The sequence below is a fragment of the Pseudomonas sp. W2I6 genome (genome assembly GCF_030815935.1).
Taxonomy (GTDB): domain Bacteria; phylum Pseudomonadota; class Gammaproteobacteria; order Pseudomonadales; family Pseudomonadaceae; genus Aquipseudomonas.
This window is the reverse complement of record NZ_JAUSXJ010000001.1, coordinates 6,062,042-6,117,102: the sequence shown is the minus strand read 5'-3', so window position 1 is coordinate 6,117,102 and position 55,061 is coordinate 6,062,042. Positions and strand designations below refer to the sequence as shown.

The window sequence follows — 55,061 nt, the reverse complement described above, 5'->3', positions numbered from 1 at the left end:
CTACCGTAACTACCTATCTCTTGCGTTGCGGATAAACAATGTCTTTGGCCCCCTCACGCTCCCTGTTCCTCCTGGCGTTCCTGGCTGGTGCGCTGACGCTGGGCGCGTCCTTTTACCTGGAATACGCCGCGTTTTTGCGGCCTTGTTTCCTGTGCCAGGTGCAACGAATTCTTGTGGCTGCCTTCACGCTGATCAATCTCGTGGCGGCGATTCATGGGCCGAAGCGGTCCGGGATCTACCTGTATTGGGCGGCGAGCATGGGGTGTGCAGTGCTGGGCGCCATTACCGCCGTACGCCAGGTGCTGCTGCAAAATACGTCGCCGGAACAGTTGCCTGCCTGTTGGCCCGGCCTTCAATCCATGATCGAGAACCTGTCGCTGAGAGAGACGTTGGCCTTGATCTTCAAGGGCACCGTCGACTGCGTGGAAATCAACTGGACGCTGTTCGACTTGAGTATTCCCGAGTGGAGCCTGCTGTTCTTCGTGGCGATGCTGATCCTTGGCATCGCGCAGTTCTCGCGGTTGCTGCTGAGCCAGCGTTTTGGCCTTGCACGGCACTGACAGGTAACCGCAGGTTGTAGGAAGGGATTAAACACTTGTATGAACTTTCTCTCCTGCGTACCTTGATGACATAGTCGTGCGGGCATAATCTGGCCCGCACGCGTTATTGAAACAGACTGTTCGATGCACCTTTGCCCGGTTGCCGCTTTAACCTTGAAGTGTTGCGCGGGCAGCGTGCGGCGCCCCTATAGGGAAGAGAGATCATCATGCTGGAACGTTGTCAGAATGCTCAGGAACGCTGGGGTGGGGTGCACAAACTGATCGATGGTTGGTTGAAAGCGCGTCACGAACTGGTTCGGGCCTTTGATGCTCTCGGTGCCAAGCCCGAAGCGCTCAGCGAGAACCGCAAGCCGTTGCAGGAATTCTGCGGCGTATTGGTGGACTACGTATCGGCGGGGCACTTCGGTATCTACGAGCAGTTGACCAGAGAGGCCGAGGCTTTCGACGATCAACGTGGCCTCGATTTGGCGGAGACGATTTACCCGCGCATCGATGTCATCACCGAGAAGCTGCTGGCGTTCAACGACCTGTGTGATGCCGGCCAGTGCGTTGCAGAAAAATTCAAAGAGCTGGGTGGTTTGCTTCACGAGCGTTTCGAGCTGGAAGATTGCCTGATCGAAGTGCTGCACAACGCTCACAAGGAAGAGTTGACGGCTAAGGCCTGACTCCCCCCGACACAAGAAAACGGTGCGCATTGCGCACCGTTTTTCGTTTGGGCTCAGGCGCCCGCCTTGAGCAATTCGATCTCGAATACCAGCGGCGTATAAGGCGGGATCAGTTCGCCTGCGCCATCAGCGCCATAGGCTTGGTCGGATGGAATCACCAGGCGCCACTTCGCGCCCACCGGCATCTGTTGCAACGCACTGCGCCAGCCACTGATCACACTGTCCAGGCGAAACCACTGAGGTTGTGTGCTCTTGTCGAAGACGGTCCCGTCGGGTAACCGCCCAACATAATTCACTTGCACGCGATCATCGGCCGCCGGTTTCTTCCCGCTGCCAGGGGTCAGTTCGGTCAGCAGGATGCCGTCTGCCAATTCACGCACACCACTTTTGGATTTCTCACTGGCTAAAAATTGTTGCTCGGCAGCGAGTGCCTTTTCACTTTGTGGTGCTCGATTGTCCGGCGCGTTTTGTGCTTCGTGCTGGGCAAGGATCTGTTCGATGCGTGTGTCGTCCAGGGCCAGTGGCTTACCTTGATAGGCCTGTTTGAGTCCGTCGATCAGCGCCTCTACCTGCAACCCAGGCATCTCCTGGCGCAGGCGCTCACCCAGGCTCGCGCCCAGGCTGTAGGCCAGGTCGTGGTCATCTTTGGAGGGGGATTTCTCGCTTGCGTTGGCCACGCAAAGCACCACGCTCAACACTAAAAAAAGGTAACGCGACATGGGCGTTCTCCAGCCGAAAGTGCGATGGATTATGCCAGTGTGAATGATTAAAAAGTGGCGTGGATTTTCGTTATATCAATAAGAATTTTCGTGCGGTGCAACGCAAGCCAATCGATACTGTCAACATGCCCTAGCGGCGGTAAGAGCAGAGGGCTAGTATGAGCCGCACCCACGTCAGCCAGGAGGTAAACCATGTCGGCCAAACAGAAGCCTGTAAATACCCCGTTGCATTTGCTCCAACAACTTTCGGGCAGCCTGCTCGAACATTTGGAAAGCGCCTGTTCACAAGCCTTGGCTGATGCTGAGAAGTTGCTCGCCAAGCTTGAAAAACAACGCGGCAAAGCTCAGGAAAAACTGCACAAATCCCGCACCAAACTGCAAGGCGCAGCGACCGCTGGCAAAGCCAAGGCACAAGCCAAGGCCAAGGACGCCGTCAAAGAACTTGAGGACTTGCTCGACGCCCTCAAGGATCGTCAATCCGAAACCCGCACCTACATTTCCCAACTCAAGCGTGATGCTTCCGAGAGCCTGAAATTGGCCCAGGGTGTTGGTCGTGTGAAGGAAGCTGTAGGCAAAGTGCTGAGCACCCGTGCTCCGGCTAAGGCCGTTGCAGCCAGCGCAGCGAAGAAGCCAGCCAGCAAAGCAGTCGCCGCCAAGGCACCTGCGAAAGCTGCGGCCAAGCCTGCGGCAAAAGCACCGGCTAAATCGGCTGCCAAACCAGCGGCTAAAACTGCTGCTGCAAAACCAGCTGCCAAGCCAGCTGCTAAAACCGCTGCTGCAAAACCAGCTGCCAAACCAGCCGCTAAAACCGCTGCTGCAAAACCAGCTGCCAAACCAGCCGCTAAAACCGCTGCTGCAAAACCAGCCGCCAAGCCAGCTGCTAAAACCGCTGCTGCAAAACCAGCCGCCAAGCCAGCTGCTAAAACCGCTGCTGCAAAACCAGCTGCCAAGCCAGCTGCTAAAACCGCTGCTGCGAAACCAGCCGCGAAGCCAGCTGCTAAAACCGCTGCTGCGAAACCAGCTGCGAAGCCAGCCGCTAAACCCGCTGCTGCAAAACCTGCCGCGAAGCCAGCTGCTAAAACTGCTGCTGCAAAACCAGCTGCGAAGCCAGCCGCTAAACCTGCTGCTGCAAAACCAGCTGCCAAGCCAGCCGCTAAAACTGCTGCTGCAAAACCAGCTGCGAAGCCAGCCGCTAAACCTGCTGCTGCAAAACCAGCCGCGAAGCCGGCCGCTAAACCTGCTGCTGCGAAACCAGCTGCCAAGCCGGCCGCCAAACCTGCTGCTGCCAAACCAGCCGCTAAACCTGCCGCCGCCAAGCCAGCACCAGCCAAACCAGCTACTCCAGCTGCGAAGCCTGCGACCCCGGCTGCACCTGCTGCCAGCACCACAGCGCCAACCGCTCCGGCCAGCAGCACGCCTGCACCGGCAGCGCCAAGCGTCACCCCAACCAGCGCTTCCTAAGTGCCGGTAACCGCGGCGCGCAGCTGATGCAGCGCGTCGTGGTCAAGGTTGGCGGCTTCGGCCGCCAGTCCTTCAACCCATGCTTGATGATTCACCTCGGCCATCGGCCAACGCTGCGCCACACCTTCCAGGCGTGATAGCAGCAGCCTTTCTGCATCCAATTCCAAAGCCTTGACCCGCTCCCGTAACGCTCCCAGCTCAGCATCCTGCTGCGCCATGGCCCGCCATTGCGTGCGTACTTGCCGCAGCGGCTCGACCACCTCCGCCTGCCACGGCCCGGCGATCTGCCGCAGTGCCTGCAAGCGCGACGTTTCCGGCGCCACACCCCGCTGCTCCAGCCACAACCCGCACAACACCAGGCACACATCAGCCCCTTGCGCCTGCAAGCGCAGGCACGCGTCCTCGACGCCCGGGCGGGCGTAAGTCGAGAGGGCAAAGCTCCACAGGTCAGCGCACATATTCACACCCAAGCCAGCGGCCAACGAAGCTGGTAGACTCCGCCGCCATTATGATCCGACTTCAAAGCCTAACATTACAGCGTGGCCCGCAACGTCTTCTCGAAGACGCCGAGCTGACCCTGCACGCCGGTCACAAAGCCGGCCTGATCGGTGCCAACGGCGCCGGCAAATCCACGTTGTTCGCCTTGCTGCTGGGTGAGCTGACTCCCGACTCCGGGGATTGTCTGCTGCCGGCCGACTGGCGCATCGCCCATATGCGCCAGGAGATCGACACCCTCGACCGCATTGCGATCGACTACGTGCTCGATGGCGACCTGCGCCTGCGCCAGGTGCAACACGACCTCGCCGAGGCCGAGAAAGCCCAGGACGGCGCCGCACAGGCCCGCCTGCACTCGGAACTGGACAGCGCCGACGGCTACACCGCCGACGCGCGTGCGCGCAAGATGCTTGCCGGCCTTGGCTTTACCAACGAACAGATGGACCGCCCGGTCGCCGACTTCTCCGGTGGCTGGCGCATGCGCCTGAACCTGGCCCAGGCGCTGATGTGCCCCTCGGACCTGTTGCTGCTCGATGAACCGACCAACCACCTGGACCTCGATGCGATCCTGTGGCTGGAAGACTTCCTGAAAAGCTACCCGGGCACCTTGCTGCTGATTTCCCACGACCGGGATTTCCTCGACGCCGTGGTGGACAACATTGCCCACGTCGACCAGAAGAAAATCACCCTGTACCGCGGCGGCTACAGCGCCTTCGAACGCGCCCGTGCCGAACGCCTGGCCCAGCAACAGCAGGCCTACGAGAAGCAGCAGGCGCAGCGCGCGCACATGGAAAGCTACATCGCCCGGTTCAAGGCCCAGGCCACCAAGGCCCGTCAGGCCCAGAGCCGGATCAAGGCCCTGGAGCGCATGGAAGAACTGTCGGCGGCCCACGTCGATTCACCGTTCGACTTTGTGTTCCGCGAATCGGTGAAAATCTCCAGCCCGCTGCTGGACCTTTCCGATGCCCGCCTGGGCTATGGCGACAAGACCATCCTCGAGAAGGTCAAGTTGCAGCTCACCCCTGGCGCGCGGATCGGCCTGCTCGGCCCCAACGGCGCGGGCAAGTCGACCTTGATCAAAAACCTCTCGGGCGAATTGCAGCCCCTGGCCGGTCGCCTGGTGCGCGGTGAGAACCTGGTGGTGGGCTACTTCGCCCAGCACCAGCTGGACTCCCTCGACGCCAAGGCCAGCCCGCTGCTGCACCTGCAGCGCCTGGCGCCGACCGAACGCGAACAGACCCTGCGGGACTTCCTCGGTGGTTTCGACTTCCGTGGTGCGCGCATCGACGAGCCGGTGCTGAATTTCTCCGGTGGCGAAAAGGCCCGCCTGGCCCTGGCCCTGATCGCCTGGGACCGGCCAAACCTGTTGCTGCTCGACGAACCGACCAACCACCTCGACCTGGAAATGCGCCTGGCGTTGACCATGGCCCTGCAGGAATTCAGCGGCGCGGTACTGGTGGTGTCTCACGATCGCCACCTGCTCAAGAGCACCACGGATAACTTCCTGCTGGTGGCTGACGGCAAGGTCGAGGAATTCGACGGCGACCTGGAAGACTATGCCCGTTGGCTGTCGGACTACCGCCTGCGCAACGCGCCGGTCAGCAACACGCCGGTCAACCCGGACAAGACCGACAAGAAGGCCCAGCGCCAGGCCGCGGCTGCATTGCGTCAGCAACTGGCCCCGCACAAGCGTGAAGCGGACAAGCTGGAAGCCGAATTGGGCAAGATCCACGAGAAGCTGGCGAAGATCGAAACCAGCCTGGGTGACAGCGCCGTCTACGAGCCGGCCCGCAAGGATGAATTGCGCGACCTGCTGGCTGAACAGGCCAAGCTCAAGGTAAGTGAAGCGCAGTTGGAGGAGACCTGGATGGAAGCCCTCGAACTGCTGGAATCCTTGCAAGCGGAGCTGGAGGCGCTGTCCTGATGGAAGCGCTGCAACTGCCGCTGCCGGCCCAATGGATCGCGCCGGTCTGGGTGGCCGTACAGATTCTGCTGATCCTGCTGGCCGGCTATCTCGCCCAGCGTTTCGTCGCCAAATGCCTGAACCGCCTGGGGGAACGTTATCCGTTCCCGCCGCAGTTGCTGATGCCGCTGCGCGGCGGCCTGCGCTGGCTGATCATGGGCAGCGCGCTGATCTTCGTGCTGGAGCGCCTGGGCGTCTCTGCCACGGTGTTGTGGACAGCGTTGTCGGGTTTTGTGGCGGTGGCCGCGGTGGCGTTCTTCGCCATGTGGTCGGTGTTGTCCAACCTGCTGTGCGCCATCCTGATCTTCACCGTCGGGCCGTTCCGCCTGGGCGATGTGGTCGAGTTGGTGGACACCGTCGACAAGCCCGGCGTCAAAGGCCGGGTGGTGGCGATCAACCTGCTCTACACCACGCTGATCGAAGTGGAAGAGGCCGGTACCGGCAGTGTCATGGTGCAAGTGCCCAACAGCCTGTTCTTCCAGCGCTCGGTGCGCCGTTGGCGCGGCAGCGACGTGCTGCCTTAACCTGTGGCGAGGGAGCTTGCTGTGGCGAGGGAGCTTGCTCCCGCTGGGCTGCGTAGCAGCCCCAAAAAAAGCCGGGAGCGCTACGCACTCCAGCGGGAGCAAGCTCCCTCGCCACAGCAAGCCCCCTCGCCACAAAGGCGCACCCCAAAATTTTTCTAGCCATTTCTCGGCCGGCAGCGTTAGTTTAGAAACATTCAGCAAACTCAGCTCTGAGGTGTGTAATGGCGCTCGACACATGGCTGGCCTTTTTCCTGGCCAGTTGGATCATCAGTCTCTCTCCTGGCGCCGGCGCCATTGCGTCGATGTCCAGCGGCCTGCAATACGGTTTCCTGCGTGGTTACTGGAATGCCCTGGGCCTGCAATTGGGCCTGGCGATGCAGATTGCCGTGGTCGCCGGTGGCCTGGGGGCGATTCTTGCCGCATCCTCCACCGCGTTTTATGCGATCAAATGGTTTGGCGTAGCGTACCTGGTGTACCTGGCCATCAAGCAATGGCGCGCGCTGCCAACCGACCTGAGCGATGACGCGGCGATTCGCCCGATCGGCAAGCCGATGGCGATGATGTTCCGCGGGTTCCTGGTCAACGCCAGCAACCCCAAGGCCCTGGTGTTCATGCTGGCGGTGCTGCCGCAGTTCGTGAACCCGCAGGCGCCGCTGCTGAACCAATACCTGATCCTGGGTGCGACAATGATCTGCGTGGACATGATCGTGATGGCCGGCTACACCGGGCTGGCGTCGAAAGTGTTGCGCCTGTTGCGCACACCGAAGCAGCAGAAACGCATGAACCGTACGTTTGCTGGCTTGTTCGTTGGGGCGGCGGGGTTCCTGGCCAGCTTGCATCGCGCAACGGCTTAACTGACGAAACCGGATCAAAAATGTGGGAGCGGGCTTGCTCGCGAATGCGCAGTGTCAGTCACCAGATGTATTGACTGACCCACCGCATTCGCGAGCAAGCCCGCTCCCACATTGGTTTTATGTCGGTAGCGGGATTTTCGTTCAGCGCAGGATCTTCGGCGCTTCATCCCGTGGCAGGTTATTGCGCAATGCAGGCTGTCCAGGTGCTTCCTGATAACCACCGCCGAGTTGTTCGGCCAACTGCCGCGCCACATCCTCGCCCAACGCCTTCGACACTTCCCGCACCACGCGAGGCCGGTTCAGGCTCACGCGCACGTCACGGTTGTTCACCAGCTTGGTGTCCTGGCCTTCGCCCATGGCGGTAAACGCCGAGGTGATCTCAAAGGTGCGGGTGTTGATCAGGCTGAAATCCGCCACCAGCGTCAGGCCCAGCACCGCCGAGTAGCTGTTGGTGTGGTCCAGCGCGTTGATGTCCTGGGTGAAGTCGATGTCCGACAAGGTGCCGAACAGCACGTAGTCCGCACCCTTGAAGTTACCGGCCTTGATCCGCTTGATCACGTCATACACATCGCCCTTTGCGTCTGCGGTGTAAGGCGTGCCCTGCACCAGCTGGAACTGCCGCGACTTGAGGATTTCCCCCTTGATGTCGCCGCTGAACTTGCGCAGCTCGGTCTGCTCGATGTAGCTGGTACGGCTTTCATACTCGCTGTAGCTCGAGCCGCCGCTGGCGTTGTAGGCGCTGGCCTGGAAATTGTTGCTGGCCGCGACCTGGTGGATGTACTCCTCCACGCGAGCCTCGTAGGCCAGGTCGGTTACCGCGATCTTCGGTGCGGCCGAGGCGCCAAAGGCGCACAGCAGGCCGATCATGCCGATCCATGCACGCATTGCTCAGCGCTCCGTGGTCTTGCGGATTTCTTTTTCGTCCATCCATTCGGCCAGGCCGCTTTCGACGTCGACCAGTTGCAGGCTGAACTTGTAGAACACGTCCTTGTAGTCCGAGCTGCGCTTGACGATGGAGCTGATGGAGCCTTCCAGGCGGTACTTGGCGGCGACCATGTTGCCGGTCTTGCTGACGGTCGACTTCTTGTACAGGCCGCTCTGGTTCTGCAGCTTCAGCTGGTCGACCTGGCTTTGCATGTCAGTGTTGTCGCTGGCGAAGCGGGCGGTGCCGGTCTTCATCAGCTGGGTCTTGATCGACGTGGTGATCTCGCGGGTATCGATGTACTCGCTGGTCTTGTTCTTCACGTCATACACCTGCACCACCGGGCGGCCTTGCAGGATGCCGGACTGGGCCAGGGAGCGGGTCATGCTTTCGGCGATCATCTGCAGGTCGGTGGAGCCGAACTCGTTGGTCACCAGTTCCACGGCCTTGCTGTCGCCGTAGCTGATGTTTTTACCGCCCAGGACTGGCGAGGTGTTGGCGCAGCCGCTGGCCAGGACGGCCACCACGGCGAGGAACGAGAAGCGTGCAAACATGGGGATGTCTCTCTAAAACTGAATGAGTGGGTGGATCAAGGCGTCTTCACTTCAAGGCGGAAGTCGGCAGCCTGGGGCAGGTTGGCGATGGCCGGCAGGAAGGTCGCCTGGTTTGCGTAGAGGTTCAGCACCTTCCAGGTCTCTTCATCACCCACCGGGAAACCGTCGGCACCCAGCCACGCGAAGCGGTAATACATCATTTGGTTGCTGCTGGTGATGTTGCTCAACTGCACCTTGGCGGTCAGGAAGCCGTTTTCCCGGGCGACCCGGATGGCGCCGACGGCGATGCCCTTGAACTTGCCCATCACCACGATCTTGCTCGCGGCGCTTCCGGGTTCCGGCGGTGGCGGGGTGGCGCAACCGGCCAGCAGGACCAGCGCCAGGGCGCCGAGGATGAAATGACGCATAGCGTGCTCCTTAAGGTTGTTTGAGAGTGGCGACGGCCTGGGGCGGATTGTTCTGCACCACGTGGGCTGCAAGACCGCCGGCGAAGACCTGGTTGCCGACCACGCGCAGGGTGATCACCTGGTAGCGCTGATCGGCCTTGACCGTCACCAGCGTGCCGCCCAGGGCGTTGGGCAGGCTGACCTGGTGCTCGCCGTGCTTGAGGCGCAGGCGTGTCACCTGGGTCATGTCCGGCAGGGTGCGCCAGGTGCGGGTGTCGGCGCCTTCGGTGACGGCCGAGGCAATACCGAGTACCAGGCCCGCCATCGGGTTGGTCTTGTTCAGGTTGTTCTGGGTGATGCCGCGAGTGACGGCGCGCACGGTGGTGCGCAGGATGATCCCCGGCATGTCATCCCGCAGGGCGCGGCGGGACATGGCGGTGGTGCTGTTGAGGGCAGTGAGGTTCTGTTGCCGGCCGTCGACACCGATCTGGGCGAAGGGCGCGGTCGAGGTGTCGGGCTTGATCACCGGGAACGACAGTGGCGTGATCACCAGGTGGCCGTCGATGGGGATCGGCAACGGCAGGCGAATCGAGTCGCGGGCCGGCGCCAGGCCGCTTTGCACCACGATCAGCACGTCAGTCTCGTCCGCACCGACCTTGGATTTGTCCAGGTCGAGCAGGGCCTGTTCCAGCAGCGGTGTGTTGGGGCGCAGTTCGGCGGCCTTGCGATAACCCGGTGCGGCCAGGTCTTTTTCGCCCAGGGCTTCGTAGACGAAGCCGGCCAGGTAGTGGCTGAAAGCGCTCTGGTAGCTGTTCTTCAGGCCTACCACTTCAGGGGCGTTGAGGCTTTCCACCGGGTAGCCGCGCAGGTCCTTGAACTGGGTCGCGATGCCCTGGCGCTCGGCCTCGTTTTCGCTCTTGAGGTATTCCTTGTCCCGCAGGTCCGCAATCACCGCTTCGCGTTCGTGGGTCTTCTTGATCTCGGTGCGGGCACCGTCGAAGTCATTCAGCGCCAGCAGGTTGAGGGCCATCTGGGTGGTCAGCATGACCTTTTCGTAGTCGTAGCCTTCGTAACGGCGGACCTTGTCATTGACCAGGAAGGCGCCGAACTGCGCGAGGTACTTGTCGGTGTCGAACTTGACCGACTCTTCCCACTTGTAGACTTGCAGGTCGGCGCTGCGCCAGGCGACCTGGCTGCCGGTCAGGTCGCCCTTGGCGCGCAGCAACTCACCCTTTTCGAAGTAGTAGAGAAGGTCCTTGTCGTCGCCGGTGTTGTTCTTCTCAAGCAGCGTCAGCGCGGCGTCGACGTTGCCGGTGGCCAACTGCTGATTGGTGGCTTGCAGCTCGGTGTCGTAGCTGCGAAACATCGAACAACCGGACAGCAAGGTCACTGCCGCGAGCGCGAGCGAGGTAAAGGCGCGAGATGCCATCGAAGAGCTTCTTCCCTGAACGTAATCGGCCGAATGTGCTGGTCGGGCCGAATCACCAATGGCAGGAAGGCGTTGCATCCTGCCAATTCCTCATAAAAAGAGGAGCGAAAATGCCATTTCGCAATAACGAAGGCGCGGCATTATAAGCCCGATTACTGGCAAAACAATGGCCTTTTGGATCCATTTTCCGGTAACGAGGCCATCATCCGCCTCTTGGTAAACCCAGGCCCACATCACTTACAACTTGAGTCAAACCCCGTAAGGTTTGACAATGTGTTACTTCGTATTTCCATTTGAGATCCATTCATGATTGCCCCCTTCCGTTTTCTTGCCTGGCTGGTGCTGCCGGCGTTGATGTCGTGCAGCTTCAACCTGCTGGCTGCAACTGCCGAGGGCGCGCCCCAAGCCCTGCATTTACTGGATTACATCGGTGCGGACTACCCGCCGACGGTGGAGGCGGGCAAGGTTATCGATGATTCCGAATACCGTGAACAGGTAGAGTTTCTCGGGGTGTTGCAGGGGCTTGTGGCCGATCTACCGGAAAAGCCCGAGCGCGCCGAACTGATCAAAGGCGTGGATGAACTGCTGGCCGCCGTAACGGCCCATCAGGACGGCGCGGTGGTTGCGCACCAGGCCCGGCAATTGGGCGCCAAGTTGGCAGTGGCCTATGAAGTCAGCCAGGCCCCGGCCATTACCCCCGATCCGACGCGCGGTGCGCCGCTGTACGCGCAGAACTGCTCGGTGTGCCACGGCGCCACAGGCGCCGGCGATGGCCCCGCAAGCGTGGGCATGACGCCGCCGCCCGCCAACCTGCGGGACGCTGCACGCCTCGATCGCTTGAGCCTCTACGCGATCTACAACACCCTGGGTCTGGGCGTGGAAGGCACCGACATGCCGTCGTTTGCCGATCAACTGGACGACCGCCAGCGCTGGGACCTGGCGACCTATATCGCCGGCTTCACCGCCGACCCGGCTGCCGCGAACAGTGAAAAGTCCTTCAACCTCGCCGACCTCGCGCGCCAGACCCCCAACGAAGTGCTGGCTGCCGAAGGTTCCGGCGCAGTTGCCACCTTCCGCGCCCAGCGCGCCCAACCGCCGCAGGTCAAGCGTGGCCCGGCGCAGTTGCTTGATTACACCGCGGCCACCCTCGACAAAAGCCTCGCCGCGTTCCGCAATGGCGAGCACGAGCAGGCCTACGACCTGTCGGTAGCGGCTTACCTGGAAGGTTTCGAGCTGGTTGAAAGCTCCCTCGATAACGTTGATGCCAACGTGCGCAAGGACACCGAAAAGGCCCTGATGGCCTACCGGCAGTCATTGCAGGACGGCTTGCCGATCGAGCAAGTGCAGCAGCGCCTGGATGTGGCCAAGGGCAAGCTCACCGAGTCCGCCGGCCTGCTGGGCAGCGATGGCTTGAGCTGGTCCCTGAGCTACATCTCCGGTTTGCTGATCCTGCTGCGCGAAGGCCTGGAAGCGATCCTGGTGTTGGCGGCGATTCTCGCGTTCCTGCGTAACACCGGCCAGCAATCGGCGGTGCGCAGCGTCAACGTCGGCTGGGGCCTGGCGCTGTTGGCCGGCTTGGCGACGTGGGCGTTGGCGGCTTATGTGATCGACGTCAGCGGCGCCCAGCGCGAGTTGCTGGAAGGCTGCACGGCGCTGTTTGCCAGCGTGATGGTGCTGTGGCTCGGGGTGTGGATGCACGACCGCCGTCACGCGGCCGCCTGGCAGGACTACATCAAGAGCAGCCTGGTAGGCGGTGGCGGGCGCTTCGGTTTTGCGATGCTGGCGTTCTTCTCGGTGTACCGCGAGCTGTTCGAAGTGATCCTGTTCTACGAAACCCTGTGGTTGCAGGCCGGCCCTGCCGGGCACAACGCGGTATTGGCCGGTGGCGCCACGGCGCTGGTGCTGTTGGTGGGCCTGGCCTGGGTGATTCTGCGGGGCTCGGCGAAACTGCCGCTGGCGCTGTTCTTCGGCATAAACGCGGTGTTGCTGTGCGCGCTGTCGGTGGTATTCGCCGGGCATGGCGTCAAGGCGTTGCAGGAAGCCGGGATCTTCGGCACCCGGCCGGTGGCGTTCTTTGACTTCGACTGGCTGGGCATTCACGCCGATGCCTATTCCCTGAGCGCCCAGGCCGTGGCGATCCTGGCGATTGTGGTGCTGTACGGTCGCAGCCGGCTCGCTGAAAAGCGCCGGGTGGTGGCTTAACCATGCGCGTGTGGATCGATGCAGACGCCTGCCCCCGGGCGGCCAAGGATCAGGTGGTGAAGTTCGCCCTCAAGCGCCAGTTCGAAGTGGTGCTGGTGGCCGGGCAGAGCCAGATCAAGCCGAGCTTCTCGTGCGTGAAGTTGATCGTGGTGCCCAGCGGCCCGGACGCGGCCGATGACTACCTGGTGGAGCACGCCGTGCCCGGTGACCTGGTGATCTGCAGCGATGTGCCATTGGCCGACCGCTTGGTGAAGAATGGCGTGGCTGCGCTCGACCCACGAGGCAAGGAGTTCAGCCCGCAGAACATGAGCGAGCGGCTGGCGGTGCGTAACCTGTTCACCGATCTGCGGGAACAGGGCCAGATGGGCGGTGGCCCGCCGCCCCATGGGGACAAGGACAAGCAGGCGTTTGCCAATTCGCTGGATCGGATTCTGACCCGGCTGATGAAGGCCTAATCGTTCTCGTGGGTCAGTTCCAGCACCCGGTCCACCAGCTTGTTGATGCCTGACGCCACTTCGCTGATGCGTTTGCCCAGCATGTAGGCCGGGGTACTCACCAGCTTGCGCGCCTTGTCTTCGACGATGTCGTCGACCGCGCATTCCTGGTGGGTGGCGCCCATCTTGTCCATGGCGGCTGCGGTGTCGGCGTCATTGCCGATGGTGCAGGTCACGCCTGGGCCATAGATCTTCGCTGCCAGCGCCGGCGAGATGCAGATCAGCCCGACGGGCTTGCCCGCTTCGGCAAACGCCTCGGCCAGTTCCAGCACCTGCGGGTTGACGCTGCACCCGGCGCCTTCCACGGCAAAGTTCGACAGGTTCTTCGCCGCGCCAAACCCCCCGGGCACGATCAGTGCGTCGAAATCCTCGGCGTTGGCCTCACGAATGTCCTTCACCTCGCCGCGGGCAATACGCGCCGACTCCACCAGCACATTGCGCGACTCGGGCATCTCCTCGCCCGTCAGGTGGTTGATCACATGCAACTGGGCAATGTTCGGCGCAAAACACTGCACCTCGGCGCCGCGCTGGTCCAGGCGCAGCAGGGTGATCACGCTTTCATGAACCTCGGCACCGTCGTACACGCCACAGCCGGAAAGGATCACTGCAATCTTTTTGCTCATGGGCATTTCTCCTGATTCATGGCGTTAAATGTCTACTCATTTGTCACTCATTGCCAATGGGATATCCAGCCGCTACACCTACTCTAGATGTAACAATAATTGACCGGACTTGCCCATGGACTTCGTCCCTTACGCGGTACCGTTTTTCATTGCCTTGATCGTGGTCGAGCTGCTGGCCGACTACCGGCGCGGCCAACGCAACTACCGGGTGGCCGACGCCATCAACAGCCTCAGCACCGGCGTGCTGTCCACCACCACAGGGCTGCTGACCAAAGGGGTGGGCATCCTCACCTACGCCTTCGCCCTCAAGCACCTGGCGATCATCGAGCTGTCGGCCCAGAGCGTCTGGACCTGGGTGTTCGCCTTTGTGTTCTATGACTTCTGCTACTACTGGCTGCATCGCATGGGCCATGAGCGCAACATCCTCTGGGCCGCGCATTCCGTGCATCACCAGAGCGAGGACTACAATCTCAGCACCGCCTTGCGCCAGACCAGCACCGGCTTCCTGCTGAGCTGGATCTTCTACTTGCCGCTGGCCGTGTTGGGCGTGCCGCTGGTGGTGTTTATCAGCGTGGCGTCCCTCAACCTGCTGTATCAATTCTGGGTGCATACGCGGCATGTGCCGAAGCTCGGCTGGTACGAGTGGTTCTTCGTCACGCCATCCAATCATCGGGCCCACCATGCACAGAACGCTCTCTACATGGATCGCAACTACGGCGGGGTGTTCATTATTTGGGACCGCCTGTTTGGCTCCTTCCAGGAAGAAGACGATAACGAGCCGGTAATCTTTGGCGTGACCACGCCCTTGGCCAGTTGGAACCCGCTATGGGCCAACCTGCAGTTTTATGCGCAGCTGTGGAGTGATGCACGGCGCACCGAAAGTGGGTGGGACAAGCTGCGGATCTGGTTCATGCGCACCGGTTGGCGCCCGGCGGATGTGGCGGCAAAGTACCCGATGGCCAAGCCGGACTTGAGCCAGTTCCGCAAGTTCGAGGTGCCGCTGGATGGGCGCCAACAGATTTACATCGCGCTGCAGTTTGCCGCGTACGTGGGTTTTGGCAGCTACCTGATGAATTTCGGCGAGGGCTTGCCGACCGCTGCCCTGGTGTTGGGCTGGAGCGCGATGGCATTGGGGTTGTTTACCCTGGGGGTGGCGCTGGAGAATCGCCCGTGGGCGTTGAAGGCTGAGCTGGTGCGCCTGGCACTGAATGTGCCTTTGGTGTGGCTGGCGCCGCTGGTGGGGCTGTGGCCGGCCAGCGCGTTGGGCTGGCTGGGCCTGGTCAGTTACAGCTTGCTCAGCGGCATCGGCCTCTACTGTTGCAGAGACCGGCTTACTCGACTGGCGTCGTAGGCTTTTCGGCTTTTTCAGGTTCGCCGGCCGCCAGGCGAACCTTCTCGGCGGCACAGGCTTCGCGGGTCAGGCGGGCGTTCTTGACGCGCCGGCGAATCCACAAGCCCAGGCCCAGCACCAGCAGTGCGCCCAGCACCCACAGCTCGTATTTCTTGACGCTGCCCAGCATGCCTTCCAGTACCGCGCCGAAATGGTAAGCCGCAGCGCCCAGCGCAGCGGCCCACACGGCGGCGCCAATCCCGTTGAGCAACAGGTAGCGGCCCGGCGGGTAGCCCGACAAACCAATGGCCACCGGCATCACCGTGCGCAAACCGTAGACAAACCGGAAGCTCAGCACCCAGATGTCCGGGTGCTTGCGGATATGCTCCAGGGCCTTGTCGCCCAGCAGTTGCCAGCGCGGCTTGCGCGCCAACAGTTTGCGGCCGTGCTTGCGTCCCAGGAAGTACCACAACTGGTCGCCGGCGTAGCTGCCGAAAAAGGCAACGACCACCACCAGGTTGATATCCATGTATCCACGGAACGCCAGGAAGCCTGCGAGAACCAGGATGGTTTCGCCTTCGAAGAAGGTGCCTAGGAACAGCGCAAAGTAGCCGAAGTCATGCAGAAATTGTTGAAGCATGGTCTGGGTGCTGGCGAAATGAACGCGCAGCCTACGCCTTCGTGAACATTCATGAAAGTATCGAGATGTGTCACGAAGTGAACAATTCCTACATAAACGACGAATGCGACTACAGGTCGCACGCCGGTTGCCTTACGGCGCATGAGCTAACCACAACTGTAATTCCTTCGTCATAATGGCCGCTTATAACTGTCACGCTCGCCCGTCAAGCCGGGCTCAGGAGTCTGCCGTGAGCTTTACCCCCGCCAACCGCCTGTTTCCCGCCACTCGTCTGCGTCGCAACCGTCGTGATGATTTTTCCCGGCGCCTGGTGCGTGAAAACGTGCTGACGGTGAATGATCTGATCCTGCCGGTGTTTGTGCTGGACGGTGAAAATCGTCGGGAAGCGGTGGCGTCGATGCCGGGCGTGGAGCGCTTGACCATTGATTTGCTGCTCGAAGAGGCCGCGAACTGGGTTGAACTGGGGATTCCGGCGCTGGCGCTGTTCCCGGTCACGCCGTCCGGGCTCAAGTCCCTGGACGCCGCCGAAGCCTGGAATCCCGACGGCATCGCCCAGCGCGCCACCCGCGCCTTGCGTGAACGCTTTCCGGAGCTGGGGGTGATTACCGATGTGGCGCTGGACCCGTTCACCACCCACGGGCAGGATGGCATTCTCGACGAAGAAGGCTATGTTCAGAACGACATCACCGTTGATGCGCTGGTAAAACAGGCCTTGTCCCACGCCGCAGCGGGCGCCCAGGTGGTGGCCCCCTCGGACATGATGGACGGTCGCATCCAGGCGATTCGCGAAGCCCTGGAACTGGCCGGACACGTCAACGTGCGCATCATGGCCTACTCGGCCAAGTACGCCAGCGCCTATTACGGCCCGTTCCGCGATGCGGTGGGTTCGGCGCTGAACCTGGGCAAGGCCAACAAGGCCTCGTACCAGATGGACCCGGCCAACAGCCACGAAGCCCTGCACGAAGTGGCCGCGGACCTGGCCGAAGGCGCCGACATGGTGATGGTCAAGCCCGGGATGCCGTACCTCGACATCCTTTATCGGGTCAAAGAGGAATTCAAGGTGCCGACCTTTGTCTATCAGGTCAGCGGTGAATACGCCATGCACATGGCCGCGATCCAGAATGGTTGGTTGAGTGAAGGGGTGATCCTTGAATCCCTGACTGCCTTTAAACGCGCGGGTGCTGATGGCATCCTGACTTACTTCGCCGCCCGCGCCGCCCAATTGCTTAGAGAGCAACACTAGCCCTCACAGGAACACTCGATGAATACCGAAGGACTCACAGAAGTTGCCGTAAAAGACGCTCACCCGGTGGTCGAACAAGCTACCGAGACCCCGCCGGAGCTGGAGCCGGCCCCGCCTGCCGTGGTGGCCGAAGCGCCCGCTGCCGCGCCGGTACCGGTGGTTGCGGTTACCAACCTGGATGACAGCAGCCTGTACATCCATCGCGAGCTGTCACAACTGCAATTCAACATCCGCGTGCTGGAACAGGCGCTGGATGAGTCCTATCCGTTGCTGGAGCGGCTGAAATTCCTGCTGATTTTCTCCAGCAACCTGGATGAGTTCTTCGAGATCCGTGTCGCCGGCCTGAAGAAGCAGATCACGTTCGCCCGTGAACAAGCCGGTGCCGACGGCCTGCAACCGCATCAGGCCCTGGCCCGCATCAGCGAGCTGGTACACGGCCACGTGGACCGCCAATACGCGATCCTCAATGACATCCTGCTGCCGGAACTGGAAAAGCATCACGTGCGCTTCATCCGGCGCCGTCACTGGACCACCAAGATCAAGACCTGGGTGCGCCGCTACTTCCGCGACGAAATCTCGCCGATCATCACCCCCATCGGCCTCGACCCGACGCACCCGTTCCCGCTGCTGGTGAACAAGAGCCTGAACTTCATCGTCGAGCTGGAAGGTATCGATGCCTTCGGTCGCGACTCGGGCCTTGCGATCATTCCGGCACCGCGCCTGTTGCCACGGATCATCAAGGTACCGGAAGAGGTGGGGGGCGCTGGCGATAACTATGTATTCCTTTCGTCGATGATCCACGCCCACGCCGATGACCTGTTCCAGGGCATGAAGGTCAAGGGCTGCTACCAGTTCCGCCTGACCCGTAACGCCGACCTGGCGCTGGACTCCGAAGACGTCGAAGACTTGGCCCGCGCCCTGCGCGGCGAGCTGTTCTCCCGTCGCTACGGTGATGCGGTGCGCCTGGAAGTGGCGGACACATGTCCGAAACACCTGTCCGACTACCTGCTCAAGCAGTTCAACCTGAGCGAGACCGAGCTGTACCAGGTCAATGGCCCGGTGAACCTGACGCGCCTGTTCAGCATTACTGGTCTGGACAGCCACCCGGAGCTGCAATACACGCCGTTCACCCCGCAGATCCCGAAACTGCTGCAAAACAGCGAGAACATCTTCAGTGTGGTGAGCAAGCAGGACATTCTGCTGCTGCACCCGTTCGAGTCCTTCACCCCGGTGGTCGACCTGCTGCGCCAGGCCGCCAAGGACCCGCACGTGCTGGCTGTGCGCCAAACCCTGTACCGCTCCGGCGCCAACTCCGAAATCGTCGATGCGCTGGTAGACGCCGCGCGTAACGGCAAGGAAGTGACGGCGGTGATCGAACTGCGGGCGCGGTTCGACGAAGAGTCCAACCTGCAACTGGCCAGCCGCCTGCAAGCGGCCGGTGCGGTGGTGATCTACGGCGTGGTCGGCTTCAAGACCCACGCCAAGATGATGCTGATCCTGCGCCGCGAAGCCGGTGAGATCGTGCGCTACGCCCACTTGGGCACCGGCAACTACCACGCCGGCAACGCCAAGCTCTACACCGACTACAGCTTGCTGACCTCTGACGATGCCTTGTGTGAAGACGTCGGCAAGCTGTTCAGCCAGTTGATCGGCATGGGCAAGACCCTGCGCATGAAGAAACTGCTGCACGCGCCGTTCACCCTGAAGAAGGGCATGCTCGACATGATTGCCCGCGAGACCCAGTTCGCCCTCGAAGGCAAGCCGGCGCACATCATCGCCAAGTTCAACTCGCTGACCGATCCGAAGATCATCCGCGCGCTGTACAAGGCCAGCCAGTCGGGTGTGCGTATCGATTTGGTGGTGCGTGGCATGTGCTGCCTGCGGCCGGGCATCGCCGGGGTCTCCCATAACATCCACGTGCGTTCGATCATCGGGCGCTTCCTGGAGCACACGCGGGTGTTCTACTTCCTCAATGGCGGCGAGGAGCAGATGTTCCTCTCCAGTGCCGACTGGATGGAGCGCAACCTCGACAAACGCGTGGAGACCTGCTTCCCGGTGGAAGGCAAGAAACTGATCATGCGGGTCAAGAAGGAGCTGGAGAGTTATCTCACCGATAACACCCACAGCTGGAGCCTGCAGTCGGACGGGCGCTACGTGCGCAACACCCCGACCGGCAACCAGAACCCGCGCAGCGCCCAGGCGACATTGCTGGAGAAGCTGGGCAGCCCGATTCTGACGGTAAACTAAAAACCGACGCGGTCAAAAATGTGGGAGCGGGCTTGCTCGCGAAAGCGGTGGATCAGTCGATGAATCTGTTGACTGACACTCCGCCTTCGCGAGCAAGCCCGCTCCCACATTTGTTTTGTGGCGTTAGATTGTTCCCACGCTCTGCGTGGGAATACATCCTGTGACGCTCCGCGTCACTCACTCATATCAGCGCACGTTCAGCGTGAACCCAACCCGCGTCAGCCACTCGGCTTCCTGGGCGAAATCCGCCTGGGTCAGCTGGTTTTCATCCAGCCAGTTCTTCGGGAATACCACGTCCAGGCTGTCGGCATTGGCCCGCAGCACCACTTGCGGCATTTCCTGGGTACCACGGATGTGGTGGAACAGGATCGCAAACCGCAGCAGCGCGCACAGGCGAATCAGCTTGATGCCCTCGGCACCGAACTCGGCAAACTTGTCCCGGGGGATGTTGCGGCGGTGGCCGCGTACCAGCAGCGCGAGCATCTGCTGGTCTTCACGGGAGAAACCCGCCAGGTCCGAGTGCTCGATCAGGTAGGCGCCGTGCTTGTGGTAATGGTAGTGGGCGATGTCCAGCCCCACTTCATGGACCTTGGCCGCCCAGCCCAGCAGTTCACGCCACACGCCGTCTTCCAGGTCCCAATCCGCTGCGACCTGGTCGAAAGCATGCAGCGCCTTGCGTTCAACCCGCGCCGCCTGTTCCAGGTCGACGTGGTAACGCTCCATCAACGAGCTGAGGGTGCGCTCACGGACGTCTTCATGATGATGACGGCCCAGCAGGTCGTAGAGCACCCCTTCACGCAGGGCGCCATCGCAGTGGTCCATGCGTTGCAGTTCAAGGGCGTCGAAAATCGCTTCGAGAATCGCCAGGCCCGCCGGGAAAATGGTGCGGCGATCAGGCTTGATGCCTTCGAAGTCGATCTTCTCGGCATCCCCCAGCTTGAACAGCTTGCGCTTGAGCCAGGCCAGGCCTTCGGCGTTGACCTCGCCTGTGCCATGGCCGCCGGCCTTGAGGGCCAGGCCGATGGCGCGGATGGTGCCGGACGAACCGATGGCCTCATCCCAGGTCAGGCGGTGCAGGGCGTGCTCGATGCTCATGATCTCCAGCCGCGCCGCCGTATAAGCCTGGGCGTAGCGGGCCGGGGTGATCTTGCCGTCCTTGAAATAGCGCTGGGTGTAGCTGACGCAGCCCATTTGCAGGCTTTCGCGCAGCAGCGGCTCGAAGCGCTGGCCAATAATGAATTCGGTACTGCCACCGCCGATGTCGGCCACCAGGCGCTTGCCCGGAGTGTCGGCCAGGGTGTGGGACACGCCGAGGTAGATCAGGCGCGCTTCCTCGCGGCCGGAGATGACCTCTACCGGGTGCCCGAGGATCTCCTCGGCGCGGCGGATGAACTCGCCCCGGTTGCGGGCTTCGCGCAGGGCGTTGGTGCCGACGATCCGCACGGCGCCCGGGGGCATGCCGTTGATCAGTTGGGCAAAGCGCTTCAGGCAATCGAGCCCGCGCTGCATGGATTCTTCATTGAGCTGACGCTCGTCGTCGATCCCGGCAGCCAGTTGCACTTTCTCGCCGAGCCGCTCAAGGATGCGGATTTCGCCGTTCTGGGCCTTAGCCACGACCATGTGAAAGCTGTTGGAGCCCAGGTCGATGGCGGCGATCAGGGACAGATTCTTGGCTTGGGATTGCGGCATGGTTAAGGGGTCTCGGTCGATAACCTCGCCATCGTGCCACGATCAACCGCTGACGCCAACGCGTAGTGCTTCCGGAATTCGCTCATCGGTGTCTTGGAGGAAAATCTGCAGGATATGTAGGGCGATTCTTGATGCGCCTGGCGATTGTTCCGTAGGGCAAGTGGAGTAACGGAAATCTCCAGCTTTAATAGGCTTCCTGAATATGCCTACATGGCTGGGTTATTTGTTCCAGTCGATAATTAAGTCAGGACTACTGCAAGGATGATCTAAAGGGACATTGTTTTTTTACCGCTCTGACACTAGTTCAGGCGTCGTCTCATTCTTTCTTCGGGTGTTTACGAGAGAGACTGTCACTCGGCAATTAAGCCGTGGTGTTAACTATTTGTAGTTTGCCTATCAAGGTTGATAGCAGTTGGGCATGGAATAGCCCGGCGAACCACATGCACCTGAGAACTTCAGTGACAGGATGAACATGAACAGAACATTTGGTTTGGCAATAGTGGTCGTTGGCCTGGCGGTAAGCATGGGTGCTCAAGCAAATACAAGTGGTGCCGGAAACCTGAGAGTCACCGGAACCATTAAACCAGCTGCATGCACGGTAAACCTCGGCGCCACAGGCGGCACCGTTGATTACGGTACGATCAATGCGTCGAGCATTCCGCTGACCTCTTTCTATCCTCTGCCGGAAAAGTCGCTGCCGTTAAGCGTCAACTGTGGTGCGGCGGCTGCCCAGATGGCACTGTCCGTTACTGACTCACAAACAAACAGTGTCGTAAGGGGGATCCTGGGAACCGGCTTCACCGACAACCACAACTTTGGTCTTGGCGCGGTCGGAACCAGGAATACCGGTGGCTATTCGATCAGGCTCGCCACCTTGACCACTGTCGGCGCTACGCTGTACCCGCTTAGAAGGACAAGCTCCGGCGGTGCCTGGAGCACCAGTGACGGCAAGGTCGAAAAATCTCCTTACCAGCACTCCTGGAGCCGTAATAACAACACAACTCCAGCCGCGGTCTCTTCCGTTACCGGCACTCTCGTAGTCAAGGCTGTGATCAATCGCGGCGATGCACTGGATCTCAGCAGGGATATTCAATTGAATGGAGCTGCTACTTTGGTAGTGACTCGAATCTAACTCTCTAAACATGGCCAGCATTTAGCAGGCGGTCGCGCCGTGGCTTCGTGCTGGCTCTTTATATGCGTACAGGTATTTCGTGATTGTCAACGGTGCGTTATCTGGTTGCGGGTAGAGTTCAATGAGTCGTCTTTTAAATGCAGTTAATGCTCTGTTCTGGTGTGCGAATCTTTATTTTTTAGTTTCTGGCAGTGTAAGAGCGGATGGGATGGAGCCGGAAACATCCGTTGTTATTCTTTATGAAGAGAACGGTGAAGCGACGATCAACGTAAAAAATACGGACGCTGGCCCTGCTTTACTTCACACAGTCATTCAAAACGTCCCGGAAGATCCGGAGACACTCTTGATCGTTACGCCTCCTATCGCCCGTGTCGAACCGGGCGAAACACAACTTGTGCGGTTTATCAGTACCTTGAAGCAGCCGCTCAAGACTCAGCGATTGAAGCGCGTCACCTTTGAAGGTATTCCGCAGGCGCGCGCCGAAGGGCGCTCGACCATTGGAGTGACCATTCGACAGGACTTACCGCTGATCCTGCATCCCCAGGGCTTGCCGCGGCATCAGGAGCCATGGAAGTTGCTGAAGTGGAAGCTGCGGGGAAATCGGCTGACGGTTCATAACGACAGTGCTTACGTGGTCCGGATGGGGCTGGAGGTGCACCTGCTGCCGTCGAGGCACCCGGCGATATTGCCGCGCACCTATATCCTGCCTGGCGAAGTGTTATCGACCCGCATCGAAGAGGCGGTGGCCCAGGTCAGCGGTGTCGAGATTCAACCCGCGACGGTCTACGGGTATTCGGCAACCGCCTATGAAGCCTCCGTTGTTGTCGAGGCGGGTTGAGCGGTCTATGAGAAATGCTACCCATGCAAACGATTGGAGCCTCTCTGTACGACCCATTCGAACCTCGGTTTCCCGGACTTGTATCGGCCTGGCAACGCTGTGGAGCCTTCCCGCCTACGCGCTGGAGCTTGGATCGGGTTTTGATCTGGCGGTCTTGTCGGCGAACGGGATCGACCCGAAGGTTGCCCATTATTTTCGCAGTGCTGCGCGATTCCGCGAGGGCGTGCACGTGGTGGGGCTGCAGGTCAACGGCACCTCATTGGGCCTGGTGGAGGCACGCTTCGATTACCTGGGGCAGTTGTGTTTTACCCCGGTCCTGCTGGACAAGGCCGGGTTGCGGTTGCCAGCCGCGATTATTCGGCCAGGTATCGCGCCCGATCAGGCGTGTCATGACTTTCTCGGTGCTTACCCCGCGACCATCGTCAAGTTGCGCCCCGGCAGCGATGAGGTATCGCTGGTGGTGCCTACTCAGTCAATGCGCGAGGCCGAATGGGATGTGGGCAGTTTCTCCCAGGGCGGCACGGCAGCCTTGTTCAATTACGATGTTCAGGGGTTCGACGAGCGCTTCAACAGCGGCTCTTCCCGCTCGGTTTCGGCCTACACCGAGGCGGGATTCAATATCGGCAACTGGATCGTCCGAAGCCGCCAATTCTTTGTCTCCGATAACGGCAAGCGCAGCAGCGAGCATGTGAATGCCTACGCCCAACGCGATTTCGCGCCCCTGAAGTCGACCTTCCAGGTCGGGCAGATTTCCAGCAACAACCCGGTGTTCGGTGGGTTACAGCTGTCGGGTTTCCAGCTCTCGCCGGATGGCCAATCGCGCAGCCCGGGTGGCAGCAGCGTGGTGGTCGAAGGTTTGGCCCAGAGCCCATCCCGGGTCGAGGTGCGCCAGGCCGGGGTGTTGATCCATACCACACTGGTACCGGAAGGTCCGTTCACGTTGACCGGATTACCCATACTCAATGGCACCAGCGATCTTGAGGTCAGTGTCATTGGCACTCGCGGTGGCAGGCATGGGTTCACCGTCCCTGCCGCGTCCTTTGCGGGGGCGGTACCGATAGAGCCCGGTTATTACTTCTCCCTGGGCAAGGTGCGCGGGGCAAATCCGGGTGCCGGGGAGCCTCCGGTCGTGGCGATGGGCAGTGGGACCTGGGGATTGGGGCGCAACTCGTCACTGGGATTCGGCCTGTTGAGTACCGACGAATACCAGGCGGCGGGTGGCGTGTGGAGCAGTGTTTTTTTCCAGCACCTTTCGGTTGGCGTGCGCCAGAACCTGTCTCGCGATGGCCGGGACGAAGTTACCGGGGCTCGCAGCTCCGTCACCGTGGGAAGTCCGCTGTTCGCCGGCATTGAAATGACGTCGAGTGCCACTACCCAGACGCGGGATTATCGCGAAGTACTGGAAGTGGGGCAGTCGACGCGGCGTGACCAGCGGGATGCCCGCTTCAAGGACCAATACACGGTAGGTTTGAGTTGGGTCGACCCGTCCCTGGGAGGCTTTTCCGTCAGTTATTCCCGCAGCTCGCAATTTGATGATCGCTCCGCCGAACACGTCTTTGCCTCATGGAACCAGCAGTTCAATGGCACCCAGGTGGCTTTGATTGCGGATTCCCGGGTGGGCGGCTCTCGACCGCGCAAGGTCAAGAACACCGTTCGAGATGAGCGCAGCGATGTGTCGGATAAGGGGCTTTCGCTTCGGTTGCAGGTCACCGTGCCGTTCGGTGGGGATCGCCGCGTCACCTCGTATGCCAGTCGGCGGGGCGACAGGTTCGATCTTGGGACCGCCTTCAGCGATCGGGTCAACGACTATGTGAACTATGAAGTGGGGGTTGCGCGTGAGCAGGCGAGCCGTACACAGGCTGTTCACGCCCGCGTGAATGCCATGCCGCGTTACACCCAGATAGGGTTGGGTGTGCGACATGATTCATTGAGCACCGGGTATACCGGCCAATTGCAGGGCGGCGTGGTGGCCCACGACAGAGGCATGACGTTCTCGCCCTATGCCGTCCAGGACACCTTTGGAATTGTCTCGGTGGGTAATGTCGGGGCAGCCAAGGTTTCGACGCCGCAGGGGCCGGTCTGGACTGACTACCGCGGGCAGGCGGTGATCGCCAGCCTGCCTGCCTACCGCAGCAGCAATGTCGAGGTGCAAACCCAATCCCTGCCCAAGCGCATCGATCTGAAAAACGGCACCAAGGTCCTTGCGGCCGGACGCGGTTCTTTCAACACGATCGATTTCGAAGTAGTGAAAGTGCGCCGTGTATTGCTTGAGGTCCGTGACGCGCACGGCCAACCCTTGCCCCAGGGAGCCTCGGTTCTCGACAGCAACAATGCTTTCCTGACCAGCGTCGTGGGCGAGGGCATGGTCTTCCTAAACAGCCTGGATGAGTCGCGAGCGCTGAACATCTCCTTGCCAGATTCAAGCACCTGCTTGTTGCAACTGAACCTTGAGCCAGAATCCAATGACGACAAATTCTATGAAACAGGTTCGGCGCTCTGCCGTACCCTCTGAGCCGGTGGGGCCTTTTGACGGTGGACGCCTGCGTCATGGGCTTATCCTTTACCTGCTGCTGTTTGTCGTGGTGTTGGCCAATGAGGCGCGGGCAGATAACTGCCAGGTGTCCTTGAGCCAGCCCCGGGTTGATTACGGTCTGGTTCGCCAAGCCGAGCGGGGCCACCCACAGATCGCGCTGGGCAAGCGCACGCTTCGCCTGAACATGGCCTGTGAGGCGCCGGTATCCATGGCGCTGCGCTTTACGGGCGTACCCGCAGGCCTGGAGGGCTTTCGGTTTGGGCGCCAGGGGCATTTCACCCTGAGCCTGCAGTCCGCTCAAGTCGATGGAAAATCCGTTGAGCTGGTAATGCCGCACCTGTCTGAAGAGCCGGCGACCGGACGATTGCTGCCGGGCCATAGGCTTGTTGCACACGTAGCGGGTATGCCGGTGCATGGGCGCCGCTTCACCGCCCTGGTCAACGTCGAGACCTTCCTGCCTGCGGCTTTGCTGGCCGTCAGGGATGAAACGACATTTGAGGGGCAGGGCGGTTTTGAGTGGGCGCCCGGGGCCTGATGCCTCAGTCCGTGCGCTCCACCGAACCGATGAAGTTGGCCAGCTCGGCGGTCTGCGGATTGGCAAACAGGATTTTCGGGTCGCCCACTTCATGCACCTTGCCCTGGTGCATGAACACCAGCTTGTCACCCACTTCCCGGGCAAAACGCATCTCATGGGTGACCATGATCAGTGTCATGCCATCCTTGGCCAGTTGGCGCACTACGCTGAGCACTTCGTTGACCAGCTCCGGGTCCAGGGCCGAGGTGATTTCATCGCACAGCAGCACTTTGGGCGACATCGCCAGAGCCCGGGCGATTGCTACCCGCTGCTGCTGGCCGCCGGACAAACGATCGGGGAACGCGTCGAACTTCTCCCCCAGCCCAACGCGCTCGAGCATCTGTCGCGCCAATTGTGCGGCCTTGGCTTTCGGCACTTTCTGCACCACTTGCGGCGCAAGCATGACGTTTTCGCCCACCGTCAGGTGTGGGAACAGGTTGAACTGCTGGAACACCATGCCGACTTTCTGCCGCAGGATGCGCAGGTCGGCGCGGGCGGCGTCGAGGTATTCTCCGTCGACTTCAATCACGCCGTCGTTGATCGACTCCAGGCCATTGAGGGTGCGCAGCAGGGTGGATTTGCCCGAGCCGCTGCGACCGATGATCGCCACCACCTGGCCTTCTTCGACACTCAGGTCAATGCCCTTGAGTACGTGGTGATCGCCGTAATATTTATGCAGGGCGGAAATTCTAAGCAGAGGCATGCAGTCTCCTTTCCAGGTAGCGCGCACTGAGGGACAAGGGGTAGCAGAGCAGGAAGTAACCCAGCGCCACCAGGCCATAGACCATGAAGGGTTCGAAGGTAGCGTTGGCGAGCATGCCGCCGGTCTTGGTCAGCTCGGTGAAGCCGATGATCGAGGTCACGGCGGTGCCCTTGACCACTTGCACCGAGAAACCCACGGTTGGCGCCACGGCAATGCGCAGGGCCTGGGGCAGGATCACGTAGCGCAATTGCTCCAGCGGGTTCAGGGCCAGGCTCGCGGACGCCTCCCATTGGCCGTGGGCGATGGAGTCGACGCAGCCACGCCAGATTTCGGCCAGGTAGGCGCTGGTGAACAGGGTCAAGGCAATCGCCGCCGCCAGCCAGGGCGAAATGTCCACGCCGAGCAAGGCGATGCCGAAGAACACCAGGAACAGTTGCATCAACAGCGGCGTGCCCTGGAACAGTTCGATATAGGTGCGGGCCACATTGCGCGGGAACGCCTTGGTGCTGATGCGCATAGTCATCACCAGCAAACCGATCACGCCGCCGCCGATGAACGCCACCAGCGACAGCAGCAAGGTCCACTGCAAACCGGTGAGCAGGTTGCGCACGATGTCCCAGAACGAAAAATCACTCATCGGGCGTTCCTCATGACATAGCGCCGGCCGATCCAGTTCAGCAATTGGCGGATCATCAGCGCCATGCACAGGTAGACCAGGGTCGTCAGCGCATAGGTTTCAAAGGCGCGGAAGTTGCGCGACTGGATAAAGTTGGCGGCAAAGCTCAGTTCCTCGGTGGCGATCTGCGAGCAGACCGCCGAGCCGAGCATCACGATGATGATCTGGCTGCTCAGGGCTGGCCAGACCTTGCCCAGCGCGGGCAGCAACACCACATGGCGGAACGCCTCGAAACGTGTCATCGCCAGCGCGGCCGCCGCTTCCAGTTGCCCGCGGGGGATCGCCTGGATCCCGGCGCGGATGATCTCGGTGGAGTACGCCCCCAGGTTGATCACCATCGCCAGCACTGCCGCCTGCCATTCGGTGATTTTCAGGCCGAGGGACGGCAGGCCGAAGAAGATGAAAAACAACTGCACCAGGAACGGCGTGTTGCGGATCAACTCGACGTACACGCCGAAGATCCAACTGAACGGCTGGATCTTCCACGCCCGCACCACGGCGCCGACGATTCCCAGCGCCACGCCCAGTACTGCACCGATGGCGGTCAGTTCAAGTGTGAACAGCGCGCCGCGCAGCAACAGATCGGTATTGGCCAGGACCGGCACAAAGTCGAATTGATAGGCCATAGGCTAACCCTCGTTACCGCGCTCAGAGATCAGCCGGCAGCGGCTCTTTGAGCCACTGCAATGCATTCTTTTCCAGGCTGCCGTCGGCCTTGGCCGCGACCAGGATCTGGTTCACCTTGTCCAGCAGCGCCGGCTCGTTCTTGTTCACGCCCACGTACACCGGCGAGTCCTTGAGCTTCACTTTCAGTGCCGGCACGCGCTTGGGGTTGCGTTCGCTGATGGCCACCATCACCACGTTGCCGCTGGCGATCAGGTCCACCTGGCCGGCGAGGTAGGCGGCGATGGTCGAGTTGTTGTCTTCAAAGCGCTTGATCGTCGCCTCTTTAGGCGCCACGGCGGTCAGCTCGATGTCTTCGATGGCGCCACGGGTCACGCTGATGGTTTTGCCCTTGAGGTCGTCAACGGTGCTGATCGGCGCATCGGGAGGGCCGAATACGGCGAGGTAGAAGGGCGCGTAGGCCTTGGAGAAGTCGATGACCTTCTCGCGCTCGGCGTTCTTGCCCAGGCTGGAAATCACCAGGTCGACCTTGCCGGTGGTGAGGAACGGGATGCGGTTGGTGCTGTTGACCGGGGTCAGTTCAAGCTTGACCTTGAGCTGGTCGGCCAAAAGCTTTGCGGTGTCGATGTCCAGGCCGCGGGGCTTCATGTCCGGGCCGACCGAGCCGAACGGCGGGAAATCCTGGGGCACGGCCACCTTGAGGGTGCCACGGGCGACGATATCGTCCAGACCGTTGGCCTGGGCGGGCGCCTGGCTCAGCATCAGGCTGGCAAACAGGGCAGTGAGCAGGGCGCTGCAACGCTTGGTCATGGCGACTCTCCGAAAAGGACGAAAGGATTTTCCGGTTTTTGCCAGTGCACAGCCCATGCCAGCACCGCCGTATTTCGCGCCAGAGCCGGTGGCTGTTGAGTCTTGGCGGTCTTACTGGTCTGAACAGTTACTGGGTTTTCTGCACCCTTTTCGAGCGCCGTCAAAACCGCGCGAGCCCCTTTGGGGCGTGGCTTGCCGGGCGCTGCGAATAGCTTTACAACTAGCCGCTCAGTTGACTGGAAACCTGAGTTTCTTATGAATTCCATCGCCCAAGCCGTACCGGAAGTGGCGCTACAGGCCATCCGCAAATTGATCGCTGACGAGGGCTTCGGGCCGGGTGATGCGTTGCCCTCCCAGCGCGACCTGGCGCTGCAATTGGGCGTGAGCCGGGCCTCTTTGCGTGAAGCCTTGTCGTCCCTCAGTGCCTTGGGCGTGGTAAGTGTGCAGCCGGGCAAAGGCGTGTTCGTGCAAGCAGTCGAAGAGCTGCCGGGGTTGGCCTGGCCGTTTACGGCACAGGCGACGCCGCTGGATATCTTTCAACTGCGCTACGCCCTGGAAGGTTTTGCGGCGGGGCTGGCGGCGGTGACGCTGACCACCGGGGAGTTGGACATCCTGGAAGATAACGTCGAGGCGATGCGCAAGGAGCTGAAGGCCGGTGATTTCGAGGCAGCCGCCCGGCTGGACTTCGAATTCCACCGGCGCATCCTGCTGGCCAGCGGCAATCAGGCGATGGTGAGCATCCTCAGCGCCAGTGCCGAGGTGTTCCTGGAGAGCCAGAAACTACCGTTCATCCGGCCGGAGCGGGCCATGGAGACCTGGCAGGAGCACCGCAAGGTCCTCCGTGCCCTGGCCCGACGCGCCAGCGGGGCGGCGCAGAAAAGCATGCAGGAACATGTGCGTAACGCGGCGTTGCGTACAGGGATTGCCTTCATCACTCCCGTAACCCCATGAGTTGGGCTATACCCAAACTCATGCGCCATCATAGGAAGAGTCAATCAGCTGCGGCTTCCTGAACGCGGGAAGGGCGGCTATGATGGGCAACGTTTTTTTTGCTTACAACCCGGAGACATCCATGAGCAACGATCTTATCAAGCACGTCACCGACGCGACCTTCGAGGCCGAAGTACTGAAGGCCCAGGGCCCGGTGCTGGTTGACTACTGGGCTGAGTGGTGCGGTCCTTGCAAAATGATCGCTCCGGTCCTGGACGACATTGCCACCACTTACGAAGGCAAGTTGACCATTGCCAAGCTGAACATCGATGACAACCAGGAAACTCCGGCCAAGCACGGCGTGCGTGGTATCCCGACCCTGATGCTGTTCAAGAACGGCAACGTCGAGGCCACCAAGGTCGGCGCGCTGTCGAAGTCCCAGCTGCAAGCTTTCCTCGACGCCAATATCTAAGCGTCCTCAAAAAGCCCCGCAATTTGCGGGGCTTTTTCGTGAAACAGGGCTAGACGCTCTGAAACTCAGGTGGTACATTCGGCCCCGCACTGGTTTCTCCACTGCCCCCTGCAAGCCGTCGCCGACGCTCTCCTTTTCGATTAGTACGCGATCCTGTCGCCTTCTCTGCGGCGCGGCCTCATTAAGCCAAAAGCTTAATTTCCCCCCCTCCATAAATGATTACGTCATTCCTATATGAATCTGACTGAACTCAAGCAAAAGCCGATTACCGAACTGCTCGAATTGGCCGAACAGATGGGCATAGAAAATATGGCCCGTTCGCGCAAGCAGGACGTGATTTTCTCCCTGCTGAAAAAGCACGCGAAAAGCGGCGAGGAAATCTCCGGTGATGGCGTGCTGGAGATTCTCCAGGACGGCTTCGGCTTCCTCCGCTCTGCAGACGCTTCCTATCTCGCCGGCCCAGACGATATCTACGTCTCGCCGAGCCAGATCCGTCGCTTCAACTTGCGCACCGGTGACACCATCGTTGGCAAGATCCGCCCTCCAAAGGAAGGCGAGCGTTATTTCGCCCTGCTCAAGGTCGACACGATCAACTACGATCGTCCCGAGAACGCGAAAAACAAGATTCTCTTCGAGAACCTGACGCCGCTGTTCCCGACCGTGCGCATGAAGATGGAAGCCGGCAACGGTTCCACCGAAGACTTGACCGGTCGTGTCATCGACCTGTGTGCCCCGATCGGCAAAGGCCAGCGCGGCCTGATCGTGGCCCCGCCGAAAGCCGGCAAGACCATCATGCTGCAGAACATCGCAGCGAACATCGCCCGTAATAACCCTGAAGTTCACCTGATCGTGTTGCTGATCGATGAGCGTCCGGAAGAAGTAACCGAAATGCAGCGCACCGTGCGCGGCGAAGTGGTTGCCTCGACGTTCGATGAGCCGCCAACCCGCCACGTGCAGGTTGCCGAAATGGTGATCGAGAAGGCCAAGCGCCTGGTCGAACACAAGAAAGACGTGGTGATCCTGCTCGACTCCATCACCCGTCTGGCCCGTGCCTACAACACCGTGATCCCAAGCTCCGGCAAGGTGCTTACCGGTGGTGTCGATGCCCACGCCCTGGAGAAACCGAAACGTTTCTTCGGCGCTGCGCGGAACATCGAAGAAGGCGGCTCGCTGACCATCATCGCCACCGCACTGGTTGAAACCGGTTCGAAGATGGATGAAGTGATCTACGAAGAGTTCAAAGGTACCGGCAACATGGAACTGCCTTTGGACCGTCGTATCGCCGAGAAGCGGGTGTTCCCGGCCATCAACATCAACCGTTCCGGCACGCGCCGCGAAGAGTTGCTGACCGCCGATGACGAACTGCAGCGCATGTGGATCCTGCGCAAGCTGCTGCACCCGATGGACGAAGTTGCGGCCATCGAGTTCCTGATCGACAAGCTGAAAACCACCAAGACCAACGACGAGTTCTTCCTGTCGATGAAGCGCAAGTAACACGACGCTTCGGTCAAAAAGGATGGCGCCCCATGGGGCGCCATTTTTTTTGTTTCTGGAAAAGGAGTTTTGGCTTTAGTGTGTGTCTGTTTAGAAACAAATTCGCGTGTGTGACTACACTCGCTGTCCATCCGATCAGGCAAATTACAAGATTTTATGACCATTCTCGCTTATCGCAGGGACATTGACGGCCTGCGTGCCATAGCTGTGCTCGCTGTTGTGCTGTTTCATTTTGGTGTACCGGGCTTTACCGGCGGCTTTGTCGGCGTCGACGTGTTTTTCGTGATCTCCGGCTACTTGATCACCTCGATCATCTGGCGCGAGCGTGAGGCCGGCCGTTTCAGTTTTGTCAGCTTCTGGGCCAGGCGAGCGCGGCGTATCCTGCCGGCACTGTTCGTGATGATGCTCGGCGCGCTGGTGGTGGGCTGGTTCCTGCTGGCGCCCAAGGATTACAGCGAGTTGGGGCGCTCGATACATAACCAGGTGGTGTTTATCTCCAACCTGTTTTTCATGCGTCAGGACGGTTACTTTGATGTGGCCTCCGATATCAAACCGTTGCTGCATACCTGGTCATTGTCGGTTGAAGAACAGTTCTACATCCTCTTCCCACTCCTGCTGACACTGCTGTCGAGCCGGCTCAAATATTGGCGCACGGCGCTGTTCGTGTTGTTGCTGGTGTCATTCGGCATGAGTACATGGGCGGTGGCCCACGCTCCGGAAAGAGCCTTTTTCCTGCTGCAGATGCGTGCCTGGGAGCTGTTGGCGGGCGCAATGCTGGCGGTAATGCCGGTACGCGAGTACCGCGCCAGCCCGGCGTTGGCGCAGGCCGTCAGCCTTGCCGGCCTCGGCCTGATCCTGCTGGCGGTCTTCGCGTATGACCCGAGCACGCCGTTTCCCGGCGCCGCAGCGCTGTTGCCGGTGGTGGGCGTGGTCTGCCTGATTTGGGCCAACGGCCAGCAAACTACCCTGACGAGCAAGCTGCTGGGTAGCCGCTTGCTGGTGGGGATTGGCCTGATCTCCTACTCCTGGTACCTGTGGCACTGGCCGGTGTACGTGTTTGGCAAGTACGCCAGTGTCGACGGGCTGGGCCCGTGGGAGCTTGGTGCACTGTTTGTGTTGAGCCTGGTGCTGGGTTATGCGTCCTGGCGGTTTGTCGAGGCGCCGTTCCGTGAACGTCGGCTGTTGGCAGGGCGCAAGCAAATCCTGGTGGCGGCGGGTATCGCGCTGCTTGGGGTGGGACTGCTCGGCAAAGGCCTGGTCATGACGAAGGGCTTGCCTTGGCGCCTGTCGCCCGAGGCGCTGCAATTTGCCCAGGCGCGCGAGTGGAGCCCGGACCTTATGGCCTGCCTGGTGGATGGTGGGAAAAATCGCCACCATGGATTTTGTCATTTCGGACCTCAGTCCGCGCCGACACGCGCGCTGGTCTGGGGCGATAGCCATGCCACGGCGCTGGTTCCGGCGTTGCAAGACGGCGCCAGCAAGTACGGTGTCAGCGTCACGCAGGCAGGTTATGCCGGTTGCCTGCCGTTTAATCGCAAGGAAAGCGTTCCGGGCTGCCTGGCCTTTAACCAGCAGGTCACGCAGTTGCTCGGCAAGGAAACCTTTAGCGACGTGGTGCTGGTGGCGCGCTGGAGCCTGTATGTCTATGGGCAGCGCGATGGTGATACCGAGGCTTCGTTGCTGGACCCGGCGACCGGAACCTATGACCGCGCCTTCGCCGAGCGGCGCTTCGCTGAAAGTCTGGGCGCCCTTGTGCAGCAATTGCGCGCCAGCGGCCATCGGGTGTGGCTGGTCAAGGAAGTCCCCCTGCAGGAATTCAGTCCGCCTTACCGCCTGAGTCGCCTGGCGATGCTCGGCCGGCCCACCGACAAAGAAGGCATGCCCCTGGATGAGCACCTCCAGCGTCAGGCCTATATCAGCAGCGTATTCGAGCGCATGGCGGCGGCTGATCCCGGGGTAAAGGTAATGGATCCGGCGCCCAAGTTATGCAGTGCGAATGACTGGTGCCGGGTGGAACTGGACGGTCAGTCGCTGTACACCGACGACAATCACCTCTCGGCGGTTGGTTCGCGGTATGTCGAGGCGTTTCTTGAACCCTTGTTCAAAGCCTTGCGCGATGAAACCCAGGCATCGGCTCTTTGAGTCTGTGTCGTCGGCAATGCTGCTCAATAAGCTGCCAGCGACCGTAAGAGCAGGTAGGATGTACGCCTATTTTACGGGTGGCATGGTTAATGAAATTCAAGGATCTTCGGGATTTCGTGCAGCAACTTGAGCAGCGCGGAGAGTTGAAACGTATCCAGGTGCCGATTTCCCCGGTCCTGGAGATGACTGAGATTTGCGACCGCACCTTGCGCAACAAGGGCCCGGCGCTGCTGTTCGAAAACCCGGTGGGCTTTGATATCCCGGTGCTCGGCAACCTGTTCGGCACCCCCGACCGCGTGGCGTTTGGCATGGGCGCCGAGTCGGTCAGCGAACTGCGCGAGATCGGCAAGCTGCTGGCCTTCCTCAAGGAGCCCGAGCCACCCAAGGGGCTCAAGGACGCCTGGTCGAAGCTGCCCATCTTCCGCAAGATCATCGCCATGGCCCCCAAGGTCGTGAAAGACGCGGTTTGCCAGGAAGTGGTGATCGAAGGCGAGGATGTCGACCTCGGCATGCTCCCCGTGCAGACCTGCTGGCCTGGCGACGTCGGCCCGCTGATCACCTGGGGCCTGACCGTCACCAAAGGCCCGAACAAAGACCGCCAGAACCTCGGCATCTACCGTCAGCAAGTGATTGGCCGCAACAAGGTCATCATGCGCTGGCTGAGCCACCGTGGCGGCGCGCTGGATTTCCGTGAGTGGTGCGAAAAGCATCCCGGCCAGCCATTCCCTGTTTCCGTGGCCCTGGGCGCCGACCCGGCGACCATCCTCGGCGCCGTCACGCCGGTGCCCGACAGCCTGTCCGAGTACGCTTTCGCCGGCCTGTTGCGCGGCAATCGCACTGAGCTGGTGAAATGCCGCGGTAACGACCTGCAAGTGCCGGCCACCGCCGAAATCATCCTCGAAGGCGTGATTCACCCGGGCGAGATGGCCGATGAAGGCCCCTACGGCGACCACACCGGCTACTACAACGAAGTCGACAGCTTCCCGGTGTTCACCGTCGAGCGCATCACCCACCGGATCAAGCCGATCTACCACAGCACCTACACCGGCCGCCCGCCTGATGAGCCGGCGATCCTCGGCGTGGCGTTGAACGAAGTGTTTGTGCCGATCCTGCAAAAGCAGTTTCCGGAAATCACTGACTTCTACCTGCCGCCCGAAGGCTGCTCGTACCGCATGGCCATCGTGACGATGAAGAAGTCGTACCCCGGCCACGCCAAGCGGGTAATGCTGGGTGTGTGGTCGTTTTTGCGACAGTTCATGTACACCAAGTTCGTTATTGTCACCGACGACGACATCAACGCCCGGGACTGGAACGACGTGATCTGGGCCATCACCACGCGCATGGACCCCAAGCGCGACACGGTGATGATCGACAACACGCCGATCGACTACCTCGACTTTGCTTCCCCGGTATCGGGCCTCGGCTCGAAAATGGGCCTGGACGCCACCCATAAATGGCCGGGTGAAACCACCCGCGAATGGGGCCGCGTGATCGTCAAGGACGAAGCGGTCACTGCCCGTGTGGATGCGCTCTGGAAAGAATTAGGAATAGATTGATGCGTGTAACCCTGCAGCCTTCCGGTGCGGTACTGGAACTGACGCCCGGCGAGCGGATCCTCGAGGGCGCGCGCCGCCTGGGCTACGATTGCCCCCAGGCCTGCCGCAATGGCGTGTGCCACGTGTGCGCGGCGCTGCTGGTGGAAGGCCGGGTGCAGCAAGCCGGTGAGGTGCGTGACCATGGCGAGTTCTATACCTGCATTGCCGAACCGCTGGAAGATTGCATTGTGTTGTGGGATGGCGTGCTGGCGCCGGGAGAATTGCCGGTGCGCAAACTGTCTTGCCAACTGAGTGAATGCGTTGAAGTGGGCGGTGACGTATGGCGCGTGCGCCTGCGGGCTCCGGCTGGCAAGGCGGTGCGCTATCACGCCGGGCAATACCTGATGATCGAGCGGGAAAACGGCGAGAAGTCGGCGTTCTCCCTGGCCTCGGCGCCCCACGCCGGGCGCGAGCTGGAATTGCACGTGCTGGCCCGGGAAGACAGCGCCCGCAGCCTGCTGGAGCAGTTGCAGCGCAACCAGATGGCCCGCATCGAAATGCCGTTTGGCGACACCCACCTGGCGGAGTTGCCCGACGGGCCGCTGGTGCTGATCGCCGCCGGCACCGGCATGGCCCAGATGCACAGCCTGATCGAACACTGCCGCGCCAGTGGCTTCAAGCACCCGGTGCATCTGTATTGGGGTGTGCGTCGCCCCGAGGATTTCTACGACATCGAGCACTGGGACCAGTGGCTGCAATTGCCCAACCTGTTCCTGCACAAAGTGGTCAGCGACCTGTGTGGCTGGGAAGGGCGCTGCGGGCTGTTGCATGAAGCGGTGTGCGAAGACATCAGCGACCTCAAGGCCGTGCATGTCTACGCCAGCGGTTCACCGGCGATGATCTACGGCACCCTGGATGCGCTGGTCGAGGCCGGCATGGATGCACACCAGATGCGTGCTGACGTATTTGCCTACGCACCCCGCCCTTAACGTGTGGCGAGGAAGCTTGCTCCCGCTGGGCTGCGCAGCAGCCCCGAAACAGTCGCTGTGTTCTACCTGAAAGACCGCATGAACTTCAGGGGCCGCTTCGCGACCCAGCGGGAGCAAGCTCCCTCGCCACAGAAGCCTTTCAGCGGCTCGATCAGAAACGAACGCCCGTGGTCACCATCGCCGCATTGAACCCGAGCAACACCAGCTCGGCGGCGACCGGCCCGTAGTGGGTGCCCACCGAGGGGATGATCACCGGCGCTACCCCCAGTCCATTCAGCGGAATCTTGTCGCGGTACTTGCCGCGATAGCCCTGGATCAAACCCCCTGTCAGCTTCAAGTACACCGGGTAATCGGGCATGTCGTAGCGTTTGCCGGCATAGGCGTAGTACGAACGCTGGCTGAACGAGTTGCGAAACGTCGCCCCGCCATACACCAGGCCTGACGCTTCATTGCGCTCCAGGCCGATCAGGTCCTGGTTGTTGTTGTGGTCCTTGTCCGGCGCAAAATGCCGGGTGTAGACGCTCGTCTGGGCATACCAGAAGCCTTTTTCGTCCTGGGTCGGCACTTCCGCCGCCAGGGCGGTGGTGGCCTGTGCCAGGAACAACAGGCTGGGCAGTCGGTATTTCATGGAGTGACCTCGGTAGTCGATTCGGTTGGCGGCCAGGTGGGTCGTGACAGGCGCCTATTTTGAAGGCTCAGCGTGCCCCCAGGCTGAACCTGCGCTGAAACTACAGGGATTGAGGCAGCCAATCCTGATGAGCGGAGCGGCCTGGGCTTATGCATTCGCTTATTCTTTAAAGGTATTTAATTTGTTACATAAATATCATTAAGCTATATGCCAACGGACTACCGACTTTCTGCCAATAACCAATAAATGACCGCCACCGTCCGCCACACGGATCGATCGTACGAGCTCAGAGCATTGACGTTCTGGCTTTTGATTCCAAGGGGAGCGGTATGGGGAGCAACAAGCAGCACCTGCTGTACACGGCGATTTTGTCGGCTAATTTGCTGACCGCTGTGGGATTCAGTCCAGTGGCATCCGCCGAAACGGCCACTGCCGATGTACCCAAACTCGATACAGTCATTGTCACCGGCACCCGCGCCCAAGAGCGCACCGCCAGTGCCTCGTTGTCACCTATCGATGTGATTTCCGGCGACACCTTGCGCAGCACCGGCTCTGATGAGTTGGGCGCGGTGTTGGCCCGATTGATTCCTTCCATCAACTTTCCACGCCCGAGCCTGGTAGACGGTGCCGAACTGGTGCGCCCGGCGCAGCTGCGTGGCCTGTCACCGGACCAGGTGTTGGTGCTGGTCAACGGCAAGCGCCGCCACACCAGTGCCTTCGTCAATCTCGGCGGTGCGGTTGGGCGTGGCTCGGCGCCGGCGGATTTGAATGCGATCCCGTTGTCGGCGGTCGACCATATCGAGGTGCTGCGTGACGGCGCATCGGCCCGCTACGGCTCCGATGCGATTGCCGGGGTGATCAACGTGATCCTCAAGCATGACGACCACGGCGGCTCGATCACCAGCAAGTTTGGTGAGTACAAGAAGGGCGACGGTATCCAGCGCAACCTCAGCGGCAACACCGGTGTGGCGCTGGGCGATAGCGGGTTTATCAACATCTCTGCCGAAGGTGCCGACAACGATTACACCAACCGCGCCGGCAAGGACCTGCGTCCGGGCAGCGTTGGTTCGACGACCTACGGCCAGCGGGTGTTCCGCCAGGGCGAGCCGGCCACTGACCAGGGCAAGCTGTTTCTCAACTCGGAATATTCCTTCAGCGATGCGGCCGAGTTCTATGCGTTTGGCGGCTACAGCAAGACCCGCGGCGAGACGGCGGCGTTCTACCGGGCCAGCAACGCGAGCAACAACATTCCTGCGCTCAACCCCAATGGTTACCTGCCGTTGATTCGCGGTGACGTGGAAGACACGTCCCTGGCGGTCGGCCTGCGCGGCTTGTTGGCCTATGACTGGCACTACGATGTGTCGGTCAACTACGGCAAGAACCAGTACCAGATCGGTACCGAAACCATCAACACCTCGCTGGGCCTGGCCACGCCGCGCAAGTTCGACAACGGCACGTTGGTCAATGACCAGAAGCAACTCAGCCTGGACCTGTCGCGGGAATTCAGCCTGGGCTGGTTGCCGTATCCGGTGTCGGTGGCGTTTGGCGGCGAATACCTGGACCAGGGTTACCAGATCAAGGCGGGCGACCCGGCGTCCTACTACCAGACCGGCAGCTCGGGCCTGGGCGGCTTCCGTGATTCCGACGCCGGCACCAGCACGCGCCACAACTGGGCGCAGTACCTGGACCTGGAAACCAACTTCACCGAAAAACTCAGTGCCTCCGCCGCCGTGCGCCACGAGGACTACAGTGATTTTGGTTCCAACGTCAGCGGCTCGCTCTCGGCGCGCTACGACTTCACCCCGCAAGTGGCCTTGCGCGGCAGTGTTTCCAACGGTTTCCGTGCGCCGTCCCTGGCACAGCAGAACTTCGCCTACACCTCGTCGCAACTGATCGGCAACACCATCCAGGAAGCCGGCACCTTCCCGGCCAACAGCCAGGTGGCGCGCCTGCTCGGCGCTGAAGACCTGAAAGCCGAGAAGTCCCGCAACTACAGTCTCGGCCTGGTGCTGGAGCCGACCGACAACCTGACCGTGACCGCCGATGTCTACCGTATCGACATCAGCGACCGCATCAGCCTGTCCTCCAACCTGGACCTGAGCAAGAACCCGGCTGCGCTCGCGTATCTGCAGGCCAATGGCGTGGGCAACATCAACTACACCACGGTGCGCTACTTCACCAACGCCACCGACACCACCACCAATGGCGTCGACCTGGTGGCCAACTATCGCTACCAACTGGACAACGGTGTGCGCTGGAACAGCACCGTGGGCTACAACTACAACCACACCAAGGTCACCGACGTAAAAGCCAACCCGTCCGTACTGGATAGCCTGGGCGCGAGCCTGGTTCGGGTGGATCGTCGCGAGCGCATCGGCCTGCTGGGCGATACCACGCCACAGCACAAGCTGAGCCTGGGCAACGACCTGAGTTTCGGCAACTGGGCGCTGCACAGTAATTTGGTGCGCTATGGTTCATTCACCAGCTACCAGGCCGACCCGACCAACGACCAGAGCTTCAAGGCCGCCTGGCTGTTGGATCTGTCAGCCGACTACAAGCTGAAAAACTGGACCTTCACCGTTGGCGGCGACAACGTCACCGATAAATACCCGGAAAAACTCAATGCCTACGCCAGCAGTGGTGGCAATTTGGCCTATAGCACTTTTTCGCCGTACGGTTACAGCGGCGCGTTCTATTACGGTAAAGTTGCTTACAACTGGTAACAGCTTCTCGTAACAACAAAGGAGACCTAAGCGATCTGCCATGACCGCCATTGAATCTGATCTTTTGCAATTGGCTTACCCTCCGCGGCTCGATCTGGGGCCGCAACTCACTCACGAACAGTTGATGAGCTCGATGCAAGCCACCATGGCGCTGCACAAGGGTGGGCCGGTCTGGCTATTCGCTTACGGTTCGCTGATCTGGCGGCCTGAATGTTCGTCGACACAGCGGATGCGGGCGCGGGTCCACGGTTATCACCGGGGCTTGTACCTGTGGTCCCATGAGCACCGGGGCACGCCGGAAATACCGGGGCTGGTGTTTGGCCTGGATCGCGGCGGCTCGTGCAGCGGGTTTGCCTACCGCTTGCCGGAAGATCAACTGGAGGCCTCGCTGTATGCCCTGTGGCAGCGCGAGATGCCGTATCCCTCTTACCGGCCGCACTGGCTCAGCTGTCGTCTGGAAGATGGCAGCCAGGTGCAGGCATTGGGATTTGTCCTGGAGCGGCACCTGCCCAGTTATGCCGGCAATTTGCCCGACATCGTGCTGAATCACGTGTTGCAAAGCGCTTGCGGGCGTTACGGCACTACGCGCGATTATGTCGAGCAGACCGTCAACGCCCTGCGTAGCCACGCCATGCCAGACAAGAATCTGGAGGCGCGGCTCAAGCGGTGTTCCAAAGGCTGTTCCGACGATTAACGTGCGGCACTGACGCTATTGGTGTGCCACAAGGTGGGGATCAGGAACGCGATGGCCAGCAGGCACGCGCCGATCAGCAATACGAAACCACCGTCCCAGCCGAAATGGTCAACGGTGTAGCCCATGGCCGCACTCGCTGCCACTGAACCACCCAGGTAACCGAACAAGCCCGTAAAGCCCGCTGCGGTACCGGCGGCTTTTTTCGGTGCCAGTTCCAGCGCCTGCAGGCCGATCAGCATCACCGGGCCGTAGATCAGGAAGCCGATGGAGAACAGCGCGATCATGTCGATCATCGGGTTGCCCGGCGGGTTGAGCCAGTAAACCAGGGTCGCCACGGTGACCAGGCCCATGAACACAATGCCGGTCAGGCCACGGTTGCCACGGAAGATCTTGTCCGACATCCAGCCGCACAGCAGCGTGCCCGGAATGCCCGCCCACTCGTAGAAGAAGTACGCCCACGAGGTTTTATCCACGTCAAAGTGCTTGGCTTCCTTGAGGTACGTCGGTGCCCAGTCCAGCACGCCGTAGCGCAGCAGGTAGACGAAGACGTTGGCGAAGGCGATGTACCAGAGCATTTTGTTGCGCAGCACGTACTTGACGAAGATTTCCTTGGCGCTGAATTCGTCTTCGTGGCTGGCGTCGTAGCCTTCCGGGTAGTCGTTCTTGTATTGCTCGATAGGCGGCAGGCCCACCGATTGCGGGGTGTCGCGCATGGTGATGAAGGCAAACGCCGCCACCAGCAGGGCCACGGTAGCCGGGACGTAGAACGCCGCGTGCCAGTCGTTGAACCAGGCCATGCCCAGCAGGAACAGCGGGCCGATCAAGCCGCCGCCGACGTTATGCGCCACGTTCCATACGGAAACCACACCGCCGCGCTCCTTCTGCGACCACCAGTGCACCATGGTCCGCCCACTTGGCGGCCAGCCCATGCCCTGGGCCCAACCGTTGATGAACAGCAGAATGAACATCATGGTCACGCTGGACGTAGCCCAAGGTGCGAAACCGAAAATGAACATCACCCCGGCGGACACCAACAGGCCGAAGGGCAGGAAGTAGCGCGGGTTGGAGCGGTCGGACACCAGCCCCATGAGGAACTTGGACAGGCCGTAGGCAATTGCGATCGCCGACATTGCCAGGCCCAGCTGGCCACGGGTGTAACCCTCGTCGATCAGGTACGGCATGGCCAGGGAGAAGTTCTTGCGCAGCAGGTAGTACCCGGCGTAACCGAAGAAAATACCGGCGAAGATCTGCCAGCGCAGGCGTCGGTACGTGCTGTCTATTTTTTCTTCAGGCAGGGGCGCCTGATGTGCGGCAGGACGGAAGAAAGCAAACATTCAAGAGCTCCAGATTTCTTGTTTTGACTGCGGATGCGAATGTTACAGTTTCGTTACCGAAAATAGCACCGCCTCTTATCTGCGGGCATAGGAATTGAGTGCAATTGCATGTTCTTTTACGAACATGTCGCTTAGAGACAAGTGAGGGGCGTTTTCAGGAGGGAATGCCAAGAAGCTGTGGTGAGGGAGCAAGCTCCCTCACCACAGGCAGTGATTCGGTTCAGTTGCCGTTGGCGGCTGCGATATCACCTGGAAGCAGGTGTTCCTGGATCTTCTGGCTGCGGGATTCCACCAGTTGACCCTGGTCGTCGAAGCGCAACACGATCAGCCAGTCATACACATTTTCCGGCCATTTCTTCATGCCGGTCAGCGCCGCGCCGTCACCGCCGAAGGCCTCGATCAACTTGTCGATATGCCCGTGATGCCAGGCGATCAACACGGTCTGCGCCTGGTTGGACTTGCGCAGGGACTTCACCAGCTTGCCGACTTGATCGTCTGAGTAGGGTGTTTCAAGCGGGAGCTGCAGGCGCTGGGCCAGGGGTGTCAGGGTCAGGCGCGGGCGAGAGCTTTCCTTGCTGTCGCTGGTAGCGATCAGCCGCTGGGGCACCACGGAGATGCCGTTCAACAGCAGCGGGTCGAAATAGCTGGCGTAGGCCGCCGCCCGCTGTTCGCCCTTGGGGCTCAGCAACGGACCTTCATCGGGTTTTTCCGCATGGCGCACGATCAGCACCGTCACGTTGTTCAGCCCGCGTACATCCTTGCCCTCTTTATGGGCAAAGGCGTGAGCCGACACCATCATCAACAACCCCAGAAACAGCGCGCGCAGCGGTGTGACCATTATTCATTCCTGCCAGTGAGTGAGTGCCTCGGCCGATCATGGGCCCAGGCACTCCGCGGACAAAATGAAACAATAGTCAGCGTAGCTGCACCACGACCTTGCCCACAGCCTTGCGCTGGCCGAGGTCGTTGATCGCCTGCGCCGCCTGCTCCAGCGGGTACACCTGGGACACCAGCGGCTTCAACTTGCCCTCGGCGAACCAGCCGAACAGTTGCTGGAAGTTGGCGGCATTGTCCTGCGGCTGGCGCTGGGCGAACGACCCCCAGAACACCCCGACCACCGCCGCGCCCTTGAGCAGCGCCAGGTTCACCGGCAGCTCGGGAATGCGCCCGCTGGCAAAGCCCACCACCAGCAGCCGGCCATTCCAGGCGATGCCGCGAATGGCCTGGTCAAACAGGTCGCCGCCCACTGGGTCGTAGATCACATCCACGCCATTGCCGCCGGTAAGGCGTTTGATCTCGTCCTTGAGGCTGGCTTCGCTGTAGTTGATCAACTCATCGGCACCCGCCGCCTTGGCCACCGCCAGCTTGTCGGCGCTGCTGGCCGCGGCGATCACCCGGGCGCCCATGGCCTTGCCGATTTCCACCGCAGCCAGGCCGACGCCGCCGGAGGCACCGAGCACCAGCAGGGTTTCCCCGGGTTGCAGGTTGGCCCGTTGCTTCAGGGCGTGCATCGACGTGCCGTAGGTCATGCTGAAGGCGGCGGCGGTGTTGAAGTCCATGCTCGGCGGGATCGGCAGCACGTTGTAGCCCGGCACCGCGACCTGCTCGGCGAAGCTGCCCCAGCCGGTCAGGGCCATCACCCGGTCACCGACCTTCAGGTGGCTGACGTTCTCACCGACTTGGCTGATCACGCCTGCCGCTTCACCGCCCGGCGAAAACGGGAAGGGCGGCTTGAACTGGTACTTGCCCTCGATGATCAGGGTATCCGGGAAATTGACCCCGGCCGCATGCACGTCCAACAGGATTTCGTTCTTCTTGATCGCCGGGCTTTCGACGTCTTCCAGCACCAGGGTTTCGGCGGGGCCGAAGGCTTTGCACAGCACAGCTTTCATCGGACTATTCCTTTTGGCGTGTTGGCCGATAAGTGTAGGTGGGCAGGGCGACGGGTCAACGAGCATGCCCCGGCCTGATAAGTCGCCATAAGCTTGTGCTCAGGGCTGCTAGCGTTATGCTACTGGGCAACCGAATTGAGGAATGAACTGTGAAAGCGTGGATCCTGTTGATGCTGGCCCTGACACTGCCGACGGCAGCCCTGGCCGAAGAAGCCAAAGAAGGCGAAGCGCCGAAGGTCAGCTATATCAGCCTGAGCCCGCCGTTTGTCGGTAACTACGGCTTGGATGGCACCGCGAAGCTGCGGGTGTTCAAGGCGGATATCGCCCTGCGGGTCACCGGTCCCGAGGCAGCCGCTGCCGTGAAAGCCAACGATGCGCTGATTCGCAACCAGTTGGTGGCGTTGTTTACCCAGCAGACCAACGACACCATGAGCAGCGTTGATGGGAAGGAAAAACTGCGCCAGGAAGCCCTGAAGCAGACCCAGCAAGTGATGAACGACGAAACCGGCAAGCCGCAGGTTGAGGATCTGTTGTTCAACAACCTGATCATCCAGTAAGCCGGTCGCTTCGCGCCCTTCGCGCCCTTCGCGAGCAAGCCCGCTCCCACATTTAACCGCATTCTCATGTTAGAACTCGGTCAAGTGTGGGAGCGGGCTTGCTCGCGAAGAGGCCCTGACAGACACCTCAGGAAGCCAGGCTCTTCCTGAACCGCGCCAACGCCACCGCAAAGAACAGCAACCCGATCCCCGCCAGCGCCAGCAAGTCCGGCCACACCACATTCACACCCGCATCCCGGAACAGAATCGCCGCACTCAGGCTCACAAAGTGCGTCGACGGCGAGCCCTGCATCACCCATTGCAACCACTGCGGCATGCTGTCCAGCGGCGTGCTGCCGCCGGACAACAGCAGCATCGGGATAATCACCGGGATCGCCAGCAGGCCAAACTGCGGCGTCGAGCGGGCGAGGGTGGCGAGGAAGATGCCGAGGGCAGTACTGGCAAACAGGTACAGCGCCGTCACCAGCAAAAACAAAGTCAGCGACCCGGCCAGCGGCACGCCGAGCAAGCCTTTCACCACCACTTCCAGCGACAGCCAGGTGCACAGCACCACCACCAGCATGTTGCTCCAGATTTTCGCCAGCATGATTTCCAGCGCAGTCAGCGGCAGCACCAGCAAATGGTCGAGGGTGCCGTGTTCGCGCTCACGCAGCAGCGCGGTGCCGGTCAGCACGATGGCGAGGATGGTGATGTTGTTGACGATCTGGATCACCGCCAGAAACCAGCCGCCTTCCAGGTTGGTATTGAACAGCGCCCGGGTGGTCAGCAGCGCCGGCGCCTTTTGGGCGGCATCGGCCTGGTTGCCATAGGTCAGCAATTCCCGCTGGAAAATCCGTCCGATATACCCGGCACCCATGAATGCCTGGCTCATGGCCGTGGCATCGACGTTGACCTGCACCCCCGGCTGGCGCCCGGCCAACAGGTCGGCCTGGAAATTCGCCGGCACGTTGATCACGAAGGTGTACTGGCCGCTGTCCATCACCTTGTCCAGTTGGTCGTACGGCAACGGCACCGCCGCCTGGAATTCCGGCGGTTGCAGCGCTTCGGCCAGTTGCCGGGAAAGCGCGCTGTGGTCTTCATCCACAAAGGCCACGCTGGCGTTGTGCACGCCGATCACCGAGCCGGCGGCGGGCATATAGATGGCGACGGTAAAGGCGTAGAACAGGAACAGCAGCAACACGCTGTCGTGGCGCAGGCTGGTCAGTTCCTTGATGCCGAGGCGCAGGATATGGGCGAACTTGTGCATCTCAGGCCTCCTGCTTCTTGAGCATGATCAGGCTAAGCCCGGTGAACCCCAGGAAAAACCCGAACAGCGCCAGGCACTGTGGCCATAGCTGACGCAGGTCCAGGGCCTTGGTAAAGGTGCCCACCGCAATGTCGAGGAAGTAGCCCGCCGGAAACAACATGCCCATCAACGCGGCGGCGCCTTCCAGGGACGAGCGCGGCACGATCAGCCCGGAGAACTGGATGGTCGGCAGGCTGGTGATGATCATGGTGCCGAGGATCGCTGCGATCTGGGTGCGGGTGAACGCGGAAATCAGCAGGCCCATGCTAGTGGTGGCCAGCACATACAGCAGGCCGCCGAAAGCCAGGGTCACGCCGCTGCCCTTGAACGGCACGCCGAACAGCCAGCGGTTCATCGCCACCAGCAGGCCCAGGTTGATCAGGCTCACGGCCAGGTACGGCGCCTGCTTGCCCAACAGGAATTCCAGGCGGGTCAGGGGTGTGGCGTAGAAGTTGGTGATGGAGCCCAGTTCCTTCTCGCGCACGATCCCCAGGGCCGTGAGCATCGCCGGGATAAACGCGAGGATCAGCGCCATCACGCCGGGACCGATAGCGTTCACGCTGACCACGTCCTGGTTGTAGCGAAAGCGGGTTTCCAGTTTGGCGGCGGCTTGCTGATTCAGTGGTGTGCTGTTCAGTTCGGCCAGTTGTTGGAGGTTGGCCTGGTGCACGGCCTCGACATAATTGCGGCTGGTTTCCGCACGGAACGGCATGCCGCCATCGAGCCAGGCGGCCACGGCGGGTTGGCGGCCGGCGTAGAGATCGCGGCCGAACCCTGGCGGAATCTCCAGCGCCAGTTTGATCTCCGAGCGCTGCAGGCGTTTGTGCAGTTCGTTGGAGTCAGTGATCGGCGACTGTTCGGCGAAATAGCGCGAACTGCGAAAGGCTTCCAAGTAGGCCCGGCTTTGCGGCGTCTGATCCTGGTCGTATACGGCGAAGGCGAGTTTCTCCACGTCCAGGGAAATGCCGTAGCCGAAGATCACCATCATGAAAATCGCCCCCAACAGGGCGAAGGCCATGCGCACTTTGTCCCGCAGCAGTTCCTTGCCTTCGCGGCTGGCCACGGCCAACAGGCGGGCGACGCTGAACCCGTGTTTGCTGACGGGTGGGGCCATGGGTTCGCTGACGGTTTCGGAGGGCGCGGTGGCCGCTTCGGGCGCGCCTTGGGCCTGTTCGAGGCAGGTGACGAACGCTGCTTCCAGGGTTTCGCCGTGGAACTGCTGTTGCAGCGCGTCCGGCGTGTCGCAGGCCAGCACCCTGCCCGCGTGCATCAGCGAGATGCGGTCGCAGCGCTGGGCTTCGTTCATGAAGTGGGTGGACAGGAAGATCGTCACGCCCTGTTCCCGGGACAGTTCGATCAGCAGCCGCCAGAAGTCATCCCGCGCGGCCGGGTCGACGCCCGAGGTCGGCTCATCGAGGATCAGCACTTCCGGGCGGTGCAGCACCGCCACCGCCAGGGACAGGCGCTGGCGCAGGCCCAGCGGCAACTCGCCGGACGGCTGCTCGGCAACGTCGCCCAGGTCAAAACGCTTGATCAACTCGTCGATGCGCTGGCCGCTCCCGGCCTTGGGCAGGTCGAACAACTGCGCATGCAGCACCAGGTTCTGGCGCACGCTGAGTTCGCCGTACAGCGAGAAGCTTTGCGACATGAAACCCACGCGCTTGCGGGTGGCCAGGTCCTTGGCGTTGACCGGGTTGCCCAGCAGCGTGGCGGTGCCCTCGGTGGCGGGCATCAACCCGGTGAGGACTTTCATGGTGGTGGTCTTGCCGCAGCCGTTGGAGCCGAGGAAACCAAAGATCTCGCCCCGGCCAATCGCGAAGCTGACCTTGTTGACTGCCGTGAAGTCGCCGAAGCGCAGGGTCAGGTCGTGGGCTTCGATGGCGATGTCGGTGTTGTCGCTTTGCCGGGGCGGAATCACCAGCGGTTCGTTGTTATGGGCACTGTCGCCCTGGAAATGGGTGAAGGCTTCGTCCAGTTTGCCGCTGGGCGTCGCGGCGGCGAGTTCGCTGCTCAGGCCGTCGGCGATCAGCTTGCCGCGGTCGAGCATCAGGCAGTGTTCAAACTGCTCGGCTTCTTCCATGTAGGCGGTGGCCACTAGCAGTGTGAGCTGCGGGCGTTCGCTGCGTACGGTTTCCACCAGTTCCCAGAAGCGTCGACGGGACAGCGGGTCGACGCCGGTGGTGGGTTCGTCGAGGATCAACAGGTCCGGGTCGTGGATCAGTGCACAGCACAGGCCGAGTTTCTGCTTCATGCCGCCGGAGAGCTTGCCGGCAGGTCGCTCGGCGAAGCGTGCGAGGTCGGTGGCCAGCAGCAGGTTGTGCATGCGCTGGTCGCAATCGGCTTTTGACAGGCCGAACAGCGTGGCAAAGAACCGGATGTTTTCGCTGATGGACAGCTCGGGGTAAAGGTTGCCGCCCAGGCCTTGAGGCATGAAGGCGATACGCGGGTACAGGCTGTTGCGGTGGCGGCGGTCTTCGATGGAGCCGCCGAGTACTTGCAGTTCGCCTTGTTGAAGCTTTTTGACCCCGGCGATCAAGCCCAGCAGGCTCGACTTGCCGGCGCCGTCCGGGCCGATCAGGCCGCAGCGTGTGCCGGCAGGCAGGCTGAAGGCGATGTCGATCAGCGCCTGTTGCTTGCCGTAGCGATGGTTGATCCCCGTGGCGTGCAGCGCCAGGCCGTTCATTGCAGGTTGGCCGGCCAGTCCAGGTCAGCGGTGCGCACATAGCCGGCGCCGGGCATGCCCGGTTTGGCTTGGGGCACGGCGCTTGGTTGGGTCAGGCGCAGCTTGACCCGGAACACCAGCTTCTGGCGTTCGTCGCGGGTTTCCACTTCCTTGGGGGTGAACTGCGACTTGGCGGCGACGAAGCTGATTTTCGCCGGCAGCGGTTGCTTCGGCAGGGCGTCGAGGACGATCCGCGCCTCACTGCCGACGGTCAGGGCGCCGGTTACCGAAGCGGGCAGATACAGGTTCATGTATTGGTCGTTGGGGTCGATCAGCAGTAACACGCGGCCACCCGCGCCGAGCACTTCGCCGGGTTCGGCCAGGCGCAGCTGGATGATGCCGTCGATAGGCGCCCGCAGGCTGCTGTCTTCGATTTCGCTGGTGAGCTGGGCGACCTGGGCCTGGGCGGCGCCGATGGCGGCCTTTACCGAATTGACCTGGGCCTGGGCGGCGACCACGGCAGCGTTGCCGGTGTTTTGCCGGGCCTGCTGCTGGTCGATCAACTGGCCGCTGGCGAAGCCGCGCTTGTACAGCTCCTGGGTGCGCTTGAGTTCCTGGCTGGCCAGCAGCTGTTCGCTCCGGCGCAGTTGCACATTGGCTTCGGCAGCAGCGAAATTCTCCCTGGCCCGCAGCACTTCGGCTTCGGCCTGGGCGCGCTGGGCTTCCAGGGTGCGGGTGTCCATGCGCGCCAGCAGTTGGCCCTTGAGCACCTTGTCGCCTTCGTCCACCCGCACTTCGGCGAGGCGACCGGGGATCTTGGCGGCGATCTGCACTTCAGTCGATTCCAGCCGGCCATTGCCCATGCTCAAGCCTTCGGGCAGGCGGTCCTGGGTGGATTGCCAATAGCCGAAGCCGCCGGCGGCCAGCAGCAAGACAATCAATGGAATGGCGAAAAGATGGGAGGTACGGTGGTTCGTCGACATGGGTGCATCCTGCGGCGTTAGCGTCCTAGTTTGACCGATCCTGCCCGGAGGCCCTTGATGCGGGTCAAATGAAGCGCCAGCCTAACCCGGTTGGCGCGCAGATGCATGCGCCATGGGCGTGACCGCAGGGTTCTGCTGTTTCAGCGCAGGCCGAGTACGGCGGCCCATTGCTCGGCGGTGACCGGCATCACCGAAAGGCGGCTGCCTTTTTGCACCAGGGGCAACTCGGCGAGGGCGGTTTGCTGTTTCAGATAGCCCAGCCCCAGGACCTTCGCAAAGGTCTCGACGTGGGCAACATTGATCGCGCTCCACGGGTTTTTTTCAGGGCTGGCCTTGGCGTCGAAATAATGACTGTCGGGCTCCAGCGCGGTCGGGTCCGGGTAGGCTGCCTCGACGATTTTACCGATGCCGGCAATCCCCGGTTCCGGGCAGCTGGAGTGGTAGAAGAAGAACTGGTCACCCACCGCCATCGCCCGCAGGAAGTTCCGCGCCTGGTAGTTGCGCACCCCGTCCCACCGGGCCTCGCCGAGCTTTTCCAGGCCCTTGATGGACAGTTCATCGGGCTCGGATTTCATCAGCCAATAGGCCATGTTTTCGCTCCTCAAAAGTCGATTGGGAAAGTTGTCCTGCAATTTTATGACAAACCGACAGTCGGTTGGCGTCAAGGTTTGCGTGTTGGTTCACGTTAACGCAGAATGCCGGGGTTTTGAGCTTGACGCAGCTGGCACGGACTACTAATGGAACGTTGCTGTCATCGTGTGCAAGATGCCTGAAGGGGGGCAATCGATGAAACGCAAACCGGATTTACTATGGATTTTGGTTATTTTGTTCGGCCTGGGCGTTGTGACCACCGGCTATGCGCAGAGCTTGTGGTCGAACAAGACTGACGCACCGATTGAACTCGCACAGCAACAGCCGCAACCGTTCAAACGCTGACCCGTCTTCAAGGCGCTGCTGATTCCAGTAGCGTCTCTGCTATATACCAATCCTTATCGGTGACTGTGCCCTCAAGCGGTACATCCCAGCTTGCCTGTGCCAATCGTTCGACCTTCTGGCATTCATGGGCCAGGCCCAACAGCGTCGGCTTGCGCCAGGATTTCCGGCGGGCCATGTAGGCCAGGCTGCGGTCATAAAACCCGCCGCCCATGCCCAACCGTCCGCCCACATCATCAAAGCCAACCAGTGGCAGCAGCACCAGGTCCAGCGCCCAGACCTTGCGTTGCCGGCTGGCATTTACCTGGGGCTCGAGGATGCGAAAACGGTTGGGCCTCAGCTTTTCGCCGGGGCGCACTCGCTGGAACACCATCTTGGTTCGCGGCCATGCACTGAGCACCGGCAGGTACGTCGCCTTGCCCTGGCGCTGTGCAGCGCGCAGCAGCAGGCGCGGATCGATTTCACCGTCCGTCGGTAGATATAAGGATAGGTGTTTGGCCCGGCGAAACAGCGGGTGCTGTGCCAGTTGCCGATACAGGCCCAGGGCGGCCTGGCGTTGCTCGCTTGGCGTCAGGGCGCGGCGGGCTTTGCGCAGCATGCGTCGAAGTTGCGGGCGGGAAAGCGGCGCAGGTTCGGTCATGGTTTTCGGCTCATAAAACAATGCCAGTCCTGGGACTGGCATTGGATTTGGGAATCAGGCTCCCCGACAGAACCGCTGTCGACTTAGCCCTTGAACCCGAAAGTTCAAGGTGGAAGAAACAGTAGGCTTTAAGGCTTTCCGTCTAGCGGACATGCACACCAGCCCAACGTGTAACTTCCAGGGTAGTGCGAATCGGCTCAGGGACATCGCCGACTGGCAAGCACGCCAGGGAGTGGGGCGAGTATACCCGAAACCGACGCCGCAATCAGCCCTTGGGTGGCTCTGGATCGGTAGAAAGTACCAGATCGACCCGCTCCAGCAGGTCGCGCACCTGCTCGCGCGTCGAGCCGCTGGCCTGCACGTCAGGCCGTTCCTGCTTATGCAGCAGATCGTGGGTAATGTTCAGTGCGGCCATCACGGCGATGCGATCGGCGCCGATGACTTTGCCGCTGCTGCGGATTTCGCGCATCTTGCCGTCCAGGTAGCGGGCAGCGCTCACCAGGTTGCTGCGTTCTTCCTGGGGGCAGATGATCGAATATTCTTTGTCGAGAATCTGCACGGTGACGCTATTGCTTGAACTCATGAGTCTTGCTCCAGGGCCTTCAGGCGCGAAATCATCGATTCGACCTTACGCCGGGCGATTTCGTTTTTTTCAATGAGGTGAGCGCGTTCCTCGCGCCAGGTCTTTTCCTGAGCTAATAGGAGTCCGTTTTGGCTCTTAAGTTGCTCGACCCGGTTAATTAGCAGCTCGAGTCTGGCCATCAGCGCTTGCAGGTCGGTGTCTTCCATTGGGTTCCACTGGATTTTGTCTGATGAATGGCAACTGCTGGATAAACGATCTGACGCCCTCGATAGTCTTGGTACGTCTGCCGATGCTAGGATACAGCGCTTCATTCTAGACATTGCGCCGTCTGGCGCCTAGCTCACCATGCCCATTCAGAACTCCCCGTACGATGCTTTTTCCAAACTGCTGAGTTCCAGCGGTCATCCTTGCTCGCCTGCCGAACTGCACGGCGTGCTGCTGGGCCGCAGTTGCACCGGTGTCGGCTTTGATGCCGACAACTGGCTGGCCGATGTCGCCGAGCTGCTGGAAACCGAGCCTACCGAAAACGTGCGCAATGCGCTCATCGGCCTGCAAGAGATGGTTAAAGGCGAGCTGACCGGTGATGACGTCACCGTCGTCCTGCTGCTGCCTACCGATGACGCGCCGCTCACCGAGCGCGCCGCCGCGTTGGGCCAATGGTGCCAAGGCTTCCTCCACGGTTTCGGCGTGAACGCCGGCGGCCTCGACCTGAGCACCGATGCCCAGGAAGTGCTGCAGGACCTGGCCGCCATCTCTCAGGTGCAAGACGCCCTGGAAGAGTCCGAAGACGGCGAAAGCGACTACATGGAAGTCATGGAATACCTGCGCGTCGCGCCGCTGCTGCTGTTCACCGAGACCCGTAAATCGGCTGAGCCCGCTGCACCCAAGCCGTCGCTGCACTAAGAAAGGAAGCCCATCTGCCCATGATCCATATCCCCAAAGCGGAATACACCCGGCGCCGCAAGGCGCTCATGGCGCAGATGGAACCCAACAGCATCGCCATCCTGCCGGCGGCCGCGGTAGCCATCCGCAACCGTGACGTCGAGCACGTCTACCGCCAGGACAGCGACTTCCAGTACCTGAGCGGCTTCCCCGAACCGGAGGCGGTGATCGTGCTGATGCCCGGCCGCCAGCACGGCGAGTACGTGCTGTTCTGCCGCGAACGCAATGCCGAGCGCGAACTGTGGGACGGCCTGCGAGCGGGCACCGAAGGCGCGATTCGCGATTTTGGCGCCGATGACGCCTTCCCGATTACCGATATCGACGACATCCTGCCCGGCCTGATCGAAGGCCGCGACCGGGTGTATTCGGCCATGGGCAGCAATGCCGAATTCGACCGGCACCTGATGGAGTGGATCAACGTGATCCGCTCTAAAGCGCACCTCGGCGCCCAGCCACCGAACGAATTTGTTGCCCTGGATCATCTGCTTCATGACATGCGCCTGTATAAATCGGCGGCAGAAGTGAAGGTGATGCGCGAGGCGGCGCGGATTTCCTGCGCGGCCCATGTACGGGCGATGCAGGCCAGCCGCGCCGGGTTGCATGAGTTCAGCCTGGAAGCGGAGCTCGACTACGAGTTTCGCAAGGGCGGGGCGAAGATGCCGGCCTATGGTTCCATCGTCGCCTCGGGGCGCAACAGCTGCATCCTGCATTACCAGCAGAATGACGCGGTGCTCAAGGACGGCGACCTGGTGCTGATCGACGCCGGCTGCGAGATCGACTGCTACGCCAGCGACATCACCCGCACCTGGCCGGTGAGCGGCAAGTTTTCCGCCGAGCAGAAGGCGATTTATGAAATCGTGCTGGCTTCCCAGGAAGCCGCCTTTGCCGAAATCGCCCCGAACAAGCATTGGAACCAGGCCCACGAGGCGACGGTGCAAGTGATCACTGCCGGGCTGGTGACGCTGGGATTGTTGCAGGGTGATGTCGACGAACTGATCGCCAGTGAAGCTTATAAAGCCTTCTATATGCACCGCGCCGGCCACTGGCTGGGGATGGATGTGCACGATGTGGGCGAATACAAGGTCGGCGGCGAGTGGCGGGTGCTGGAAGTTGGCATGGCACTGACTGTGGAGCCGGGGATTTACATCTCGCCGGACAACCAGAACGTGGCGAAGAAATGGCGTGGCATTGGCGTACGCATCGAGGACGACGTGGTGGTGACCAAGCAAGGCTGTGAAATTCTGACCGGTGGCGTGCCCAAGTCCGTCGCCGAGATCGAAGCATTGATGGCGAGCGCCCGATGAGCCGGGTCAACCTGGCGATTATCGGCGGCGGCCTGGTGGGTGCCAGCCTCGCATTGGCCTTGCAGGCCGGGGCCAAGGCCCGGGGCTGGAAGATCGTGCTGATCGAGCCGTTTGCCCCCGGCGACAGCTACCAGCCGAGCTATGACGCGCGTTCTTCAGCGCTGTCCTTTGGCGCGCGGCAGATCTATCAACGGTTGGGCGTGTGGCAGGAAATCTCTCGCCGCGCCGAGCCGATCAAACAGATTCATGTGTCGGACCGTGGCCGCTTCTCTACCGCGCGCCTGTCGGCCATGGAAGAGGGTGTGCCGGCGCTTGGCTACGTGGTGGAAAACGCCTGGCTGGGCCAATGCCTGTGGCAAGGGCTGGACAAGGACGTGGTCAGTTGGCGTTGCCCGGCGGAAGTTACGCGCATGGAGCCGCTTGCCGATGGCTACCGCCTGACCCTCAATGACGAAACCGTGCTGGAGTGCGACCTCGCGGTGCTGGCCGATGGCGGTCGCTCAGGTTTGCGCGAGCAACTGGGCATCGGCGTTAAAAAGCGGCCGTACAACCAGAGCGCGCTAATCGCCAACATCACCCCAAGCGAGGCCCACAACGGCGAGGCGTTCGAGCGGTTCACCGACGAAGGCCCGATGGCCTTGCTGCCGTTGCCGGACAACCGCTGCGCGCTGGTCTGGACCCGCGTCGGCATGGACGCCAAGCGCCTGGCCGAGCTGGACGAACGCAGCTTCCTGAGTGAACTGCAGGGCGTGTTCGGCTACCGCCTGGGCACCCTCAAGCAAGTCGGCGCGCGCCACCTGTACCCGCTGACGCTCGTGGAAGCGGAAGAACAAGTGCGCTCTCATCTGGCCGTACTTGGCAATGCCGCCCACAGCCTGCACCCGATTGCCGGTCAGGGCTTCAACCTGTCCCTGCGGGATGCCTACGCGTTGGCCGAGGCGCTGCTGGCCGGGCCGGCGATTCCGGGCGACCTGGCGACACTGCAGGCGTACCGCGAGCGTCAGCGCATGGACCAGAAACTCACCGTCGGCTTCTCCGATCAGGTCACCCGCCTGTTTGGCAGTGCGCAACCGTTGGTCGCGCTGGGCCGCAACATGGGCTTGCTGGGCCTCGACTTGCTGCCGCCGGCCAAGCGCTGGTTCGCGCGCCAGGCCATGGGCCTGGGTACCCGTCCCGATGCGTGAGTGGCTGACCCGACGCCTGGGCAAGGCGCGGCTGTTGCGCTGGATCATGACCCTGTACCCGCCGTACCTTGGGGCCGGAATTCGGGTGTTGCACATCGGCAGCGATTTCCGCGAGGTCAAGGTGCGCATGGGCCTGGGCTGGTACAACCGCAACTACGTCGGCACGCAGTTTGGCGGCAGCCTGTATTCGATGGTCGACCCGTTTTACATGCTGATGCTGATGGAGAACCTGGGCCGCGACTACATTGTCTGGGACAAGGCTGCC

Annotated in this window: 53 protein-coding genes and 1 other RNA gene (1 of these 54 cut by a window edge); 29 read left to right on the top strand and 25 right to left on the bottom strand. The window is 61.4% G+C overall.

Features of this window, described 5'->3' with window-relative positions:
• Positions 1 to 38 precede the first annotated feature (38 nt).
• Both QF039_RS28350 and QF039_RS28345 read left to right on the top strand, forming a co-directional pair.
• The gene (locus tag QF039_RS28350; protein WP_087693703.1) at positions 39 to 560 is read left to right on the top strand and encodes a disulfide bond formation protein B; all 522 of its coding nucleotides are present in this window, start codon (positions 39 to 41) and stop codon (positions 558 to 560) included.
• A 206-nt stretch (positions 561 to 766) separates the two neighbouring features.
• Positions 767 to 1,225, top strand: a complete 459-nt coding sequence (locus QF039_RS28345; protein WP_003208832.1) for an Rsd/AlgQ family anti-sigma factor — start codon at positions 767 to 769, stop codon at positions 1,223 to 1,225.
• A 53-nt stretch (positions 1,226 to 1,278) separates the two neighbouring features.
• Here the strand turns inward: QF039_RS28345 and QF039_RS28340 are convergent, their stop codons facing one another.
• Positions 1,279 to 1,944: an FKBP-type peptidyl-prolyl cis-trans isomerase gene (locus tag QF039_RS28340; RefSeq protein ID WP_008439319.1), complete on the bottom strand. Its 666-nt coding sequence runs from the start codon at positions 1,942 to 1,944 to the stop codon at positions 1,279 to 1,281.
• A 192-nt stretch (positions 1,945 to 2,136) separates the two neighbouring features.
• Here QF039_RS28340 and QF039_RS28335 point away from each other — a divergent pair, with 192 nt between their 5' ends.
• Positions 2,137 to 3,405: an AlgP family protein gene (locus QF039_RS28335; RefSeq protein ID WP_177080593.1), complete on the top strand. Its 1,269-nt coding sequence runs from the start codon at positions 2,137 to 2,139 to the stop codon at positions 3,403 to 3,405.
• Here the strand turns inward: QF039_RS28335 and QF039_RS28330 are convergent.
• A complete protein-coding gene (locus QF039_RS28330; protein WP_177066872.1) occupies positions 3,402 to 3,863 on the bottom strand; it encodes a TIGR02444 family protein in 462 nt (153 codons plus the stop codon). The genes QF039_RS28335 and QF039_RS28330 overlap by 4 nt on opposite strands.
• Positions 3,864 to 3,913: 50 nt before the next feature.
• Here QF039_RS28330 and QF039_RS28325 point away from each other — a divergent pair, with 50 nt between their 5' ends.
• The 3 genes from QF039_RS28325 (at position 3,914) to QF039_RS28315 (ending at position 7,241) form a co-directional block, all read left to right on the top strand.
• Entirely contained in the window at positions 3,914 to 5,824 is a 1,911-nt protein-coding gene (locus QF039_RS28325; protein ID WP_307521835.1) for an ATP-binding cassette domain-containing protein, read from the top strand.
• Complete coding sequence (locus QF039_RS28320; RefSeq protein WP_178912011.1) at positions 5,824 to 6,387, top strand: mechanosensitive ion channel family protein; 564 nt, start codon at positions 5,824 to 5,826, stop codon at positions 6,385 to 6,387. Before QF039_RS28325 ends, QF039_RS28320 begins: the two co-directional genes overlap by 1 nt.
• 221 nt (positions 6,388 to 6,608) lie before the next feature.
• The gene (locus tag QF039_RS28315) at positions 6,609 to 7,241 is read left to right on the top strand and encodes a LysE family transporter (RefSeq protein ID WP_003208844.1); all 633 of its coding nucleotides are present in this window, start codon (positions 6,609 to 6,611) and stop codon (positions 7,239 to 7,241) included.
• Between the two features lie 141 nt (positions 7,242 to 7,382).
• Here the strand turns inward: QF039_RS28315 and QF039_RS28310 are convergent, their stop codons facing one another.
• The 4 genes from QF039_RS28310 to QF039_RS28295 are packed head-to-tail and all read right to left on the bottom strand — an operon-like array spanning position 7,383 to position 10,532.
• Complete coding sequence (locus QF039_RS28310) at positions 7,383 to 8,126, bottom strand: hypothetical protein (RefSeq protein WP_008439305.1); 744 nt, start codon at positions 8,124 to 8,126, stop codon at positions 7,383 to 7,385.
• Between the two features lie 3 nt (positions 8,127 to 8,129).
• Positions 8,130 to 8,717 (bottom strand): penicillin-binding protein activator LpoB, encoded by a 588-nt coding sequence (gene lpoB / locus QF039_RS28305; protein WP_003214026.1) that lies wholly within the window; start codon positions 8,715 to 8,717, stop codon positions 8,130 to 8,132.
• A gap of 35 nt (positions 8,718 to 8,752) precedes the next feature.
• Positions 8,753 to 9,124, bottom strand: a complete 372-nt coding sequence (locus QF039_RS28300; RefSeq protein ID WP_008439304.1) for a YcfL family protein — start codon at positions 9,122 to 9,124, stop codon at positions 8,753 to 8,755.
• Between the two features lie 10 nt (positions 9,125 to 9,134).
• A complete protein-coding gene (locus QF039_RS28295) occupies positions 9,135 to 10,532 on the bottom strand; it encodes a COG3014 family protein (RefSeq protein ID WP_003214023.1) in 1,398 nt (465 codons plus the stop codon).
• 306 nt (positions 10,533 to 10,838) lie between these two features.
• Here QF039_RS28295 and QF039_RS28290 point away from each other — a divergent pair, with 306 nt between their 5' ends.
• A complete protein-coding gene (locus QF039_RS28290) occupies positions 10,839 to 12,734 on the top strand; it encodes a cytochrome c/FTR1 family iron permease (RefSeq protein WP_307521828.1) in 1,896 nt (631 codons plus the stop codon).
• Between the two features lie 2 nt (positions 12,735 to 12,736).
• A complete protein-coding gene (locus QF039_RS28285) occupies positions 12,737 to 13,189 on the top strand; it encodes a YaiI/YqxD family protein (protein ID WP_003214020.1) in 453 nt (150 codons plus the stop codon).
• Here QF039_RS28285 and elbB read toward each other — a convergent pair.
• Positions 13,186 to 13,851, bottom strand: coding sequence for an isoprenoid biosynthesis glyoxalase ElbB (gene elbB / locus QF039_RS28280; protein WP_003214018.1), 666 nt, complete (start codon positions 13,849 to 13,851; stop codon positions 13,186 to 13,188). The two genes, QF039_RS28285 and elbB, sit on opposite strands and share 4 nt — an antisense overlap.
• Before the next feature lie 115 nt (positions 13,852 to 13,966).
• Here elbB and QF039_RS28275 point away from each other — a divergent pair, with 115 nt between their 5' ends.
• Positions 13,967 to 15,202, top strand: coding sequence for a sterol desaturase family protein (locus QF039_RS28275; RefSeq protein ID WP_003214017.1), 1,236 nt, complete (start codon positions 13,967 to 13,969; stop codon positions 15,200 to 15,202).
• Here the strand turns inward: QF039_RS28275 and QF039_RS28270 are convergent.
• Positions 15,183 to 15,821: a DedA family protein gene (locus QF039_RS28270; RefSeq protein ID WP_003214015.1), complete on the bottom strand. Its 639-nt coding sequence runs from the start codon at positions 15,819 to 15,821 to the stop codon at positions 15,183 to 15,185. The two genes, QF039_RS28275 and QF039_RS28270, sit on opposite strands and share 20 nt — an antisense overlap.
• Before the next feature lie 229 nt (positions 15,822 to 16,050).
• Here QF039_RS28270 and hemB point away from each other — a divergent pair, with 229 nt between their 5' ends.
• Together hemB and ppk1 are read left to right on the top strand one after the other, a co-directional pair.
• On the top strand, positions 16,051 to 17,064 hold the full coding sequence (hemB, locus tag QF039_RS28265) for a porphobilinogen synthase (RefSeq protein ID WP_087693295.1): 1,014 nt from the start codon (positions 16,051 to 16,053) through the stop codon (positions 17,062 to 17,064).
• Positions 17,065 to 17,082: 18 nt separating this feature from the next.
• Positions 17,083 to 19,311 (top strand): polyphosphate kinase 1, encoded by a 2,229-nt coding sequence (gene ppk1 / locus QF039_RS28260; protein ID WP_003214009.1) that lies wholly within the window; start codon positions 17,083 to 17,085, stop codon positions 19,309 to 19,311.
• A 186-nt stretch (positions 19,312 to 19,497) separates the two neighbouring features.
• Here ppk1 and ppx read toward each other — a convergent pair whose 3' ends face one another.
• Positions 19,498 to 21,000, bottom strand: a complete 1,503-nt coding sequence (gene ppx, locus QF039_RS28255) for an exopolyphosphatase (protein ID WP_003214007.1) — start codon at positions 20,998 to 21,000, stop codon at positions 19,498 to 19,500.
• Positions 21,001 to 21,472: 472 nt separating this feature from the next.
• Between ppx and QF039_RS28250 the strand changes: the two genes are divergently transcribed.
• From QF039_RS28250 to QF039_RS28235, 4 genes are all read left to right on the top strand, one after another.
• On the top strand, positions 21,473 to 22,132 hold the full coding sequence (locus tag QF039_RS28250; protein ID WP_307521823.1) for a DUF1120 domain-containing protein: 660 nt from the start codon (positions 21,473 to 21,475) through the stop codon (positions 22,130 to 22,132).
• A 121-nt stretch (positions 22,133 to 22,253) separates the two neighbouring features.
• The gene (locus QF039_RS28245) at positions 22,254 to 22,970 is read left to right on the top strand and encodes a fimbria/pilus chaperone family protein (RefSeq protein ID WP_218173584.1); all 717 of its coding nucleotides are present in this window, start codon (positions 22,254 to 22,256) and stop codon (positions 22,968 to 22,970) included.
• Between the two features lie 7 nt (positions 22,971 to 22,977).
• The gene (locus tag QF039_RS28240; protein WP_307521820.1) at positions 22,978 to 25,482 is read left to right on the top strand and encodes a fimbria/pilus outer membrane usher protein; all 2,505 of its coding nucleotides are present in this window, start codon (positions 22,978 to 22,980) and stop codon (positions 25,480 to 25,482) included.
• Positions 25,448 to 26,038, top strand: coding sequence for a hypothetical protein (locus tag QF039_RS28235; protein ID WP_307521818.1), 591 nt, complete (start codon positions 25,448 to 25,450; stop codon positions 26,036 to 26,038). Before QF039_RS28240 ends, QF039_RS28235 begins: the two co-directional genes overlap by 35 nt.
• Positions 26,039 to 26,042: 4 nt before the next feature.
• On the opposite strand, the gene QF039_RS28230 is transcribed toward QF039_RS28235, so the two are convergent.
• From QF039_RS28230 to QF039_RS28215, 4 genes are read right to left on the bottom strand one after another with little or no spacing between them, the layout of a single operon-like run.
• A complete protein-coding gene (locus QF039_RS28230) occupies positions 26,043 to 26,780 on the bottom strand; it encodes an amino acid ABC transporter ATP-binding protein (protein ID WP_307521815.1) in 738 nt (245 codons plus the stop codon).
• Positions 26,767 to 27,417, bottom strand: coding sequence for an amino acid ABC transporter permease (locus QF039_RS28225; protein WP_003213996.1), 651 nt, complete (start codon positions 27,415 to 27,417; stop codon positions 26,767 to 26,769). Before QF039_RS28225 ends, QF039_RS28230 begins: the two co-directional genes overlap by 14 nt.
• Positions 27,414 to 28,082 carry an amino acid ABC transporter permease gene (locus QF039_RS28220; protein WP_003213995.1) on the bottom strand — a complete coding sequence of 223 codons (669 nt, stop codon included), beginning with the start codon at positions 28,080 to 28,082 and terminating at the stop codon, positions 27,414 to 27,416. The genes QF039_RS28225 and QF039_RS28220 overlap by 4 nt, the downstream gene beginning before the upstream one ends.
• 22 nt (positions 28,083 to 28,104) lie before the next feature.
• Entirely contained in the window at positions 28,105 to 28,890 is a 786-nt protein-coding gene (locus QF039_RS28215) for a transporter substrate-binding domain-containing protein (protein ID WP_003213993.1), read from the bottom strand.
• 255 nt (positions 28,891 to 29,145) lie between these two features.
• Between QF039_RS28215 and QF039_RS28210 the strand changes: the two genes are divergently transcribed.
• The 6 genes from QF039_RS28210 to QF039_RS28185 all read left to right on the top strand — a co-directional run bounded on the left by QF039_RS28210 (position 29,146) and on the right by QF039_RS28185 (position 36,452).
• Entirely contained in the window at positions 29,146 to 29,841 is a 696-nt protein-coding gene (locus QF039_RS28210; RefSeq protein WP_008438871.1) for a FadR/GntR family transcriptional regulator, read from the top strand.
• Positions 29,842 to 29,962: 121 nt separating this feature from the next.
• A complete protein-coding gene (gene trxA, locus QF039_RS28205) occupies positions 29,963 to 30,292 on the top strand; it encodes a thioredoxin TrxA (protein ID WP_003213989.1) in 330 nt (109 codons plus the stop codon).
• Positions 30,293 to 30,526: 234 nt separating this feature from the next.
• The gene (rho, locus tag QF039_RS28200; protein WP_008438874.1) at positions 30,527 to 31,786 is read left to right on the top strand and encodes a transcription termination factor Rho; all 1,260 of its coding nucleotides are present in this window, start codon (positions 30,527 to 30,529) and stop codon (positions 31,784 to 31,786) included.
• 156 nt (positions 31,787 to 31,942) lie between these two features.
• On the top strand, positions 31,943 to 33,928 hold the full coding sequence (locus QF039_RS28195) for an acyltransferase family protein (protein WP_177022365.1): 1,986 nt from the start codon (positions 31,943 to 31,945) through the stop codon (positions 33,926 to 33,928).
• Between the two features lie 89 nt (positions 33,929 to 34,017).
• On the top strand, positions 34,018 to 35,484 hold the full coding sequence (gene ubiD / locus QF039_RS28190; protein WP_008438879.1) for a 4-hydroxy-3-polyprenylbenzoate decarboxylase: 1,467 nt from the start codon (positions 34,018 to 34,020) through the stop codon (positions 35,482 to 35,484).
• Entirely contained in the window at positions 35,484 to 36,452 is a 969-nt protein-coding gene (locus tag QF039_RS28185; RefSeq protein ID WP_003213981.1) for a CDP-6-deoxy-delta-3,4-glucoseen reductase, read from the top strand. The genes ubiD and QF039_RS28185 overlap by 1 nt, the downstream gene beginning before the upstream one ends.
• Before the next feature lie 151 nt (positions 36,453 to 36,603).
• On the opposite strand, the gene QF039_RS28180 is transcribed toward QF039_RS28185, so the two are convergent.
• Positions 36,604 to 37,080, bottom strand: coding sequence for a sn-glycerol-3-phosphate transporter (locus tag QF039_RS28180; RefSeq protein ID WP_177009072.1), 477 nt, complete (start codon positions 37,078 to 37,080; stop codon positions 36,604 to 36,606).
• Positions 37,081 to 37,409: 329 nt separating this feature from the next.
• Here QF039_RS28180 and QF039_RS28175 point away from each other — a divergent pair, with 329 nt between their 5' ends.
• A complete protein-coding gene (locus QF039_RS28175) occupies positions 37,410 to 39,803 on the top strand; it encodes a TonB-dependent siderophore receptor (protein ID WP_177050311.1) in 2,394 nt (797 codons plus the stop codon).
• A 40-nt stretch (positions 39,804 to 39,843) separates the two neighbouring features.
• Positions 39,844 to 40,497 carry a gamma-glutamylcyclotransferase gene (locus QF039_RS28170; RefSeq protein WP_003213974.1) on the top strand — a complete coding sequence of 218 codons (654 nt, stop codon included), beginning with the start codon at positions 39,844 to 39,846 and terminating at the stop codon, positions 40,495 to 40,497.
• Here the strand turns inward: QF039_RS28170 and glpT are convergent.
• From glpT to QF039_RS28155, 3 genes are all read right to left on the bottom strand, one after another.
• The gene (gene glpT / locus QF039_RS28165) at positions 40,494 to 41,831 is read right to left on the bottom strand and encodes a glycerol-3-phosphate transporter (RefSeq protein ID WP_003213972.1); all 1,338 of its coding nucleotides are present in this window, start codon (positions 41,829 to 41,831) and stop codon (positions 40,494 to 40,496) included. The two genes, QF039_RS28170 and glpT, sit on opposite strands and share 4 nt — an antisense overlap.
• A 220-nt stretch (positions 41,832 to 42,051) precedes the next feature.
• Positions 42,052 to 42,669 (bottom strand): flagellar basal body-associated protein FliL, encoded by a 618-nt coding sequence (locus tag QF039_RS28160; protein WP_008438881.1) that lies wholly within the window; start codon positions 42,667 to 42,669, stop codon positions 42,052 to 42,054.
• A gap of 76 nt (positions 42,670 to 42,745) precedes the next feature.
• Positions 42,746 to 43,723, bottom strand: a complete 978-nt coding sequence (locus QF039_RS28155; protein ID WP_177054897.1) for an NADPH:quinone oxidoreductase family protein — start codon at positions 43,721 to 43,723, stop codon at positions 42,746 to 42,748.
• A gap of 149 nt (positions 43,724 to 43,872) precedes the next feature.
• On the opposite strand from QF039_RS28155, the gene QF039_RS28150 reads away from it, so the two are divergent.
• Positions 43,873 to 44,280: a flagellar basal body-associated protein FliL gene (locus QF039_RS28150; RefSeq protein WP_003213967.1), complete on the top strand. Its 408-nt coding sequence runs from the start codon at positions 43,873 to 43,875 to the stop codon at positions 44,278 to 44,280.
• Between the two features lie 127 nt (positions 44,281 to 44,407).
• Here the strand turns inward: QF039_RS28150 and QF039_RS28145 are convergent, their stop codons facing one another.
• The 4 genes from QF039_RS28145 to QF039_RS28130 form a co-directional block, all read right to left on the bottom strand.
• Complete coding sequence (locus QF039_RS28145; RefSeq protein ID WP_003213965.1) at positions 44,408 to 45,526, bottom strand: ABC transporter permease; 1,119 nt, start codon at positions 45,524 to 45,526, stop codon at positions 44,408 to 44,410.
• A 1-nt stretch (position 45,527) separates the two neighbouring features.
• Entirely contained in the window at positions 45,528 to 48,248 is a 2,721-nt protein-coding gene (gene rbbA / locus QF039_RS28140) for a ribosome-associated ATPase/putative transporter RbbA (RefSeq protein WP_307521802.1), read from the bottom strand.
• On the bottom strand, positions 48,245 to 49,210 hold the full coding sequence (locus QF039_RS28135; RefSeq protein ID WP_003213963.1) for an HlyD family secretion protein: 966 nt from the start codon (positions 49,208 to 49,210) through the stop codon (positions 48,245 to 48,247). Before QF039_RS28135 ends, rbbA begins: the two co-directional genes overlap by 4 nt.
• 140 nt (positions 49,211 to 49,350) lie before the next feature.
• Positions 49,351 to 49,800: an EVE domain-containing protein gene (locus tag QF039_RS28130; protein ID WP_003213961.1), complete on the bottom strand. Its 450-nt coding sequence runs from the start codon at positions 49,798 to 49,800 to the stop codon at positions 49,351 to 49,353.
• A gap of 196 nt (positions 49,801 to 49,996) precedes the next feature.
• Between QF039_RS28130 and QF039_RS28125 the strand changes: the two genes are divergently transcribed.
• Positions 49,997 to 50,146 carry a hypothetical protein gene (locus QF039_RS28125; RefSeq protein ID WP_003213959.1) on the top strand — a complete coding sequence of 50 codons (150 nt, stop codon included), beginning with the start codon at positions 49,997 to 49,999 and terminating at the stop codon, positions 50,144 to 50,146.
• Positions 50,147 to 50,153: 7 nt separating this feature from the next.
• Here QF039_RS28125 and QF039_RS28120 read toward each other — a convergent pair whose 3' ends face one another.
• The 4 genes from QF039_RS28120 to QF039_RS28105 all read right to left on the bottom strand — a co-directional run bounded on the left by QF039_RS28120 (position 50,154) and on the right by QF039_RS28105 (position 51,572).
• Positions 50,154 to 50,783 carry a 5-formyltetrahydrofolate cyclo-ligase gene (locus QF039_RS28120; RefSeq protein ID WP_177054900.1) on the bottom strand — a complete coding sequence of 210 codons (630 nt, stop codon included), beginning with the start codon at positions 50,781 to 50,783 and terminating at the stop codon, positions 50,154 to 50,156.
• Positions 50,784 to 50,839: 56 nt separating this feature from the next.
• A non-coding RNA gene (gene ssrS / locus QF039_RS28115) (6S RNA) lies at positions 50,840 to 51,018 on the bottom strand.
• A gap of 30 nt (positions 51,019 to 51,048) precedes the next feature.
• Positions 51,049 to 51,366, bottom strand: coding sequence for a cell division protein ZapA (locus tag QF039_RS28110; protein WP_003213956.1), 318 nt, complete (start codon positions 51,364 to 51,366; stop codon positions 51,049 to 51,051).
• Positions 51,363 to 51,572: a TIGR02449 family protein gene (locus QF039_RS28105; protein ID WP_003213954.1), complete on the bottom strand. Its 210-nt coding sequence runs from the start codon at positions 51,570 to 51,572 to the stop codon at positions 51,363 to 51,365. The genes QF039_RS28110 and QF039_RS28105 overlap by 4 nt, the downstream gene beginning before the upstream one ends.
• Before the next feature lie 139 nt (positions 51,573 to 51,711).
• Here QF039_RS28105 and QF039_RS28100 point away from each other — a divergent pair, with 139 nt between their 5' ends.
• The 4 genes in view from QF039_RS28100 to QF039_RS28085 are tightly spaced (at most 20 nt apart) and all read left to right on the top strand, a layout consistent with a single transcriptional unit that may run on beyond the window.
• Complete coding sequence (locus QF039_RS28100) at positions 51,712 to 52,269, top strand: YecA family protein (protein WP_003213952.1); 558 nt, start codon at positions 51,712 to 51,714, stop codon at positions 52,267 to 52,269.
• A 20-nt stretch (positions 52,270 to 52,289) separates the two neighbouring features.
• Entirely contained in the window at positions 52,290 to 53,612 is a 1,323-nt protein-coding gene (gene pepP / locus QF039_RS28095) for a Xaa-Pro aminopeptidase (protein WP_307521797.1), read from the top strand.
• The gene (gene ubiH, locus QF039_RS28090) at positions 53,609 to 54,796 is read left to right on the top strand and encodes a 2-octaprenyl-6-methoxyphenyl hydroxylase (RefSeq protein ID WP_177020273.1); all 1,188 of its coding nucleotides are present in this window, start codon (positions 53,609 to 53,611) and stop codon (positions 54,794 to 54,796) included. Before pepP ends, ubiH begins: the two co-directional genes overlap by 4 nt.
• A protein-coding gene (locus QF039_RS28085; protein WP_177066862.1) for a DUF4442 domain-containing protein crosses the window boundary here: on the top strand, positions 54,789 to 55,061 show its 5' portion. The gene runs 213 nt beyond the window's last position; only the first 273 of its 486 coding nucleotides appear in the window; it begins with the start codon at positions 54,789 to 54,791; its stop codon lies beyond the right edge, outside the window. Before ubiH ends, QF039_RS28085 begins: the two co-directional genes overlap by 8 nt.

What these genes read in the sequence shown, in the direction of transcription:
- QF039_RS28350 (WP_087693703.1), top strand. Translation starts at nt 39, where the DNA reads ATGTCTTTGGCCCCCTCACGCTCCCTGTTCCTCCTGGCGTTCCTGGCT.
- QF039_RS28345 (WP_003208832.1), top strand. Translation starts at nt 767, where the DNA reads ATGCTGGAACGTTGTCAGAATGCTCAGGAACGCTGGGGTGGGGTGCAC.
- QF039_RS28340 (WP_008439319.1), bottom strand. Translation starts at nt 1,944, where the DNA reads ATGTCGCGTTACCTTTTTTTAGTGTTGAGCGTGGTGCTTTGCGTGGCC.
- QF039_RS28335 (WP_177080593.1), top strand. Translation starts at nt 2,137, where the DNA reads ATGTCGGCCAAACAGAAGCCTGTAAATACCCCGTTGCATTTGCTCCAA.
- QF039_RS28330 (WP_177066872.1), bottom strand. Translation starts at nt 3,863, where the DNA reads ATGTGCGCTGACCTGTGGAGCTTTGCCCTCTCGACTTACGCCCGCCCG.
- QF039_RS28325 (WP_307521835.1), top strand. Translation starts at nt 3,914, where the DNA reads ATGATCCGACTTCAAAGCCTAACATTACAGCGTGGCCCGCAACGTCTT.
- QF039_RS28320 (WP_178912011.1), top strand. Translation starts at nt 5,824, where the DNA reads ATGGAAGCGCTGCAACTGCCGCTGCCGGCCCAATGGATCGCGCCGGTC.
- QF039_RS28315 (WP_003208844.1), top strand. Translation starts at nt 6,609, where the DNA reads ATGGCGCTCGACACATGGCTGGCCTTTTTCCTGGCCAGTTGGATCATC.
- QF039_RS28310 (WP_008439305.1), bottom strand. Translation starts at nt 8,126, where the DNA reads ATGCGTGCATGGATCGGCATGATCGGCCTGCTGTGCGCCTTTGGCGCC.
- lpoB (WP_003214026.1), bottom strand. Translation starts at nt 8,717, where the DNA reads ATGTTTGCACGCTTCTCGTTCCTCGCCGTGGTGGCCGTCCTGGCCAGC.
- QF039_RS28300 (WP_008439304.1), bottom strand. Translation starts at nt 9,124, where the DNA reads ATGCGTCATTTCATCCTCGGCGCCCTGGCGCTGGTCCTGCTGGCCGGT.
- QF039_RS28295 (WP_003214023.1), bottom strand. Translation starts at nt 10,532, where the DNA reads ATGGCATCTCGCGCCTTTACCTCGCTCGCGCTCGCGGCAGTGACCTTG.
- QF039_RS28290 (WP_307521828.1), top strand. Translation starts at nt 10,839, where the DNA reads ATGATTGCCCCCTTCCGTTTTCTTGCCTGGCTGGTGCTGCCGGCGTTG.
- QF039_RS28285 (WP_003214020.1), top strand. Translation starts at nt 12,737, where the DNA reads ATGCGCGTGTGGATCGATGCAGACGCCTGCCCCCGGGCGGCCAAGGAT.
- elbB (WP_003214018.1), bottom strand. Translation starts at nt 13,851, where the DNA reads ATGAGCAAAAAGATTGCAGTGATCCTTTCCGGCTGTGGCGTGTACGAC.
- QF039_RS28275 (WP_003214017.1), top strand. Translation starts at nt 13,967, where the DNA reads ATGGACTTCGTCCCTTACGCGGTACCGTTTTTCATTGCCTTGATCGTG.
- QF039_RS28270 (WP_003214015.1), bottom strand. Translation starts at nt 15,821, where the DNA reads ATGCTTCAACAATTTCTGCATGACTTCGGCTACTTTGCGCTGTTCCTA.
- ppk1 (WP_003214009.1), top strand. Translation starts at nt 17,083, where the DNA reads ATGAATACCGAAGGACTCACAGAAGTTGCCGTAAAAGACGCTCACCCG.
- ppx (WP_003214007.1), bottom strand. Translation starts at nt 21,000, where the DNA reads ATGCCGCAATCCCAAGCCAAGAATCTGTCCCTGATCGCCGCCATCGAC.
- QF039_RS28250 (WP_307521823.1), top strand. Translation starts at nt 21,473, where the DNA reads ATGAACAGAACATTTGGTTTGGCAATAGTGGTCGTTGGCCTGGCGGTA.
- QF039_RS28245 (WP_218173584.1), top strand. Translation starts at nt 22,254, where the DNA reads ATGAGTCGTCTTTTAAATGCAGTTAATGCTCTGTTCTGGTGTGCGAAT.
- QF039_RS28240 (WP_307521820.1), top strand. Translation starts at nt 22,978, where the DNA reads ATGAGAAATGCTACCCATGCAAACGATTGGAGCCTCTCTGTACGACCC.
- QF039_RS28235 (WP_307521818.1), top strand. Translation starts at nt 25,448, where the DNA reads ATGAAACAGGTTCGGCGCTCTGCCGTACCCTCTGAGCCGGTGGGGCCT.
- QF039_RS28230 (WP_307521815.1), bottom strand. Translation starts at nt 26,780, where the DNA reads ATGCCTCTGCTTAGAATTTCCGCCCTGCATAAATATTACGGCGATCAC.
- QF039_RS28225 (WP_003213996.1), bottom strand. Translation starts at nt 27,417, where the DNA reads ATGAGTGATTTTTCGTTCTGGGACATCGTGCGCAACCTGCTCACCGGT.
- QF039_RS28220 (WP_003213995.1), bottom strand. Translation starts at nt 28,082, where the DNA reads ATGGCCTATCAATTCGACTTTGTGCCGGTCCTGGCCAATACCGATCTG.
- QF039_RS28215 (WP_003213993.1), bottom strand. Translation starts at nt 28,890, where the DNA reads ATGACCAAGCGTTGCAGCGCCCTGCTCACTGCCCTGTTTGCCAGCCTG.
- QF039_RS28210 (WP_008438871.1), top strand. Translation starts at nt 29,146, where the DNA reads ATGAATTCCATCGCCCAAGCCGTACCGGAAGTGGCGCTACAGGCCATC.
- trxA (WP_003213989.1), top strand. Translation starts at nt 29,963, where the DNA reads ATGAGCAACGATCTTATCAAGCACGTCACCGACGCGACCTTCGAGGCC.
- rho (WP_008438874.1), top strand. Translation starts at nt 30,527, where the DNA reads ATGAATCTGACTGAACTCAAGCAAAAGCCGATTACCGAACTGCTCGAA.
- QF039_RS28195 (WP_177022365.1), top strand. Translation starts at nt 31,943, where the DNA reads ATGACCATTCTCGCTTATCGCAGGGACATTGACGGCCTGCGTGCCATA.
- ubiD (WP_008438879.1), top strand. Translation starts at nt 34,018, where the DNA reads ATGAAATTCAAGGATCTTCGGGATTTCGTGCAGCAACTTGAGCAGCGC.
- QF039_RS28185 (WP_003213981.1), top strand. Translation starts at nt 35,484, where the DNA reads ATGCGTGTAACCCTGCAGCCTTCCGGTGCGGTACTGGAACTGACGCCC.
- QF039_RS28180 (WP_177009072.1), bottom strand. Translation starts at nt 37,080, where the DNA reads ATGAAATACCGACTGCCCAGCCTGTTGTTCCTGGCACAGGCCACCACC.
- QF039_RS28175 (WP_177050311.1), top strand. Translation starts at nt 37,410, where the DNA reads ATGGGGAGCAACAAGCAGCACCTGCTGTACACGGCGATTTTGTCGGCT.
- QF039_RS28170 (WP_003213974.1), top strand. Translation starts at nt 39,844, where the DNA reads ATGACCGCCATTGAATCTGATCTTTTGCAATTGGCTTACCCTCCGCGG.
- glpT (WP_003213972.1), bottom strand. Translation starts at nt 41,831, where the DNA reads ATGTTTGCTTTCTTCCGTCCTGCCGCACATCAGGCGCCCCTGCCTGAA.
- QF039_RS28160 (WP_008438881.1), bottom strand. Translation starts at nt 42,669, where the DNA reads ATGGTCACACCGCTGCGCGCGCTGTTTCTGGGGTTGTTGATGATGGTG.
- QF039_RS28155 (WP_177054897.1), bottom strand. Translation starts at nt 43,723, where the DNA reads ATGAAAGCTGTGCTGTGCAAAGCCTTCGGCCCCGCCGAAACCCTGGTG.
- QF039_RS28145 (WP_003213965.1), bottom strand. Translation starts at nt 45,526, where the DNA reads ATGCACAAGTTCGCCCATATCCTGCGCCTCGGCATCAAGGAACTGACC.
- rbbA (WP_307521802.1), bottom strand. Translation starts at nt 48,248, where the DNA reads ATGAACGGCCTGGCGCTGCACGCCACGGGGATCAACCATCGCTACGGC.
- QF039_RS28135 (WP_003213963.1), bottom strand. Translation starts at nt 49,210, where the DNA reads ATGTCGACGAACCACCGTACCTCCCATCTTTTCGCCATTCCATTGATT.
- QF039_RS28130 (WP_003213961.1), bottom strand. Translation starts at nt 49,800, where the DNA reads ATGGCCTATTGGCTGATGAAATCCGAGCCCGATGAACTGTCCATCAAG.
- QF039_RS28125 (WP_003213959.1), top strand. Translation starts at nt 49,997, where the DNA reads ATGAAACGCAAACCGGATTTACTATGGATTTTGGTTATTTTGTTCGGC.
- QF039_RS28120 (WP_177054900.1), bottom strand. Translation starts at nt 50,783, where the DNA reads ATGACCGAACCTGCGCCGCTTTCCCGCCCGCAACTTCGACGCATGCTG.
- QF039_RS28110 (WP_003213956.1), bottom strand. Translation starts at nt 51,366, where the DNA reads ATGAGTTCAAGCAATAGCGTCACCGTGCAGATTCTCGACAAAGAATAT.
- QF039_RS28105 (WP_003213954.1), bottom strand. Translation starts at nt 51,572, where the DNA reads ATGGAAGACACCGACCTGCAAGCGCTGATGGCCAGACTCGAGCTGCTA.
- QF039_RS28100 (WP_003213952.1), top strand. Translation starts at nt 51,712, where the DNA reads ATGCCCATTCAGAACTCCCCGTACGATGCTTTTTCCAAACTGCTGAGT.
- pepP (WP_307521797.1), top strand. Translation starts at nt 52,290, where the DNA reads ATGATCCATATCCCCAAAGCGGAATACACCCGGCGCCGCAAGGCGCTC.
- ubiH (WP_177020273.1), top strand. Translation starts at nt 53,609, where the DNA reads ATGAGCCGGGTCAACCTGGCGATTATCGGCGGCGGCCTGGTGGGTGCC.